57 protein-coding genes, 1 riboswitch and 2 other annotated features (2 of these 60 running past the window's edge) are annotated in these 57,671 nt (G+C 47.9%); of the genes, 41 read left to right on the plus strand and 16 right to left on the minus strand.

The features are described 5' to 3' along the window. The 4 genes from KNP98_RS04250 to spo0A form a co-directional block, all read left to right on the plus strand. On the plus strand, window positions 1–23 hold the final stretch of the coding sequence (locus KNP98_RS04250; RefSeq protein WP_088836614.1) for a TlyA family RNA methyltransferase. It extends 784 nt beyond the left edge of the window; the window shows 23 of its 807 coding nt (coding positions 785–807); the start codon falls outside the window, past its left edge; it ends in the stop codon at window positions 21–23. A gap of 142 nt (window positions 24–165) precedes the next feature. Continuing rightward, window positions 166–615 (plus strand): transcriptional regulator AhrC/ArgR, encoded by a 450-nt coding sequence (ahrC, locus tag KNP98_RS04255; protein WP_088836615.1) that lies wholly within the window; start codon window positions 166–168, stop codon window positions 613–615. Between the two features lie 12 nt (window positions 616–627). Next, window positions 628–2,334 (plus strand): DNA repair protein RecN, encoded by a 1,707-nt coding sequence (recN, locus tag KNP98_RS04260; protein WP_214810742.1) that lies wholly within the window; start codon window positions 628–630, stop codon window positions 2,332–2,334. A gap of 3 nt (window positions 2,335–2,337) precedes the next feature. Next, window positions 2,338–3,051: a sporulation transcription factor Spo0A gene (gene spo0A, locus KNP98_RS04265; protein ID WP_029333077.1), complete on the plus strand. Its 714-nt coding sequence runs from the start codon at window positions 2,338–2,340 to the stop codon at window positions 3,049–3,051. 762 nt (window positions 3,052–3,813) lie between these two features. Here the strand turns inward: spo0A and KNP98_RS04270 are convergent. Then, window positions 3,814–4,068 (minus strand): DUF2627 family protein, encoded by a 255-nt coding sequence (locus tag KNP98_RS04270; protein WP_029333078.1) that lies wholly within the window; start codon window positions 4,066–4,068, stop codon window positions 3,814–3,816. Between the two features lie 121 nt (window positions 4,069–4,189). On the opposite strand from KNP98_RS04270, the gene KNP98_RS04275 reads away from it, so the two are divergent. From KNP98_RS04275 to trpA, 15 genes are all read left to right on the plus strand, one after another. Continuing rightward, on the plus strand, window positions 4,190–5,845 hold the full coding sequence (locus tag KNP98_RS04275) for a sigma-54 interaction domain-containing protein (protein ID WP_214765375.1): 1,656 nt from the start codon (window positions 4,190–4,192) through the stop codon (window positions 5,843–5,845). A 146-nt stretch (window positions 5,846–5,991) separates the two neighbouring features. Further along, window positions 5,992–6,912: a phosphate butyryltransferase gene (gene yqiS, locus KNP98_RS04280; RefSeq protein WP_088836619.1), complete on the plus strand. Its 921-nt coding sequence runs from the start codon at window positions 5,992–5,994 to the stop codon at window positions 6,910–6,912. Window positions 6,913–6,925: 13 nt separating this feature from the next. Further along, window positions 6,926–8,050, plus strand: coding sequence for a Leu/Phe/Val dehydrogenase (locus KNP98_RS04285; protein ID WP_214810743.1), 1,125 nt, complete (start codon window positions 6,926–6,928; stop codon window positions 8,048–8,050). Window positions 8,051–8,063: 13 nt separating this feature from the next. Next, the gene (gene buk / locus KNP98_RS04290) at window positions 8,064–9,167 is read left to right on the plus strand and encodes a butyrate kinase (protein ID WP_214805189.1); all 1,104 of its coding nucleotides are present in this window, start codon (window positions 8,064–8,066) and stop codon (window positions 9,165–9,167) included. Continuing rightward, on the plus strand, window positions 9,137–10,552 hold the full coding sequence (gene lpdA / locus KNP98_RS04295) for a dihydrolipoyl dehydrogenase (protein WP_214810745.1): 1,416 nt from the start codon (window positions 9,137–9,139) through the stop codon (window positions 10,550–10,552). Before buk ends, lpdA begins: the two co-directional genes overlap by 31 nt. Window positions 10,553–10,565: 13 nt before the next feature. After that, window positions 10,566–11,579 (plus strand): thiamine pyrophosphate-dependent dehydrogenase E1 component subunit alpha, encoded by a 1,014-nt coding sequence (locus KNP98_RS04300; RefSeq protein ID WP_029333083.1) that lies wholly within the window; start codon window positions 10,566–10,568, stop codon window positions 11,577–11,579. After that, window positions 11,576–12,559: an alpha-ketoacid dehydrogenase subunit beta gene (locus tag KNP98_RS04305; protein WP_088836623.1), complete on the plus strand. Its 984-nt coding sequence runs from the start codon at window positions 11,576–11,578 to the stop codon at window positions 12,557–12,559. Before KNP98_RS04300 ends, KNP98_RS04305 begins: the two co-directional genes overlap by 4 nt. 13 nt (window positions 12,560–12,572) lie before the next feature. Continuing rightward, window positions 12,573–13,847, plus strand: coding sequence for a dihydrolipoamide acetyltransferase family protein (locus tag KNP98_RS04310; RefSeq protein WP_214810746.1), 1,275 nt, complete (start codon window positions 12,573–12,575; stop codon window positions 13,845–13,847). Between the two features lie 50 nt (window positions 13,848–13,897). Then, window positions 13,898–14,131: a binding site (T-box leader), on the plus strand. A gap of 52 nt (window positions 14,132–14,183) precedes the next feature. Beyond that, window positions 14,184–14,430 (plus strand) — a binding site (T-box leader). Window positions 14,431–14,481: 51 nt separating this feature from the next. Further along, a complete protein-coding gene (gene trpE / locus KNP98_RS04315; protein WP_214810747.1) occupies window positions 14,482–15,876 on the plus strand; it encodes an anthranilate synthase component I in 1,395 nt (464 codons plus the stop codon). After that, window positions 15,873–16,439 (plus strand): anthranilate synthase component II, encoded by a 567-nt coding sequence (locus KNP98_RS04320; protein ID WP_088836627.1) that lies wholly within the window; start codon window positions 15,873–15,875, stop codon window positions 16,437–16,439. The genes trpE and KNP98_RS04320 overlap by 4 nt, the downstream gene beginning before the upstream one ends. Window positions 16,440–16,445: 6 nt before the next feature. Next, entirely contained in the window at window positions 16,446–17,465 is a 1,020-nt protein-coding gene (gene trpD / locus KNP98_RS04325) for an anthranilate phosphoribosyltransferase (RefSeq protein ID WP_088836628.1), read from the plus strand. Beyond that, entirely contained in the window at window positions 17,462–18,238 is a 777-nt protein-coding gene (trpC, locus tag KNP98_RS04330) for an indole-3-glycerol phosphate synthase TrpC (RefSeq protein WP_214810748.1), read from the plus strand. The genes trpD and trpC overlap by 4 nt, the downstream gene beginning before the upstream one ends. Beyond that, complete coding sequence (locus tag KNP98_RS04335) at window positions 18,225–18,794, plus strand: phosphoribosylanthranilate isomerase (RefSeq protein WP_214801019.1); 570 nt, start codon at window positions 18,225–18,227, stop codon at window positions 18,792–18,794. The genes trpC and KNP98_RS04335 overlap by 14 nt, the downstream gene beginning before the upstream one ends. A 5-nt stretch (window positions 18,795–18,799) precedes the next feature. Further along, on the plus strand, window positions 18,800–19,996 hold the full coding sequence (gene trpB / locus KNP98_RS04340; RefSeq protein ID WP_088836631.1) for a tryptophan synthase subunit beta: 1,197 nt from the start codon (window positions 18,800–18,802) through the stop codon (window positions 19,994–19,996). After that, complete coding sequence (gene trpA / locus KNP98_RS04345; RefSeq protein ID WP_088836632.1) at window positions 19,996–20,775, plus strand: tryptophan synthase subunit alpha; 780 nt, start codon at window positions 19,996–19,998, stop codon at window positions 20,773–20,775. The genes trpB and trpA overlap by 1 nt, the downstream gene beginning before the upstream one ends. Before the next feature lie 160 nt (window positions 20,776–20,935). Here the strand turns inward: trpA and KNP98_RS04350 are convergent, their stop codons facing one another. From KNP98_RS04350 to KNP98_RS04375, 7 genes are all read right to left on the minus strand, one after another. Continuing rightward, on the minus strand, window positions 20,936–22,927 hold the full coding sequence (locus tag KNP98_RS04350; protein ID WP_214810750.1) for a penicillin-binding transpeptidase domain-containing protein: 1,992 nt from the start codon (window positions 22,925–22,927) through the stop codon (window positions 20,936–20,938). 137 nt (window positions 22,928–23,064) lie between these two features. Further along, window positions 23,065–23,787 carry a M23 family metallopeptidase gene (locus tag KNP98_RS04355; protein ID WP_214810753.1) on the minus strand — a complete coding sequence of 241 codons (723 nt, stop codon included), beginning with the start codon at window positions 23,785–23,787 and terminating at the stop codon, window positions 23,065–23,067. A 276-nt stretch (window positions 23,788–24,063) separates the two neighbouring features. Further along, window positions 24,064–24,951 carry a diacylglycerol/lipid kinase family protein gene (locus KNP98_RS04360; RefSeq protein ID WP_088836635.1) on the minus strand — a complete coding sequence of 296 codons (888 nt, stop codon included), beginning with the start codon at window positions 24,949–24,951 and terminating at the stop codon, window positions 24,064–24,066. A gap of 128 nt (window positions 24,952–25,079) precedes the next feature. Then, window positions 25,080–26,549, minus strand: a complete 1,470-nt coding sequence (locus tag KNP98_RS04365) for an alanine/glycine:cation symporter family protein (protein ID WP_029333096.1) — start codon at window positions 26,547–26,549, stop codon at window positions 25,080–25,082. Window positions 26,550–26,773: 224 nt separating this feature from the next. Next, window positions 26,774–27,118 (minus strand): hypothetical protein, encoded by a 345-nt coding sequence (locus tag KNP98_RS16015; RefSeq protein ID WP_251135135.1) that lies wholly within the window; start codon window positions 27,116–27,118, stop codon window positions 26,774–26,776. A 26-nt stretch (window positions 27,119–27,144) separates the two neighbouring features. Further along, the gene (locus KNP98_RS04370) at window positions 27,145–28,539 is read right to left on the minus strand and encodes an ABC-F family ATP-binding cassette domain-containing protein (protein WP_251135136.1); all 1,395 of its coding nucleotides are present in this window, start codon (window positions 28,537–28,539) and stop codon (window positions 27,145–27,147) included. Between the two features lie 281 nt (window positions 28,540–28,820). Beyond that, window positions 28,821–29,702 carry a DUF1002 domain-containing protein gene (locus KNP98_RS04375; protein ID WP_088836636.1) on the minus strand — a complete coding sequence of 294 codons (882 nt, stop codon included), beginning with the start codon at window positions 29,700–29,702 and terminating at the stop codon, window positions 28,821–28,823. Between the two features lie 187 nt (window positions 29,703–29,889). Then, window positions 29,890–29,995, plus strand: a riboswitch (TPP riboswitch). 74 nt (window positions 29,996–30,069) lie between these two features. On the opposite strand from KNP98_RS04375, the gene tenA reads away from it, so the two are divergent. Continuing rightward, window positions 30,070–30,771, plus strand: coding sequence for a thiaminase II (gene tenA / locus KNP98_RS04380; RefSeq protein WP_088836637.1), 702 nt, complete (start codon window positions 30,070–30,072; stop codon window positions 30,769–30,771). 150 nt (window positions 30,772–30,921) lie between these two features. Here the strand turns inward: tenA and KNP98_RS04385 are convergent, their stop codons facing one another. Continuing rightward, window positions 30,922–31,695 carry a sporulation protein gene (locus tag KNP98_RS04385; protein WP_088836638.1) on the minus strand — a complete coding sequence of 258 codons (774 nt, stop codon included), beginning with the start codon at window positions 31,693–31,695 and terminating at the stop codon, window positions 30,922–30,924. Window positions 31,696–31,793: 98 nt separating this feature from the next. Here KNP98_RS04385 and KNP98_RS04390 point away from each other — a divergent pair, with 98 nt between their 5' ends. The 7 genes from KNP98_RS04390 (at window position 31,794) to KNP98_RS04420 (ending at window position 37,636) form a co-directional block, all read left to right on the plus strand. Continuing rightward, the gene (locus KNP98_RS04390) at window positions 31,794–32,978 is read left to right on the plus strand and encodes a class I SAM-dependent methyltransferase (protein WP_088836639.1); all 1,185 of its coding nucleotides are present in this window, start codon (window positions 31,794–31,796) and stop codon (window positions 32,976–32,978) included. A gap of 32 nt (window positions 32,979–33,010) precedes the next feature. Beyond that, entirely contained in the window at window positions 33,011–33,436 is a 426-nt protein-coding gene (locus KNP98_RS04395) for a BrxA/BrxB family bacilliredoxin (RefSeq protein WP_029333102.1), read from the plus strand. A 786-nt stretch (window positions 33,437–34,222) separates the two neighbouring features. Continuing rightward, entirely contained in the window at window positions 34,223–34,996 is a 774-nt protein-coding gene (locus KNP98_RS04400) for a transporter substrate-binding domain-containing protein (RefSeq protein WP_088836640.1), read from the plus strand. A 60-nt stretch (window positions 34,997–35,056) separates the two neighbouring features. Then, window positions 35,057–35,713: an amino acid ABC transporter permease gene (locus KNP98_RS04405; protein ID WP_088836641.1), complete on the plus strand. Its 657-nt coding sequence runs from the start codon at window positions 35,057–35,059 to the stop codon at window positions 35,711–35,713. Window positions 35,714–35,726: 13 nt separating this feature from the next. Beyond that, window positions 35,727–36,449: an amino acid ABC transporter ATP-binding protein gene (locus KNP98_RS04410; protein WP_088838454.1), complete on the plus strand. Its 723-nt coding sequence runs from the start codon at window positions 35,727–35,729 to the stop codon at window positions 36,447–36,449. A gap of 58 nt (window positions 36,450–36,507) precedes the next feature. After that, window positions 36,508–37,044 (plus strand): GNAT family N-acetyltransferase, encoded by a 537-nt coding sequence (locus KNP98_RS04415; RefSeq protein WP_353048582.1) that lies wholly within the window; start codon window positions 36,508–36,510, stop codon window positions 37,042–37,044. Beyond that, window positions 37,037–37,636 carry an HD domain-containing protein gene (locus KNP98_RS04420; protein WP_214810758.1) on the plus strand — a complete coding sequence of 200 codons (600 nt, stop codon included), beginning with the start codon at window positions 37,037–37,039 and terminating at the stop codon, window positions 37,634–37,636. Before KNP98_RS04415 ends, KNP98_RS04420 begins: the two co-directional genes overlap by 8 nt. Window positions 37,637–37,800: 164 nt before the next feature. On the opposite strand, the gene KNP98_RS04425 is transcribed toward KNP98_RS04420, so the two are convergent. The 4 genes from KNP98_RS04425 to KNP98_RS04440 form a co-directional block, all read right to left on the minus strand. After that, window positions 37,801–38,514, minus strand: coding sequence for a ZIP family metal transporter (locus tag KNP98_RS04425; protein WP_088836644.1), 714 nt, complete (start codon window positions 38,512–38,514; stop codon window positions 37,801–37,803). A 125-nt stretch (window positions 38,515–38,639) separates the two neighbouring features. Further along, window positions 38,640–39,404, minus strand: coding sequence for a 2,4-dienoyl-CoA reductase (gene fadH / locus KNP98_RS04430; protein ID WP_214810760.1), 765 nt, complete (start codon window positions 39,402–39,404; stop codon window positions 38,640–38,642). 88 nt (window positions 39,405–39,492) lie between these two features. After that, window positions 39,493–40,428, minus strand: a complete 936-nt coding sequence (locus KNP98_RS04435) for a manganese-dependent inorganic pyrophosphatase (RefSeq protein ID WP_029333110.1) — start codon at window positions 40,426–40,428, stop codon at window positions 39,493–39,495. 56 nt (window positions 40,429–40,484) lie between these two features. Then, on the minus strand, window positions 40,485–41,570 hold the full coding sequence (locus KNP98_RS04440) for an N-acetylglucosaminidase (RefSeq protein ID WP_088836646.1): 1,086 nt from the start codon (window positions 41,568–41,570) through the stop codon (window positions 40,485–40,487). A 79-nt stretch (window positions 41,571–41,649) separates the two neighbouring features. On the opposite strand from KNP98_RS04440, the gene KNP98_RS04445 reads away from it, so the two are divergent. Continuing rightward, complete coding sequence (locus KNP98_RS04445; protein WP_088836647.1) at window positions 41,650–42,636, plus strand: aromatic acid exporter family protein; 987 nt, start codon at window positions 41,650–41,652, stop codon at window positions 42,634–42,636. Window positions 42,637–42,841: 205 nt separating this feature from the next. Next, window positions 42,842–43,966: a M20/M25/M40 family metallo-hydrolase gene (locus tag KNP98_RS04450; protein ID WP_088836648.1), complete on the plus strand. Its 1,125-nt coding sequence runs from the start codon at window positions 42,842–42,844 to the stop codon at window positions 43,964–43,966. 57 nt (window positions 43,967–44,023) lie between these two features. Here the strand turns inward: KNP98_RS04450 and KNP98_RS04455 are convergent, their stop codons facing one another. Further along, entirely contained in the window at window positions 44,024–44,203 is a 180-nt protein-coding gene (locus KNP98_RS04455) for a hypothetical protein (RefSeq protein WP_029333114.1), read from the minus strand. A 108-nt stretch (window positions 44,204–44,311) separates the two neighbouring features. Here KNP98_RS04455 and rnz point away from each other — a divergent pair, with 108 nt between their 5' ends. Genes rnz through KNP98_RS04490 form a run of 7 tightly spaced genes read left to right on the plus strand, consistent with a single transcriptional unit; the run spans window position 44,312 to window position 49,088 of the window. Beyond that, window positions 44,312–45,217 carry a ribonuclease Z gene (rnz, locus tag KNP98_RS04460; RefSeq protein ID WP_214765358.1) on the plus strand — a complete coding sequence of 302 codons (906 nt, stop codon included), beginning with the start codon at window positions 44,312–44,314 and terminating at the stop codon, window positions 45,215–45,217. A 3-nt stretch (window positions 45,218–45,220) separates the two neighbouring features. Then, window positions 45,221–46,117, plus strand: coding sequence for a hypothetical protein (locus KNP98_RS04465; protein ID WP_088836650.1), 897 nt, complete (start codon window positions 45,221–45,223; stop codon window positions 46,115–46,117). Next, window positions 46,114–46,524: a DUF4430 domain-containing protein gene (locus KNP98_RS04470; RefSeq protein ID WP_214765355.1), complete on the plus strand. Its 411-nt coding sequence runs from the start codon at window positions 46,114–46,116 to the stop codon at window positions 46,522–46,524. The genes KNP98_RS04465 and KNP98_RS04470 overlap by 4 nt, the downstream gene beginning before the upstream one ends. Further along, complete coding sequence (locus KNP98_RS04475) at window positions 46,502–47,203, plus strand: hypothetical protein (RefSeq protein ID WP_214765353.1); 702 nt, start codon at window positions 46,502–46,504, stop codon at window positions 47,201–47,203. Before KNP98_RS04470 ends, KNP98_RS04475 begins: the two co-directional genes overlap by 23 nt. After that, a complete protein-coding gene (locus tag KNP98_RS04480) occupies window positions 47,157–48,122 on the plus strand; it encodes an ATP-binding cassette domain-containing protein (protein ID WP_214810763.1) in 966 nt (321 codons plus the stop codon). The genes KNP98_RS04475 and KNP98_RS04480 overlap by 47 nt, the downstream gene beginning before the upstream one ends. Further along, on the plus strand, window positions 48,113–48,685 hold the full coding sequence (locus KNP98_RS04485; protein WP_214810765.1) for an ECF transporter S component: 573 nt from the start codon (window positions 48,113–48,115) through the stop codon (window positions 48,683–48,685). Before KNP98_RS04480 ends, KNP98_RS04485 begins: the two co-directional genes overlap by 10 nt. A 25-nt stretch (window positions 48,686–48,710) precedes the next feature. Then, window positions 48,711–49,088 carry a hypothetical protein gene (locus tag KNP98_RS04490; protein ID WP_088836655.1) on the plus strand — a complete coding sequence of 126 codons (378 nt, stop codon included), beginning with the start codon at window positions 48,711–48,713 and terminating at the stop codon, window positions 49,086–49,088. Between the two features lie 76 nt (window positions 49,089–49,164). Here KNP98_RS04490 and KNP98_RS04495 read toward each other — a convergent pair whose 3' ends face one another. Beyond that, window positions 49,165–49,977 (minus strand): SDR family NAD(P)-dependent oxidoreductase, encoded by an 813-nt coding sequence (locus KNP98_RS04495; protein WP_088836656.1) that lies wholly within the window; start codon window positions 49,975–49,977, stop codon window positions 49,165–49,167. 144 nt (window positions 49,978–50,121) lie between these two features. Between KNP98_RS04495 and KNP98_RS04500 the strand changes: the two genes are divergently transcribed. Next, window positions 50,122–51,582 (plus strand): MDR family MFS transporter, encoded by a 1,461-nt coding sequence (locus tag KNP98_RS04500; RefSeq protein WP_088836657.1) that lies wholly within the window; start codon window positions 50,122–50,124, stop codon window positions 51,580–51,582. A 54-nt stretch (window positions 51,583–51,636) separates the two neighbouring features. Here KNP98_RS04500 and KNP98_RS04505 read toward each other — a convergent pair whose 3' ends face one another. Beyond that, on the minus strand, window positions 51,637–52,533 hold the full coding sequence (locus KNP98_RS04505; protein WP_214810768.1) for a DMT family transporter: 897 nt from the start codon (window positions 52,531–52,533) through the stop codon (window positions 51,637–51,639). A gap of 43 nt (window positions 52,534–52,576) precedes the next feature. Here KNP98_RS04505 and KNP98_RS04510 point away from each other — a divergent pair, with 43 nt between their 5' ends. The 4 genes from KNP98_RS04510 to KNP98_RS04525 all read left to right on the plus strand — a co-directional run. Continuing rightward, a complete protein-coding gene (locus KNP98_RS04510) occupies window positions 52,577–54,697 on the plus strand; it encodes a type IA DNA topoisomerase (protein WP_214801043.1) in 2,121 nt (706 codons plus the stop codon). Window positions 54,698–54,768: 71 nt separating this feature from the next. Next, complete coding sequence (locus tag KNP98_RS04515; protein ID WP_251135137.1) at window positions 54,769–55,122, plus strand: hypothetical protein; 354 nt, start codon at window positions 54,769–54,771, stop codon at window positions 55,120–55,122. A 60-nt stretch (window positions 55,123–55,182) separates the two neighbouring features. Further along, entirely contained in the window at window positions 55,183–55,668 is a 486-nt protein-coding gene (locus tag KNP98_RS04520; protein WP_214810770.1) for a hypothetical protein, read from the plus strand. A gap of 237 nt (window positions 55,669–55,905) precedes the next feature. Beyond that, window positions 55,906–57,671 carry the 5' portion of an ATP-binding protein gene (locus KNP98_RS04525; RefSeq protein ID WP_214810772.1) on the plus strand. The gene runs 802 nt beyond the window's last position, so 1,766 of the gene's 2,568 nt are visible here — the first part of the coding sequence; its start codon is at window positions 55,906–55,908; its stop codon lies off the right edge, out of view.

Consider the following 57,671-nt stretch of genomic DNA (forward strand, 5'->3'; position numbering starts at 1 on the left):
GTCTGGCACATCAAGCGTTGTAAAAAAGAAAACTATCATGGAAGCAGACTTCGTCATGTTGGAGTCTGCTTCTTTTTTCGACCCGTACGAAAAATGGCAAACGTGGACTTTTCATGATTTATTGGATTACAATAGTAACAGCGAAGAATATAGCGAGGTGCAAGGATGACAAAGGGGCAACGGTTGATTAAGATTCGGGAAATCATTACGCAATCTGAAATCGAGACTCAAGATGAATTGGTCGAAGAACTTCGGAATGCTGGATACAAAGTGACGCAAGCGACTGTATCACGAGACATTAAGGAGCTACATCTTGTAAAGGTGCCGTTAAACGATGGCCGTTATAAGTATAGTTTGCCTGCCGATCAGCGTTTTAATCCATTAGGGAAATTACGCCGTTTACTAGGTGATAGCTTTATTTCGATTGATTTTGCTCAAAATTTGATTGTCATGCATGTCTTACCGGGTAACGCCAATGCAATCGGTGTCCTACTCGATCACTTAGGCTGGTCGGAACTGCTCGGGACGGTTTGTGGCGATGATACGATTTTAATGATTGCTCGAAGTGAAGATACAGCAAAAGAAGTGACGGAACGAATTTTAGGGATGCTTTAAGGAGTTGACAAGATGTTAGCTGAATTATCGATCAAACAATTCGCGATCATTGACCAGCTGCAGATTCATTTCAAAAAAGGAATGACTGTCTTGACTGGAGAAACGGGTGCTGGTAAATCCATCGTCCTCGATGCAATCGGTTTATTGATTGGCGGACGGGGTTCTGCTGAATTTGTTCGTTATGGCGAAGATAAGGCGGAACTCGAAGGACTGTTCATGATTGAGGACGGGCATATGGTCTACACATTAGCTGAAGAATATGGCATCGACGTCGAAGATGGATCCATCATTTTACGCCGAGACTTATTTGCTTCTGGTAAAAGTGTTTGTCGTGTCAATAATAAGCTCGTCACGCTGACGATTTTACGTGAGTTCGGTCGTGTGCTCGTGGATCTCCATGGTCAACATGAACACCAACACTTGATGGAAAATACGTACCACCAATCGATTCTTGATGATTTTGGTCATGAGACGATTTCCTCGCGTCTGCACGAGTATCAAAAAAAGTTCGGGCTGTACGAGGAAAAACGGATGGCATTACAATCACTGGCACAGAGTGAGCAGGAACTTGCACAACGGATTGATTTATTATCATTTCAGACAGAAGAAATCACGAGTGCGAACCTTCGTCAAGGAGAAGAAGATGAACTGTTGAGTGAACGGAACCGACTCGCGAACTTCGAAAAGTTGCACGATTCGTTAAAAGCCGCCTACGATGCGCTTCATGATGAAATGCGCGGGATTGATTCAGTTGGGGATGCGATGCGGGAGCTGCAACAAGCATCGAGCATCGATGATCAGTTCGCGAATCAAAGTGATGCCATCGCGAGCGCTTTTTACGGTCTTGAAGAAGTCGGGTACGCGATTCGTGATCAACTTGAGACATTAGAGTTCGATTCGAACCGGTTAGACGAAATTGAACAGCGCTTATCTGTTTTCCAACAGCTGAAGCGGAAATATGGTGCGACAATCGAGGAAGTCATCGCCTATGGTGAAAAAATTGGGATTGAGCTTGATACGATGACGAATCGTGATGAACGCATTGAAAAGCTAAAGGCAGAAGTCGAGTTGCTTGAAAGTGAGCTGTTTGAGATTGGCAATAAGCTATCGAAGGCACGCCGAAAAGCGGCACAGTTGCTTGGCGAGGCGATTCATTTAGAACTGCGTGAACTCTACATGGAAAAAGCACGGTTCGAAATTCGGTTCATGCAAGATGGAAAAACGCCGGCCTTACGAAAAAATGGAATCGATCAAATTGAATTTTATATCATGACCAATGCGGGTGAACCGTTTAAATCGCTCGGGAAAGTCGCTTCCGGAGGGGAGCTATCTCGGATCATGCTCGGACTCAAGTCAATCTTCTCGCGTTCGCTCGGCGTCGCATCAATTATTTTTGATGAAGTCGATACGGGGGTATCGGGACGGGTCGCGCAAGCAATGGCGGAGAAAATCTATCGTTTATCGATTGAAGGACAAGTGCTCTGTATTACACACTTGCCGCAAGTCGCCTCGATGGCGGATCAGCATCTCTATATTCGTAAAGTCGAAGAGACGGACCGGACGACGACACAGGTCAACGTCTTGACGGAAGCAGACCGTGGAAATGAGCTTGGACGGATGATTTCCGGAACACATATGACGGACTTGACGCTTCGTCATGCGGAAGAATTGATGGACCAAGCAATGAGTATGAAGGAATCGCTTAAAAATGGGGTGTAAGGATTGATTAGAGTCGGGATCGCAGATGACAACCGAGAGATGGTCGAATTGATTCGCCAGCATCTCGCTACTCAAGAGGATATGGAAGTCGTATGTGTCGCATATGATGGGGAGAAGTGTCTTGAGAAATTAAAAGAAGTCGAGACCGATGTGTTGTTGCTAGACATCATCATGCCGCACCTGGATGGATTAGGGGTCCTCGAAGAATTGATGAAACAAAAAAATAATCCGGCTGTCATCATGTTGAGTGCCTTCGGTAAAGATGAGGTATCACAACAGGCAGTGACGTTAGGTGCTGCTTATTTCTTGCTGAAACCGTTCAGCATGAATCAGTTAGTCAACAAAATTCGCCTTGTGACGAACAATAATCCAACGATTCAACCGGAAACGATGGATTCGAAAATAGCGACCGTTTTACGAGAAGTCGGGATTGCGCCGCATATTAAAGGATTTACTTATTTAAAAGATGCGGTTGGGCTCGTTTTAGAACGTGAAGAACTGCTCGGATTAATCACAAAAGAGTTATATCCGACGATTGCCCGCACCCATAAAACGACATCTTCCCGTGTGGAACGGGCGATGCGCCATGCCATCAAATCGGCCTGGAAAGAAGGGATGAGTGATCATACCTTGTTCACAGGACGGATTGAGCAAGAAAAGAGTCCGAAAAACTCGGAGTTCATCTCGTACGTCTCAAATTATATGAAACCGTCTTGAAATTAACCACTCGATCCGTGAGATCGAGTGATTTTTGCTAGAAAGAGTACCTTGTAAAGCTGATAGCTCGTCCGTGAGAACGAAGAGGGGGAGATGTGAGAGGCGCGAGTGACGAAGTAATAAAAGAAATTATTTATATTTATTAGAATATTCAATAAAAAAAACATTGCATAAACTGAAATGTTTGTTATAATAAAGGTACCAAATCATTTGGAAAGACGTCAGATGAACGTCGAGTCGAATCGGTTTCCGGAGAACCCATTCCACAAGCCTCATCTCAGGACGCTACCTGTAAATAGCTCAAGAATGATGGACAACATTCTCTTGATAGATGTTTTATCAAGACCTTTCGTATCATTTCTAGATGAGAATCTCGAAGTGATAGGGACTTCCATGATTTCAAAGCAAGGGGAAAGTGGAAGGTAACGTAAATGTCCGAAATACAAGTACAGTTCGTGAAAAGGAGTGTTGTCTAGCAGTGATTGTTAGCAACCGAAAGTGTTACTGCTCGAAGCGGATGACATTAAGCTTCACCTAGGTCCAAGTACAGTCAGATAATGGAGTAGTATCACCATTCTATCGATCGCTCGATAGCCAGATCTGATTTCTTTCAACCTCTTCATTAAGAGGACAACCTATGGTATTGAAGTACACGAATAGTTCTACTATGAGAGGAGTTCATCCGTACGTGAATCCAACTTTATATGAGTAAAAGGTCCCGCGCTTGAAATGAGTTCAAGAGATGGGGACCTTTTTCTGTGTTCACTTTTTTTGATACCGTTCGGAGACTTTTCCACGTTTCTTATCACGATAAAAAACATACCCTGCGACAAAACCAATCCCACCCATCGCTAAGGCGAGTCCGACAACCCCCTGTAAAACATATACATAGGCCGAGTCCCCAAGGTATGCAAACGGGAACTGGGCAATTAAAAAGACACTGTCACGCATAAGTTTGATTCCGATGGCTCCAATGATGCCAGGAATCAATAAAGTTAGTAGTCCGATGATTCGCATAGAAGTGACCCCTTTCCAAGCGTATTGTATCAAAAATCAGGTAAGACTGCGAATCGGGTTTGCCCTCTTGTTTTATTATAGGTAGGATAAAGATGTAAGCAGTTTCAAAGGGGGAATAACGATGCACCATCTTCTGATTGTCGGTGCCGGACAAGGCGGGACGGAAGTGCTACATGCCTTCCAACGTTCACCGCTCTTGACGGTCATCGGAGTCGTTGATTCAAATGAACAAGCACCAGGTCTTCAGCTGGCAAGACGCGGAGAAATTCGTGTCGAGACATCTTGGACGGCCTTTGAAGGAACGACGGTCGACTTCATCATCGATGCGACGGGAAAACGTGGCGTATTCGAACAGTTGATTCAATTCTTTCCCGAAGCAGCCGTTCTGCCGGGAGAATTCGTACGCGTTCTGATTGAACGGCTGACGGAAAAAGAACGAATGCTTGAAGCCATCATCCATTGTACAAGTGAGGCAATTTCGGTTGCCGATCAAGACGGTCAAACGATGTTAATCAATCCGGCCTATACACGAATGACGGGGTACAGTGGACAGGACGTCATCGGCAAACCAGCAAGCGCTGACATCGGGATGCAGGAATCGGTTCACCTGCGTGTCCTTGAGACGGGTGAAAGTGTTCGTGATGCGCGGATGAAGATTGGTCACGATCGACGTGATATCATCGTCAATGCGGAACCGGTCGTCGTGGATGGGCAAGTTCGGGGGTCGGTTGGTGTCATTCGTGATATTTCTGAAATGAAGGCGCTCGCGAAAGAATTGAAGGCGGCACGTCAAAAAATTCGGACACTCGAGGCGAAATATACGTTTGACGATATCATCGCTGAAAGTGAAGCGATGCGTTTCGTCGTCGATCAAGCAAAGCTTGCTGCAACGATGCCGGTTAATGTCTTGATTCGGGGAGAGTCAGGAACAGGCAAAGAATTGTTTGCGCATGCGATTCACGCTGCGAGTGAGCGGCGATACGAACAGCTTGTCCGTGTTAACTGTGCAGCAATCGCTCCAAGTCTGTTAGAGAGTGAGCTGTTTGGTTATGAAGAAGGAGCGTTCTCGGGAGCGCGCCGTGGTGGAAAGCGTGGTTATTTTGAAGAGGCGCATGGCGGATCACTTTTTCTTGATGAAATTGGAGAACTGCCGCTCGATGTACAAGTGAAGTTATTACGGGTCTTACAAGAAAATGAAGTCGTTCGCGTCGGTGGAACGAAATCGGTACCGGTCGATGTAAGAATCATTGCAGCGACAAATGCGAACCTGGAGCAAAAAATCATTACCGGTGAGTTTCGCGAAGATCTTTACTACCGGATCAATCGACTTCCGATTCACATACCAGCCTTGCGTGAACGCCCGGATGATCTTTTGCCGCTATCAACGCACTTGCTACGGAAGTTAAATCAAAGTTATGGCCGGTCCGTCGCCCGGATTTCGGAAGATGCACTGGAAGTGATTCGAAAGCAGGAGTGGAAAGGAAATGTCCGTGAGCTTGAGAATGTCATCGGTCGTGCGTTGATCTTTACGGACAAGACGGAAGATGTTTTACGAAAAGGCCACCTCCAGCTCGATTATCCGGTCGCTAAAAAACAAGTTGAACGTCCTAAAAAAGAAATTAAGCATCTGTCTGACGAGATGTCTTATGTCGAGGAACGTTTGATTCGCGAAGCTCTCGAGGCTTTTGATGGCAATAAAACAGAAGCCGCAAAACAACTCGGCATTTCCTTGCGTGCTTTGTATTATAAAGTGGAGCGATTTAATATTTATCAATAATTTGCAGTTTTTTGCGTGCAACATATTGCATTAAATGCAATTAAATGCAAAATTAAGAAAGGGTTCATGCCGAAAAGATAGCGTTTTCATTATGGCACGAAAATTGCTATTAAATAAAATTGAATGACAGGTTAGGGGGAAACAAAGTGAAGTTTGATCAAATGCTAAAACAAGCTGCTCAGCTTGAGGATTCAATCGTTGCGATTGCTTCCGCGGATGACGAAGAAGTCATGGATGCCGTCGCACTTGCGATTGAACATGATTTAGCTCGCTTTCATTTATTTGGGGATGCGACCCGGATTCAACAGATGATCCATGCGCGTGGATTGTCGGAGTCACAATTTGTGATCACACACACTGCGACTGCTCAAGAGGCGGCAGAACGTGCAGCTTACGCTGTACGTAAAGGGGATGCGAGCGTCTTGATGAAAGGACTTGTTCCGACAGCAACGTTCATGAAAGCCGTTCTGAACAAAGAGATGGGATTACGTTCGGGGAACGTCTTATCTCATGTCGCATTGTTTGAAGTAGCAGGTCGCGAATCGGCAATTGGTTTGACGGACGCTGCAATCCATATCGCACCGACGCTTGAAGATAAGGTCCACATCATTGAAAACGGGGTATCGGCACTTCGCGCAATCGGCTATACACTTCCGAAAGTAGCCGTCCTCGCAGCAGTCGAGGTCGTTAATCCGACAATGCAGGCGACGATCGACGCCGCCTTATTGACACAGATGAACCGCCGCGGTCAAATCAAGGATTGCCTTGTCGATGGACCACTCGCGCTTGATAACGCCGTCAATCTAGACGCAGCCAAACAAAAAGGACTGACAGGTGACGTTGCGGGGGCAGCAGATCTTCTTGTCGTGCCACAAATTGAAGTCGGGAACGTCATTTATAAATCACTGATGTATTTCGCACATGCTTCAGTCGCGGCGATTTTAGTTGGAGCGAAAGCACCCGTCGTATTGACAAGTCGGGCAGATACGGCAGAAGCGAAACTCTATTCATTAGCCTTTGCTTTACTTAATGCGCAACAAACGAAAAAAATCAAACAAACAATCTGAGGAGGAACTTAAAATGGTTGAAACAAATGTAGAAACACGCTTTAGTATCTTTGAAACAATGGAAATGGAAGATTATGAACAAGTCGTGTTCTGTCATGATAAAGTTTCGGGGTTAAAAGCCATCATCGCCATCCACGATACGACGCTCGGTCCAGCGCTTGGCGGTCTTCGTATGTGGGACTATGCATCTGACGAGGAAGCATTAGTTGATGCTCTTCGTTTATCAAAAGGGATGACGTATAAAAATGCAGCAGCGGGTCTCAACCTCGGTGGCGGGAAAGCCGTCATCATCGGTGATGCAAAAACTCAAAAATCAGAAGCATTATTCCGTGCATTCGGCCGTTATGTCCAGTCATTGAACGGGCGTTACATCACAGCGGAGGACGTCAATACGACGGTCGCTGACATGGATTACATTCACATGGAAACAGATTTCGTGACAGGTGTCAGTCCAGCCTTCGGTTCAAGCGGAAACCCGTCACCGGTCACAGCGTACGGTGTTTACCGTGGGATGAAAGCAGCAGCCAAAGAAGTCTACGGAACAGATTCGCTTGGTGGAAAAACAATTGCCATCCAAGGTGTCGGGAACGTGGCATTCAATCTTTGCCGTCATCTCCATGAAGAAGGAGCAAAATTAATCGTCACGGACATCAATCAAGATGCCTTACGTCGTGCGGAAGAAGCATTCGGTGCTTTAATTGTCGGACCAGATGAAATTTACAGCGTTGACGCCGATATCTTCGCACCATGTGCGCTTGGGGCAACATTGAACGACGAAACGATTCCTCAACTGAAAGTCAAAGTCATCGCCGGTGCTGCAAACAACCAGCTGAAAGAAGATCGCCACGGTGACATGCTCGAAGAACGCGGTATTCTGTACGCGCCAGACTTCGTCATCAATGCAGGTGGTGTCATCAACGTCGCGGACGAACTGGATGGATACAACCGTGACCGGGCAATGAAAAAAGTTGAACTTGTGTATGACGCTGTCGCAAAAGTCATCGAGATTTCAAAACGTGACCACTTGCCGACGTATCGTGCAGCTGAAAAAATGGCAGAAGAGCGGATTGCGACGATGCGCAGTGCACGCAGTCAATTCTTACGTCGTGATAAAAATATCTTAGGGTCACGCGGATAAGAGGAGGATTCAGATGAGCGAACGTATTTTAACGATCAATCCAGGCTCGACTTCGACGAAGATTGGAATCTTCGAAGGAACGGAGCAGTTGTTTGCGAAGACGTTACGCCACCCAGCTGAAGCGGTCGGAGGACCGCTTCACGCTCAGCTGGAAATACGGCGTCAAGTGGTGTTGGATGTATTGGCACAAGAAAAGATTGAATTGAAAGCGCTTACTGCGGTTGTCGGACGCGGCGGCCTGCTTCGTCCGCTCGTCAGTGGGACGTATGCCGTCAACCAGGAAATGCGTGAAGATTTATTGAGTGGCATTTTTGGGGTCCATGCATCGAATCTCGGAGGTCTACTAGCAGACGAAATCGCTCGCACGTTATCGATTCCATCGTTCATCGTCGATCCGGTCGTCGTAGATGAACTTGAGCCGATTGCCCGACTTACGGGATTACCTGAACTTGAACGCAAAAGCATTTTTCATGCCTTGAATCAAAAAGCAGTCGCGAAACGATATGCGAAACAAGCGGAGATGCCGTATGAGGAAATGCGTCTGATCGTTGCACACATGGGGGGCGGGATTACCGTCGGTGCACATCTCGACGGACGGGTCATCGATGTCAATAATGGTCTTGACGGGGAAGGCTCATTTTCGCCGGAACGAAGTGGGTCCCTTCCTGTTGGTCAACTAATAGAACTATGTTATAGTACCAAGTATAAACTCGAGGAAATGAAGCGTCTGGTCGTAGGGTCAGGCGGACTTGTCGCGCACCTAGGGACATTTGACGCAATCGAAATTGAACGTCGAATCGATGCCGGGGACGAGAAGGCTGCCTTACTGTACGACGCGATGGCTTACCGGATTGCAAAAGAAATTGCTGCCCAAAGTGCAGTCTTATATGGTCAAATCGATGCCATCATTTTAACGGGTGGCTTAGCATACAGCGACCGGTTGACGAGTGCAATCGAAGAACGCGTCGCACACCTCGGACAAGTGATCCGGATTCCGGGTGAAGATGAGTTACGTGCACTTGCGGAAGGTGTAATACGCGTGTTACGTGGAGAAGAAGAAGTTAAGGAATATGGAGGCGAACCAACATGGCTAGAGAATTCGACGTCGTTGTCTTAGGTGGCGGACCGGGCGGTTATGTCGCAGCAATTCGCGCTGCACAAGCCGGCAAGACGGTCGCGATCGTAGAACAAGGAAAACTCGGGGGAACCTGTTTACACCGTGGCTGTATCCCTTCAAAGGCACTCTTGAAATCAGCAGCGGTCTATCAGACAGTCAAACACGCCGCTACATATGGCGTCGACGTACCGGAGTCGTTTTTACGATTCGAACAGGTCAAACAACGGAAACAAGACATCATCGATGGACTGGAATCCGGGATTCAACATTTGATGGAAAAAGGCAAAATCGAAGTCTTCCATGGTCGGGGATCGATTCTTGGGCCAAGCATCTTTTCACCGATGCCGGGGACAATCAGTGTCGAACCGGAAGAAGGGGAATTGATTTTACCGCGCCAATTGATTGTCGCGACAGGATCACGCCCGCGTCCGCTAGCCGGTCTGTCGTTTGATTCCGAATATGTCCTCAGCTCGGATGAAGCACTCGACATGAATGCGTTACCTGCCTCGATCGTCATCATCGGCGGCGGGGTCATCGGAATCGAATGGGCATCGATGTTGACGGACTTTGATGTCAATGTCACGGTCGTCGAGTTCAGCGACCGGATTTTACCGACTGAAGATCAGGCGGTCAGTCGTGAAGTCGCTCGTCAGTTGAAAAAACGCGGAGTCAAGATTTTGACGAGCGCGGCTGCGCAAAGTGACAGCTTCAAGATGACGGAGTCCGGTGTGACGATTGACGTCAATCGAAATGGTGACATCACGACGCTTGCGGCGGACAAGTTGCTTGTCGCGATCGGACGGATGGCGAACGTCGAAGGGATTGGGCTTGAGAATACGAACATCGTCGTCGAAAACGGGTTTATTCAAGTCGATGATGATTTCCGGACAAAAGACAATCATATCTATGCGATTGGCGATGTCATCGGACGTCTGCAACTGGCACACGTTGCATCTGCTGAAGGCGCAAAAGCGGTCGAAGCAATCGTCAATGGATCGACGACGCCACTCAATTACGCGTTTGTCCCACGCTGTATCTACAGTGTACCGGAAGCTGCTTCGGTCGGTCTGACGGAAGCTGAAGCAAAAAATGCCGGAATGGACGTCAAAACGGGGATGTTTTCGTTTAACGGACTCGGTAAGGCACGCATCGAAGGTGAAGCCGCCGGGTTCATCAAGCTGGTCTCTGATGCCAAAACGGACGATTTAGTCGGTGTCCATATCGTCGGACCAAAAGCAACGGAACTGATTAGCGAAGGCGGGCTGGCGCTTGTCTTGAATGCGACGGCATGGGAAGTCGGGCAGCTCGTTCACCCGCACCCGGCCCTGTCAGAAGCATTCGGTGAAGCAGCATTAGCAGTTGACGGATTAGCGGTTCACGCATAAGGAGGAATAACAGATGGAAAAAATAGAATTTAAAGAACTCGTTGAGCTCGGACTGACGGAGCAGGATGCAATCCAGATGTTCGAGACGATGGTACGGGCACGAAAAATCGATGAGCGGATGTGGAAATTGAACCGGGCCGGTAAGATTCCGTTCCTCGTTTCTTGCCAGGGGCAAGAGGCGGCGCAAGTCGGGGCGGCATTCGCACTCGAAAAAGGAACGGATTATATTTTACCGTACTACCGTGATTTAGGGGTCGTCCTTCATTTTGGTCAAACATCGCGTGACATCATGTTGTCTGCGTTCGCGAAAGCGGAAGATCCAAACTCAGGTGGACGTCAAATGCCGGGACACTACGGCTCACGTGCTTTAAACATCGTCACGGGATCGAGTCCTGTCACGACACAAGTCCCGCATGCGGTCGGGATCGCCCTGGCTGCGAAAATGCGTAAGGAACCACTTGTCGCGTACGTTTCGTTTGGTGAAGGATCATCGAACCAAGGGGATTTCCACGAAGGAGCAAACTTTGCCGGGATTCATAAATTACCGGTCATTCTATTCTGTGAGAACAATAAATATGCGATTTCAACACCCCTCTCGAAACAATTGTCAGCGAAACATGTCGCAGACCGCGCAATCGGCTATGGCATGCCGGGTGTGACGATTGACGGGATTGATCCACTCGCCGTCTATAAAGCAGTCAAGGAAGCACGTGACCGTGGCATTCGTGGGGAAGGTCCGACGTTAATCGAAGTCGAAGTTGAACGTCTTGTCCCCCACTCGTCAGACGATGATGACAAATCATACCGTTCGGCAGAAGAACTGGCAGAACTGAAAACACGTGACGGCATCAAGATTTTCCGTGCGAAATTGATTGATATGGGTGTCTTGACGGAGGAGTCAGCGACAGAAATCGAGACGACGCTCGAACGTGAAGTCGAAGAAGCGACGGCTTATGCAGAAGCAGCGGCGTATGACTTACCGGAAAACGCACTTCGTTACGTGTACGACGAGGAGGAAACGAAATGACGACATTAAGTTTAATTGAAGCCATCAATAGCGCAATCAAAGAAGAAATGGAACGGGATGATTCCGTCTTTATCTTAGGAGAAGACGTCGGTGTCCGTGGTGGAGTATTCCGGGCGACACAAGGATTGCTCGAGCAGTTCGGGGAAGAACGTGTCATCGATGCACCACTCGCTGAGAGTGCGATTGCAGGTGTTGGAATCGGAGCCGCCATGTATGGCATGCGTCCGATTGCTGAGATGCAGTTCGCCGACTTCATCATGCCGGCCGTCAACCAAATCGTCAGTGAAGCGGCAAAAATCCGGTACCGTTCGAACAATGACTGGATTTGTCCAATCGTCATCCGCGCACCCTTTGGCGGCGGCATTCATGGTGCGTTGTACCATTCACAATCGGTCGAAGCGATGTTCAATTCGACGCCGGGTCTAAAAATCGTCATTCCGTCAAACCCATACGATGCCAAAGGGTTATTGAAGGCTGCGATTCGCTCGAATGATCCTGTGCTGTTCTTTGAACATAAACGGGGCTACCGGTTGTTAAAAGGTGAAGTTCCGGAAGAGGACTATACGGTTGAAATCGGGAAAGCCGATGTCAAACGGGACGGAGAAGACGTCACCGTCATCTCATACGGACTTTGTGTCCAAATGGCGCTTGACGCAGCAGCACGTCTTGAAAAAGACGGCATCGACGTCCATATCCTTGATCTTCGGACCGTCTATCCGATCGACCGGGCGGCAGTCGTCGCAGCGGCACAAAAAACGGGTAAAGTCTTGCTCGTGACGGAAGACAATAAAGAAGGCAGTGTCATGAGTGAAGTCTCGGCGATTATCGCGGAAGAAGCGTTGTTCGATCTTGATGCACCAGTCGAACGATTGTGCGGACCCGATGTACCGGCGATGCCATATGCACCGACGATGGAGAAATTCTTTAATATCTCAAGCGAAAAAATTGAAGATAAAATCCGGACGCTCTACGCGTACTGAGGGGGACCCGTCAATGAAGACAGAAACATTAACGATGCCACAACTTGGTGAGAGCGTGACGGAAGGAACGATTTCGTTATGGCTCGTCAAACCAGGAGACACTGTCAAAAAATATGATCCGATTGCTGAAGTCATCACCGATAAAGTGACAGCCGAAGTACCATCATCGTTTGATGGTGTCATCGACAAGCTGCTCGCTGAAGAAGGGGACACGCTCCAAGTCGGGGAAGCAATCGTCACGTTACAAGTCAGTGGTGGATCGACGGAAGTCGCAGCGACCGAAGAAGAAATCCCGGCTGTAAAAGAGCAGAAGGTAGAAACGGATCAGTCGATGAAAAAACGCTATTCACCAGCTGTGCTGAAGTTATCAGCAGAACACGGCATCAATCTCGATCACGTCAACGGGACGGGAGCGGGCGGCCGGATTACACGCAAAGATTTGCTGAAGCTCGTTGAATCCGGTCAAGTCAATCAGCCGGATGTTGTCGAGGCCCCGACGATTGAGACCGTACCGACGCCGGCGAAAGCGGCAGTCGAGGCACCGGCACCGAAGTCTGCGCCAAAACCGACGATGAGTACGACGGAAGACGGCGATATTGAAATTCCGACGGCAGGTGTCCGTCAAGCGATCGCGAGTAACATGGTGCGCTCGAAACAAGAAGCACCGCACGCCTGGTTGATGGTTGAAGTCGACGTGACGAATCTGGTCGAAGCACGGAATCGTCATAAAGATCAGTTCTTCAAACAAGAAGGCGTCAAATTGACGTTTTTACCGTTCTTCATGAAAGCGACAGTCGAAGGACTGAAGAAACACCCAATCATGAACTCGCAGTGGGCAGGCGATAAAATCATTCAAAAACGGGCAATCAACTTATCACTCGCCGTCGCGACGCAAGAAGCGTTATTCGTCCCGGTCGTCAAACATGCGGATGAACTGAGCATTAAAGGACTCGCTCGGGCAATCGATGACTTTGGTAAACGGGCGCAGGCCGGTAAGTTATCGTCAAGCGAGATGCAAGGTGGTACGTTTACCGTCAATAACACGGGTTCGTTCGGTTCGATCCAATCGGCACCGATCTTGAACTTCCCGCAAGCGGCGATTTTATCCGTCGAATCAATCGTCAAGCGCCCGGTTTGGGTCAACGGCATGTTCGCAGCACGTGACATGGTGAACTTATGTATGTCGATTGATCACCGTGTACTTGACGGGTTAGTGGCCGGTCAATTCCTGCAGACCGTCAAGCAGGCGCTCGAATCGATTGACCCGGATCAACTCGCTTTATACTAAATAGTTGACAGGTCGCCCGAAGCGAAGTAATATAATAAACAATTGAACAACATAACGCTACGACGAAGAAGAGTAGCCCGTGAAACGATTGAAGAGAGCTGATGGGTGGTGCGAATCAGTATCGGGAAACAGGTGAATGGGCTTTTGAGCATCAGACCGAACTTGAAGTAGGCTCTGACGGTGACCTCCCGTTATCGAGGACGACGAATCAGGTGCGCCGGTTCGTTCGAGGGGACTATTGGATAGTCAACGAAGGTGGTACCGCGGGTTTTCCCGTCCTTCATGTGAATGATCACATGAATGGACAGGAAGACCCTTTTCGTATACAACAACATAAAAAAATCGATGAATGAGTTAAGTAGTTAAACACATCACTGTTTCAGAGAGCCGGAGAAGGGTGGGACTTCGGCACAGGGAGGTTTAATGAATGGTCTCATGAGAGCATGGCTGAATTTACAGTAGGTCATGACGGAAGCCCCCGTTATCGCAGGCTACGGTGTCCTTGAAATGAGGAAGCACCGGAAAAGTGGGAACGCAACAACCGTTCCAATCGAGGTGGCACCGCGAGTTAATCGTCCTCCATGTAGCAATTGCTATGTGGAGGACTTTTTTTATACCAGGAGGCGAAATCAGGATGATTCAGACAGAAGAATTAGTAATCGAACGACTTGAGATGAACGGGGACGAGCTGACACCAATTTCGATTTTTCGACGGATCGACGGGAATCTAAAGTGTTTACTCGAAAGTTCGACCCAGTCCGGGAATGCACGTTACTCAATCATCGGGGTCGACCCAGTCGCTTTGCTACGGGCAGAGGGGAATCAAGTCACGCGGCATGATTTAAAGACGGACGAATCGGTTACGACGATCGGCGATCCGGTCCATTTACTGCAACACTACATCACACGACCAACAAGTGAACTGGACTTACCCTTTTTAAGTGGGGCGATCGGTTACGTCGGCTATGACACGATTCGCGCCTATGAAAACATCGGCGTGATGCCAAAGATTGACCGGAACCTACCGGATGCGTTACTCGCCGTCTATGATGAAATCATTTTATACGATCATCTTGAACATCGCGTCCACTTAGTCCATACGTCACTCGGTGGTGTGACGGACCGCAGTGAGATGATGGAGCGGTTGGAACAAAGAAAGCAACAACTCGAACGGACCGGGGAGCAAACCTTACTGGAACGTCCCCTTGAAAATATTTCATATCAGCCGCAGATGGAGAAGGAAGATTTTATCCAGCTCGTGGAACAAGCGAAACAACATATTCGGCAAGGAGACGTCTTCCAACTGGTGTTATCGCAACGACTCGATGCGACCTTCGCGGGGGATCCGTTTCACTTCTACCGGAAGTTACGGCAAGACAACCCGAGCCCTTATCTCTTTTATATCGACCTCGGCGAGTTGATTGTCCTTGGGGCATCGCCGGAAAGTCTCGTTCAGGTCAAGGGAAGACGCGTGACGACGAATCCGATCGCCGGGACACGGCGCAGAGGACAAACGAAACAAGAAGACGAACGGTTGGCAGCTGAGCTCGTTGCAGACGAGAAGGAGCGTGCCGAACATCGGATGCTCGTCGATCTTGGCCGCAACGATCTCGGCAAGGTGTGTCAGGTCGGAAGCATTAACGTATCGCGCTACATGGAAATCGAACGTTTCAAAAACGTGATGCATCTTGTCTCCGTCGTCGAAGGGACGTTGGCGAACGGGCAGACAGGAGCCGACGCCTTGATTTCTTGTTTACCCGCTGGAACGGTCTCCGGGGCGCCGAAAATTCGGGCAATGCAATTGATTGAACAGTATGAAACGTTGAAGCGGGAAGTGTATGCGGGCGCCGTCGGTTACTTCGATGTCAGTGGAAATCTTGATTTTGCACTCGCGATCCGGACGATGGTCATCAAGGACGGTACGGCCTATGTCCAAGCCGGTGCCGGAATCGTCTATGACTCGGACCCGACGCTCGAATATGAAGAGACCTTGCATAAAGCGAAGTCGTTACTGGAGGTTTGGAAATGATTTTATTGATTGATAACTATGATTCCTTTACCTATAACCTGTATCAATATGCGGCGGAACATACCGCCGTACAAGTCGTCCGTAACGATGCGATGACAATCGAAGGCATTCAAGACTTGCAACCGGACGGAATCATTTTATCGCCGGGGCCGGGCAATCCGAATGATGCCGGGATTTGTCTAGATGTCATCAAACAACTGTCCGGTTCGATTCCAATCCTTGGCGTCTGTCTTGGTCACCAAGCAATCGGACAAGCCTTCGGGGGACAAGTCGTCCAGGCAACGGACATCATGCACGGCAAGACATCGATGATTCGACAGAACGGGAACTTATTTAAGGGACTCGCAGAACAATTCGAAGTCATGCGGTATCACTCATTAATCGTCGACCGACAGACGGCACCCGACGTGTTACGCATTACGGCAGAAACGGTAGACGGGACGATCATGGCATTTGAACATATCGAACACCCGACGTACGGGATTCAGTTTCACCCAGAGTCGGTCGGAACGATCGACGGAAAACAAATCGTTAAACGATTCATTGAACTGACAGGGGAGTGACAAGACATGAAAGAGATATTAACGAAACTAGCAGCTGCAAAGCATTTACGATACGAAGAGATGCAACAAGCAGCACGGCAACTGTTTGAACCGAACGTGACGGACAGCGAAATCGCCGCCTTCCTCGTCGCCTTAAAAGCAAAAGGCGAAACAGCGGATGAACTGGCGGGACTCGCCTCGATCATGCGGGAAGTCGCACTCGACATTCCCGTCACAGGAACGGACTTCATCGACAACTGTGGGACGGGTGGCGATGGCTCACAGTCATTCAACATCAGTACGACAGCCGCCTTCGTTCTCGCAGGTGCAGGCTCGAAAGTCGCCAAGCACGGTAACCGGAGTATCTCGAGTAAAACGGGCAGTGCCGATGTCCTCGAGGCATTAGGTGTTAAACTGGATGAAACACCCGAGCAACTAGCAAACCGACTCGAAGAAAACGGGATTGCGTTCTTATTCGCTCAGCGGATGCACCCGCGTGTCAAACAAATCATGAAGGTCCGGAGCGATTTACGGATCCCGACGATCTTCAACTTGATTGGTCCGTTAACGAACCCGGTCTCTTTAAAAACACAATTGCTCGGGATTTACCGGGAAGATTTACTCGAGACGATGGCGTTGACGTTACACCGTCTCGGACGCAAACGGGCAATCGTCTTACACGGAGCGAATGGAATGGATGAAGCGTCTCTCGCCGGAACGAACCAACTTGTGTTACTCGACGACGGAGAACTGATTCGCTTCAGTCTTCACCCGGAAGAAGTCGGATTGACCGTCGCCCCACTCGAAGCAATCCGTGGCGGGTCGGCACAAGAGAATGCCGACATCTTACTACGTGTCCTTGACGGGGAAGCGGGACCCTACCGGGATACGGTCTTACTCAACGCCGGCATCGCCCTGTTCGCGGAAGGACGGGTCAAAACGATTCGGGAAGGAATCGATTGTGCGATCGTCAGTATCGATTCCGGACAAGCACGAGAAAAACTGCGACAATTGCAACAGACGAAACGACAGGAGGCAATCGGATGAATATTTTAGACCGCATCATTGAAACGAAAAAACGTGAAGTAGCTGAACTCAAGGTGTCGGGAGTCAAGCAAATCGAACGGTCACCGTTACGCCGTTCGATTCACGAACGACTCGGCCAAGACGACTTGTCGGTCATCGCGGAAATTAAACGGGCATCTCCTTCAAAAGGCGACATCTCGCTCGACGTCGACCCTGTCGCTCAAGCAAAACGGTATGCAGCGAGCGGGGCAACGGTCATCTCGGTTTTGACGGATACGACGTATTTCAAAGGGAGCATGGCAGACCTTGAGGCAGTCGCAAATGCAGTCGATGTGCCCATCCTGTGTAAAGATTTTATGATTGACCGGATTCAAATCGACCTTGCGAAAGCGCATGGAGCGAGCTTGATCCTGTTGATCGTCGCGGCACTTGACGAAGCGACACTGGAAGACTTGTATCACTATGCCTACGCAAACGGTCTCGAAGTTTTAGTGGAAGTCCATGATGAAGCGGAACTGAAGCAAGCAGAACAGCTCGGTGCACGCATCATCGGCATCAACAACCGAAACTTAAAAAAGTTCGCCGTCGACTTAGCGACATCGACACGGCTGTTGCAGACGAAGCGCCCGGGCGTCCGGTATATCAGTGAAAGCGGGATTCAGACGGTCGAGCAGGCACGTCAGCTCCATCAGGACGGGGCAGACGGCATTTTAGTCGGTGAAACGCTGATGCGCGCAGAGGATCCCACCGCCTTCATCCAAGCAGTCAACGGACCGGTCTATGACACGCATTAAATTTTGCGGGTTACGGCGCGCCGATGATGTGGTGGTCGCGAGCCGACTCGCCGACTACATCGGTTTCGTGTTCGCGCCGAGTAAACGTCAGGTCACGCTCGAACAGGCCGCCGAATTGCGGCAATTGGTTCCGGCAACGGTCCAAGTCGTCGGTGTGTTCGTCTCGCCGACCTTACAAGAAGTCGAAGCGGCGATTGAAACGGTGGGACTGGATTTGATTCAAATTCACGGTATGGTGGACGAAGCGATTCGTACACAAACGAAAGTTCCGATCATTCAGGCACTCGTCGCGGGCGCCACTTCAATCGATACGGAGGCTGATTACATTCTCTATGACGCGCCACAAGCTGGAAGCGGACAACCGTTTGATTGGTCGACGGATTTAATAAGTACACGACCGATGTTCGTCGCAGGTGGTTTGACACCATCGAACGTCGCAGCAGCAATCGCGCGCTATCAACCGTTCGCAGTGGATGTCTCGAGCGGAATCGAAACGGAGTTTCAAAAAGATCAACAAAAAATGCTGGCATTCGCACATGCCGTAAAGGGGAGATGAGCACGATGGGTTATTCACAACCAGATGCACTTGGTCAATATGGAGTTTATGGTGGACGCTACATTCCGGAAACATTGATGCAAGCCGTCCTTGAACTGGAACAGGCCTATGCCGAAGTCAAAGAGGACCCGGCGTTTTATGAACGGATGAACGATCTCTTAAAAAATTACGTCGGGCGTGAGACGCCACTCTACTTCGCGGAACACTTGACGCGGGAAATCGGTGGCGCAAAGATTTACTTGAAACGGGAAGACCTGAACCATACGGGCGCTCATAAAATCAATAATACGATTGGACAAGCTCTACTCGCAGAGCGGATGGGGAAACGGAAAATCGTCGCCGAGACCGGTGCCGGACAACACGGTGTTGCGACGGCGACCGTCTGTGCCCTACTTGATTTAGAATGTGTCATCTTCATGGGGGAAGAGGATGTCCGGCGTCAAGAATTGAACGTCTTCCGGATGGAACTGCTTGGGGCGAAGGTCATCCCGGTCACACAGGGCAGTCGGACCCTGAAGGATGCCGTCAATGAAGCGTTACGTTACTGGGTCAAACATGTTGAGGATACACACTATTTGATGGGATCGGTTCTCGGACCGCATCCGTTCCCGGAGCTCGTCCGTGATTTCCAATCCGTCATCGGGAAAGAGACGCGGGCGCAAATCCTTGAAAAAGAGGGTGTCTTGCCGGACGCGATCGTCGCTTGTGTCGGTGGCGGGAGTAACGCGATTGGTATGTTCCATCCGTTCATCGATGATGAAACGGTTGCGCTGTACGGAATTGAAGCAGCAGGAGACGGAATTGAGACGGACAAACACGCAGCGACGATGACGAAAGGTGAAGTCGGTGTCTTACACGGGTCGATGATGTACTTGCTACAGGATGCACACGGTCAAGTCACGGAAGCCCATTCGATTTCAGCCGGGCTCGATTATCCAGGCGTCGGACCGGAACATAGTCTCTTAAAAGACATCGGTCGTGTCCAGTATGAAGCCGTCACCGATCAAGAAGCACTCGATGCGCTCCAGTTGTTATGCCAAAAAGAAGGCATCATTCCGGCGCTCGAAACAGCACATGCCGTCGCCTATGCGACGAAGCTTGCGAAAGACATGTCGGAAGACGAGATTCTCGTCATCTGTTTATCCGGTCGCGGTGATAAAGATGTCATGACGGTCAGATCGGCCTTAAAGGGGGAAGCGTGATGCGATTAGAACAAGCAATCCGAACAGTCAATGACCGCGGTGAAAAAGCGTTTATCCCGTATGTCATGGGAGGTGACGGCGGAATCGACCGTCTGCCGGACATTTTGGCATTCCTCGAACGGAGTGGGGCCACAGCAATCGAAGTCGGTGTCCCGTTCTCGGACCCTGTTGCGGACGGTCCGGTCATTCAAGAAGCCGGTCTTCGCGCGCTTGCACACGAAGTCAGCTTACACGACGTCCTCGAGGCGATTCGGGTCGCCCGTCAAGAAACGACGGTCCCGATCGTCGTCATGACCTACTTGAATCCGATTTTCCGCTTTGGCATCGATGCCTTTCTTGCGACCTGTCGTGAAGTCGGGGTCGATGGCTTAATCATTCCGGACTTACCACTCGAACAGAGTGCGCAGTTTTTTGCGAAGCATGACAAACAAGACATCGCCCTCGTCCAACTCGTTTCACTGACGAGTCCGATCGAACGGATTCAAAAAATCGCGAATCAAAGTGAAGGGTTCCTCTATGCCGTCACCGTCAACGGGACGACAGGAGGGCAGACGACGTTCGGCGAGTCGCTCGAAGCGCATCTTGCAAATGTCGCGGAACTGAGTCCTGTTCCGGTCCTCGCCGGGTTTGGAATCAGTACGCCGGCACACGTCAAACAGTTAGGGGCTTCGGTCGCAGGTGTCATCGTCGGTAGTAAAATCGTTGAGTTGTTACAACAAGAAGATACATCAGCGATTGAGCAATTGATGGCAGCCCGGTTACCCGATCTTCACGTCTAACTAAAAAAGATCTGACGCATCCGTCAGACCGACATCAATCAAATGGCCGATGATTCCACTTTTTACGGAATCATCGGCCATTTTACGTTTCTTCATAAAAAGCGGTGACGGGCGACCCTGCAGCAAACATCAGCTGAAATCGCACCCTTGACCAATCGCTTTACTTGGCCTCTTTCAAGACTTCGGCGACGAGACCGGAAACATACGGACTGCCCCGGTCTTCCTGTTCGACCGATTCAATCATCATCGCGACGAGTAGCGTCGGGTCATCATTATCATAACCAACGAAAAAGCCATTTTCCTTCCCCTTTGTTTCTCCAGCTTGCTTAAGTTCAGCCGTTCCCGTCTTACCGGCAACGGCGACTTCCTGTATGTCGGCAGGTAAGTCATATCCGGCATGGACGACATCATACAAGTCTTTCCGGATCATCGAGGCATCGTCTTTTGAGATTAAATCCTGTTTCCAGATCTGTTTTGTTTTTTCATCCGCCCGTAACGTCGGCTGATAGATGATTCCGTCTGTCAAAAAGATTTCGTACATCGAAGCGAGGTGGACGATGTTCGTCAACATCTGACCTTGTCCGTACGATGTATCCATTAATTGACCGTCAGATGAAATGGTCCCGTCGTTTGAAATCTGTGAAGCCCGCATCGGATAGGCGAACGGAATTTTTTCACCGTAGCCGAGTGCCTCCAGTCCATTCGTAAAGGTATCAGCACCTACTTCAAGTGTCGACTGAGCGAAATAAATATTATCCGAGTAGACTAGCGCATTGTGTAAATCGACAGGGTCCGGTGTCTCGTGGATCCGGGTGACATTGAAGCCATCCTTTTTCCACTTTAAGCCGTCAATCGAATAGGCTTTATCGGGATTTAACTTTCCGGCGTTTAGACCGATGGAAGCCGTCAACGGTTTTTGTGTCGATCCGGGTGCAAAGGCACTCGTAAAACGATTGAGTAACGGTTGATCTGAATCATTCGTCAATGTGTCGAGTCGGTCTTGCGAGATGCCGAGTGTGAACTCACTCGGATCAAAACCGGGGGAGCTGACGAGGGTCCGTGTTTCACCGGTCCTTGGATCAAGTGCAGTTGCGACACCCGGTTCACCGTTCATCGTCTCGTACGTCGATTGTTGGAGCGCACCATCGATCGTCAGCGTAATGTCTTTCCCGTCTTTGACCTTCGTCTCGGCGACGGTTACCGGTTCGTCCTGGTCCGACTTCACGATTTCGATGCTCGTTCCGGACTGGCCGCGAAGTTCATCATCGAAAACCTGTTCAAGTCCGCGTTTACCAACCTGTTCACCAGCTTGGATTTTATTGTTCGATTGTTCGACGTCTTCAGCGGTCGCCGATCCAACATAGCCGATTAAGTGGGACGTCGCTTCACCGTATGGGTAAGTCCGCACTTCTGTTTCCTTGGCGCTGACCCCTTTAAGTGCCGTCAAGCGCTTAACGGTTGCTTCGTCAGACGGATCAAATGTTTTTAACGGAACGAACTGACCGTCCTTGACCCAAGATGCCGATAGAGCGTCGTCAATCGAATTCGTCGACCGGTCGAGGAGAGAAGCGACTTTCTTTTTGGTCGTGTCATCCAGCTGGCCAGCTGTCACACCAACTTCAAAGCCTTGACCGGTCGTCGCGAGCGGTTTTTCATTCCGGTCAATTAAATCACCGCGTTTTGCGGTAAGCGTGTTCAATTTGATTTGATCCGCTTGTTCAAAGTCTTCGAACAGGAAGGAAGGATCCCAGTCGACGTACCAATTGTCTGTGTCTTTGTTTGTCTCGTAGACGAGCGGGACCTCTTTCTTGAACGATACAGGTCCCGCGACCGTATCGAATTTGACGGTGACAGGCAATAGTTGTTTCTTCTCATCATCTGTGTCGGGTGCTTTTCCCGGTGTAATGGAAATATTTTTGATTTCAAGCGTATCGTTCAATTTTTTCGTTCGTTCGATGAACTGACTTTCTCCGTACTCTTTTTGTGTCGTTTGACTGACATAATCGGCATACATCTTGTCATAGTCTTGTTTTTCCCAAAGCTTTGAATAGGAAGCGAGTCGTTCTTCGGCTGTCGGCTGATCTTGACAGCCGACAAGAATTCCGATGCTCGCAGCACTTGTTGCGGCAAGCAAAAGTGAGCGTGATTTCAAGGTGAATCCCTCCTTAAAAGCATTTATTTAATCACCGTACCATTGTTTTGTCTAACTTTCACCTAAGACACCCTTGACGCACGAGAAACGTAAGGCACAAAAAAACCACTGACGAATTTAAGTCAGTGGTGGTTGAGTTAATTGAAGTAGTTTAATGGATTGATACTGCTTGCAGCAGATGACGCACTGTAGACGTATGAACCACGGTGTAGTTCAAAGTGAAGATGGGCGCCGAAGGCGTTTCCGGTTGCACCGACCGTCCCGATTTTTGCTCCTTTTGCAATCGTTTGACCGGCATATACCGAGCGACTGTTCAAGTGAGCGTAGACCGTCGTGTAAGCAAGTCCATTGATTGTGTGCGTCATCATAACGTAATTGCCATAAGCACCGTAATTACGGGACGTGATGACTTTACCGGCAGCAGAAGCATAGACGGGCGTTCCTGTTGCAGCGCCGATATCGATTCCGTTATGGAACGTATAACCGTAAACGCCGCTCGCTGCACCGTATCCTTGTGTGATTGGACCACTTGTCGGTCGCGAACAGCCACTCGATGCTTTTGTTGCCGTCGTTGTTGTGACTTTATACTTTTTGACATACTTGGAAGCGACATAACGGGAAGAACCTGAGTATGAAATTTTCGTCCATGATCCGGATACGCCGAGGTACTTGTATGTTTTTCCTTTATTGACGGTTCCGACTGCTTTATAGGCAGTCGAAGGACCCGTTCGAACACGGAGACCGTCAGCCATTACTTTTACTTTATATGTAGTTGCTGCTTCGACTTTTTCGATGCCTGTCGTAGCGAAGCCTGAAACCATTAGTGCTGTCATTGTCATTGTTGTTAACATACGCTTCATATGTGAGTTCCTCCTAATTGGGAAAAGGCGACGGACGTCAGTAAAACTAAGTCTTTCAATATTGTAAGGTGAAGGTTCTATGTAGTTAAGGTAGAAAATGTTTTCTTGATAGAATGATTATAGCATCGGAAATAAAGGGGAAATATTTCAGTTTTGTTTCAAAGTTATCACTCTATAACATATATTGTAATGGTCATTTTTGGTTTATTTTGTCCATGCTAAAAAGCCCACCGATTCTATGCAGCTTGGTGGGCTTATATTCATAAAGGATAGTACTTAGGACGTGGGAGCGATGACGTTTAAGTGCTGACCAAGAACTTGGACCGTAATCGGAAGTTTGCCTGCCGTATCGCCATCAGCATTAATCGGAAGTGTTTCCGAAGATTCGATTTTGACTTCCTTCGTTGTAAAGTACTCGACTTGATCTGCTTCAGATAAATCACCTTTCAATAGTTTAGGTAGCGCTTGTAAGGCGTCTAAAATACCAAGTTGTTTTACAAGAAAAACATGAAGTAATCCGTCATCGACACGCGCCTCTTGCGCAAATGATTCGAAACCGCCGACGGAATTCGTCAACGAAACGATAAGTAACGGTGTTTCGCCGTCGAAAGATTTTTCTCTGGCTGTTAACTGGAGCGGGTAGGGACTATGATCCTTGAAGGCTTTTAATCCTTCAATGAAATATGCGATAGAACCGAGTGATGTCTTCTGTTCGACACTCACTTCTTCGACGGCATCGGCAATCAGCCCAATCGCAATCACGTTCATGAAATAGTGTGATCCATACTTACCGATGTCAAAAGGACGAATCGGAGCATCTTCGAGAACGTTGATCGCGTCGCGGGCATCCGTCGGAATATGGAGCGCACGTGCTAAATCGTTGACCGTCCCGAGTGGAACGATGCCGAGCGTCGGACGGTGGTCTTGTTCTGCGATTCCCGTGATGACTTCATTGACCGTTCCGTCACCGCCCATTGCGATGACGGCGTCATACTGCTCAGTCGAAGCAGTACGTGCAAATTCTGTTGCGTCGAGTTCTTTTTCAGTGAACCGGACATCGACCGTTGCAAAGCGCTGAGCGAGTGTACCTTCTGCAAATTCTGCGTATTTTTTACCTAATTCTTTCCCGGATGAGGGATTAATAATTAACATGGCCTTCGACACATTCAATTCCTCCTTAGTGACTCTCTGTTCCTATTTTCCCAACTCACGACCAAGATAATCCTAGCGCAGCAAAAAAACCTTGGAGGCGATTACACGCGCCTCCAAGGTTTTTAGTAGAAAAGAAATGTTTACCGTCGTGCGACAGGTGGTGCTTCACCAGCAGCTGGACGCGCTTCTTCTTCATCGTCCCAACATTCGGTATTTTCGATACCTAATGCTTTAGCAGAGAAGACAGGATCAAGACCTTGCTTACGTTGGTTTTGGTAGTCATTGATGACTTTGATTGCGACTCCACCTAAGAGCGAGATGGCTGTTAAGTTGATTAATGTCATACCGGCCATGAAGAGGTCGGCGAAACTCCAAACCATTCCGAGGCTGAGGAGCGATCCGATGAAGACGAATGCCATCGTAGCAATTCGGAAGCCAAAGACAGTTGATTTACTTTTCTTGATGAATTCAATGTTCGTTTCACCGTAGTAGTAGCTACCGACAATTGAACTGAAAGCGAACAAGAAGACACTGATTGCGATAAAGGCTGGTGCGACGGCACCGAGTTGCTCAGAAAGCGCATTTTGTAACATGGCGATACCTTCACCATTACCGGCAGCGTAGCTGTCACTGAGTAAGATAATTGTCGCTGTTGCTGTACAGACGATCAACGTATCAAGGAAAACACCAAGTGTTTGTAAGAATCCTTGTTTTGCTGGGTGAGAAACTTCAGCGGCAGCAGCAGCGTTCGGAGCAGAACCCATACCGGCTTCGTTCGAGAAGAGACCACGTTTAACACCGAGCGAGATTGCAGCACCGACAGATCCACCAACAGCCTGGTCGATACCGAATGCACTCTTAAAGATCATTGCGAAAACCCCTGGAAGTTCAGTGATGTTCGTGATGACAACAAAGATGGCAGCAATCAAGTAGAGTGACGCCATGATTGGTACAACGATTGCTGAAACTTTCGCGACACGGTGGACACCACCGAAGATGACGAGACCTGTAAGAACGACTAAGATCCCACCGACGATCATTTTGTCGATTCCAAAGGCGTTGTCAAAAGCAGCGGCAATCGTGTTCGATTGAACCGAGTTAAAAATAAGACCAAATGTGACGGCGATTAAGATTGCAAAAATGATTCCGAGGACGCGGTTGTTCAATCCTTTTGCGATGTAGTAAGCAGGACCACCGCGGTAAGCGTTATTGCCTGTATCACGTACTTTATACACTTGAGCAAGCGTACTTTCAATAAGGGCTGTTGCTCCACCAAGGAGGGCGACCATCCACATCCAGAAGACCGCTCCGGGTCCACCAAGTGTAACAGCGATCGTAACACCGGCCAAATTCCCTGTACCGATTCGAGTCGCGGCACCGATGAAGAATGATTGAAGGGATGTAATACTCTGACCTTCATCATCTGTTGTCTTTTCATTTTTATCGAGTGTGACACGGAACATCTCTTTCAAGTAACGGAATTGGATGAACTTCGTTTTAATGGTGAAGTAGATGCCGACTCCGATTAAAGCGGCGATTAAGATATAAGACCATAAGATGTTGTTGGCGAAATCGACGCCCGATTGTACAGCTTGTTGAAATGCATCCATGTGATAGTTCCTCCCAAAGTGTTTTTGCTAAAAACTGATAATAGCTATAAGTTGAATTATACGAATTTTCAGACAACTTGCAAGCTTTTTTTCGAAACTTTCTTTTAAAATATTTAAAATATATTTTTTCGGGTTCAGAAAAACAGATCGTCATCAAAGCATTTTTAATTTAAAAAACCACCGCACTTAATGAAGCAGCGGTGGTGAAATGATGCGTTTTTTGATTAGTGATCGACTGCCAACAATTTTTCATAGAAGTCATCAATTTGACTAACGAGCTGTTCTCGTTCTGAGAATAATGTCGTGAGGACTTCATAATCATGTGTCGCCGCGAGTGATGTATCGAGTAAAGCCACCTCATCCTCTAGCTGTTGAATCTGCTGTTCGAGTTCGCCTGCATTTAAAGCCGGATGTTTCCCGGCTACCGGCGTCCGGGTAGCGCGGGGCGTGGGTGCCGCTGATTCGACGATTGACCGGGCATGTCGTTTTTCGGCAGCATATTGGTAAGAACCGTGAAAGATTTCTGTCGTGTCATCTAGCCAATAGGTTTTCGAGAAGAGTCGGTTCAAGAAATAACGGTCGTGCGATACGGCAATCAGCGTTCCGTCAAAGTGCTCGAGTGCTTCTTCAAGCGCATCTTTTCCCCGCCGCTTAACGCAGTAATCGGTAAGAAGACACGTGGACCGAAAAAGAGGAAACGGGCCAACAGGGAGCGAGCTGTTCCTTCGTCCGCCGAAACGTGTGAGCGGAAGTAATCGATCAGTCGCTCTTCACCCGGCATATCGACGTGTTGCGATAAAAATCCGACCTGATTTGACGGACCACGCGTGACACGTCCGTTCGTCGGCTGGAGTTGTCCAAGTAAGACACGTAATAACGTCGTTTTCCCACTTCCGTTCGCACCGACGATTCCAATCCGGTCACGTGCCGCGGCTTCGAAATCGAGCGACGCGAACAACTTCCGGCCGGCGACGGAAAGCGTGACATCCTCAAGACGGTAAACGATTTGACTGAGTTGCCCTTGCGACGAAAAGCGGATGTCAGGCACCGCTTTTTCCAGGAGCGGCCGTTTGAGTCGCTCAATCCGTTCGAGTGCCCGTTCCATGGCTTTTGCTTTTCGGAACAGTTTTTCGCTTGGCGGAGAGGCTTCATTTGCCCACTGGCGCAAGCGCCGAATCGCATCCTTCATCTGTTTGATTTTCTTTTGTTGTTCCGTGTAGGCGTGGAATTGTTCGAGGAGCAGGCGTTCTTTCGCGACCGTGTACGCCGAATAATTTCCTGGGTAGATTGTCAGTTCACCATCTTCAAGTTCAGCGATCAAGTTGACACTTGCGTCAAGAAACACGCGATCATGCGAGACGATGATGACAGCGCCCGGATAACTGTTTAAAAATTGTTCGAGCCATTCGATTGCTGCGAGATCGAGGTGATTCGTCGGTTCGTCGAGAATCAACAAGTCTGGTTCCACCAGCAGCATCCGGCCGAGGCAGATTTTCGTTTGTTCGCCACCACTTAATTGAGAAAAGGGACGTGTCAGCAAGGCATCGAGGTGGAGTCCGTTAATCATGCGCTGGATTTTCGAGTCGAGCAGGTAACCGTCCTGTTGTTCGAATTGTTCGGTCACACGCGTATACTCATTTAGCACATCGTCCAGGTGGTCAGCACTTGCCATTTGTTGTTCAAGCTGATGCATCGTCGTCCGTAAGGCGACGATTTGGGCAAATGCGGTCCAGAGAACATCAAGGCCCGTCAATTCTTCTGCGAACTGTGGAATTTGAGCCAAATAACCGATGGAAAGTCCTTTTTTGAGATAAAGGGTTCCGCTGTCCGCTGTTTCGAGTTGCGCGATTAAACGCAGTAACGTGGTTTTTCCGGTTCCGTTTCGACCGATCAATCCGATGCGGTCAGCTTGTTTAAGATAGAGCGAGACATCGGTTAAGACGGATGCTCCCCCAAATTGTTTTGTCAGGTGTTGGATGTCGCAAATCATGATCAGTAACTTCCTTTCATGCGCATCAAAAAACGGAGAACGCAAATAGCGCTCTCCGTTTACCGTAAAAGGTGCGCTTTGCTTTATTTTTCAGATGGATGTTCCTAAGAAAAGGGCAGACTCGTCCTTTAGAACGCCATTTCATGAAAAATCGCGCGCAACAGATAAAGTTGTTCCATCAACCATTGCTTACACGCAGCAAAACCCATCTTTTACACCACCTTTTCGTTTCGATAAAGTTAGTTTACCATGTTTTGAACTGAAAATGAAATCGTTTTCAGTTACTTGAACAGTCCGGAAATCGAGTTGAAGAACTTACTTAAGCCGTCAAACAGTTTTGCAAAAAATCCTTTCGTTTCTTCGGAGGTCGCGAACGCGTGGATATCTTGCCCGGCACCCTTTAATCCGGTCTCGATTTGTCCCCAGTTCAAGTCAGCTTTCTCCATTTGACTGAACAATGACGTCAACCGCTCCATTTGGGCGTCCGACAACTGGATGTTGTTATTTTGAATGACTTGGATGATGACATTCTCGATATCGACTTTGGTTTCCGGCTTTTGTTTGGCGATCTCTGCTTTGATTTCATTCATCAGTTCGGCGACTTTGTCCGTCCCGACCGTTTTTCCGACATCGGAAGTGACCGATAACTCTTGTTGGGCTAAATCTTTTCGTTCATCCGTCAATTTAATGCCGGTCTCAGCCGACGTTTGATCGTATGCTTTCATGATCCCCGTCAAAGCAGAGGTCCCGGTGACTTTATAAGGGGAAGTGATTGTGATGTCGGCGTCCGTTACGCCTGCAGTGACGAGCGCGTTCAAGTACATGTCTTTTGTTACCCAGGTAATGTTTTCGGTCGCGACAGATAAACCGTCGCCTTTTTCAGCGAGTTCGATTTTTGCGGAAGAGTACATATTGCCGCCGAGTTGCGATTGGGGAACGTTTTTCCCTAAATATTTTTCTTCATCCGCTGCCGTGGCGATGACGGGCGTAATGCCTTCCGGCGCATTCAATCGGGCGAGTACCCAGGCTTTATCCTTTGCCCCGAGCGATTCACCAAGCGTGATGATTGTTTTATCGACGACTTGCTCTGCTGAAGCAGCAGTCGGTAGAAGTAAACTTGTCGCTAAAAGCGTCGTGGTCATGATTTTTGTTGCTTTATTCATAGTATAAATCCTCCGAGTATAGTAGGTAGTATCAGGTGCTAATTTCATTGTAAGTGACGTCTTCCAGAACGGAATCGGTCTTGAGGCGGAATGAACCGCCCACCTCGTGTCCCTAATCCTATACTACATTTCATTTAAAATCCTGATCATGTGACTGAAAAAATGATATAGTGAAGAGGAATTAAATAATGACCACTAGGGGAGTCGGTAGGCCGACTGAGACGACGAAGACGTTTGGACCCTTTGAACCTGATTAAGTTTGGACTTACGGAGGGAAGTGGCGTGAATATCTCTCTTGTTGTCTCTTCACGTCATGCCCTGTTCGTAGGGTGTGGCGTTTTTTGATTCAACAAAAGGGGGAATTAGGTTGAAATTCAGTCAAGAAATTCGGCAAGCCGCAAAAACATATTGGGACAGCAGTTTTTCCCATCCATTCGTCACAGGCATTGGTGACGGGACGTTACCGCTCGAAAAATTTCGACATTATGTCATGCAGGATGCGTATTACTTAAAACATTTCGCAAAAATTCAAGCCCGGGCCGCCTCAAAGGCAACGGATTTTGCGACGATCGCGGAACTCGCGGAACATGCGACATCGACCTATGCGGCTGAGCTATCACTCCATCAATCGTTTTTTGAACCGCTCGCTATTACGGAAGCGGATTTAGCAGCGTTCGAACCGGCACCGACTGCGTATGCCTATGTCTCACATATGCATCATGCGAGCGAGGGGACACTCGGGGAAACGATTGCAGCGATTTTACCGTGTTACTGGCTTTATTATGAAGTCGGACAACAACTGTTGACGAAGTCACCGGCGTCACCGATTTATCAACAGTGGATTGCAACATACAGCTCGGAATGGTTCGAACGGGTCGTCTTTGAACAGGTCGACCGGCTGGATGCTTTGGCGGCGCAAGCGACTGAAGCAGAACGGGAACGGATGAAACACCATTTCGTCAGAAGCTGTTATTACGAATTGATGTTTTGGGAAATGGGCTGGACGGAAGAAACGTTTGAACGTCTCTTTACACAAGTTACGCGTCAACCAAAAGTAACGAAACGATAAGTACAGCTTTAGCCGCTGTTGATCAGCGCGATCAGACGGCAGACTGCACAAAACCTGAGCAATTTTCAGCTTTCGTAAAGAAAGTCATGGCAATCGCTCAGGTTTTTTTGTTGGTGGATTACAGGCATGATGAAAATTCTGGTAAGGAAATCAGCTGTACCGTTCAATCAAATCGTTTAATTGTTGTTTGACGGCGTTTCGGTCCATCAAATCGTGGTTCGATAAGGATAGCTTCGTCATCGTCTCATCCGCACCCGCCATCTCACTGAAGAGCGAACCTAAGTCGTGGGCACGACGGTCGATTTGCAAGACGATGTCGATGCCGGTACGGTCTTGGAGCATGATGAGTTCGACTTCATCGAGTTTATGGGCGAAGTACGTATTGCGTGCCGAATACTCGAGTTCCTGGGCGATCGGTAAATCCTTCCGGTAACGCCCGGGAAGTTTTTCCGTGTCCGCTTTCTTGAGTCGGAAGCCAAGTTCTTCCATCGCTTCTAAGATAACGGATTGGAGGTCATTGGCTTGGACGATGATGGCGTCCCGGTCTGACGGATCGACCGCCTGGGCGATATCGAGACCCGTTTCAATCCATGACTTCGATTGACTGACCGAGAGCGGCGTATTGAATGGTACTTGAAGCGTAAACGGAATTTCGCGTTCGACACCTGCTTCAATCGTAAAGGCGGCTTCGTTTAGCGAAAAACGATCGAGTGTGAACGTCGTAAATGTCGTGCTGTCCCTGACTTCTTCTTTATATTGTGTATTAAACGCTAAATAAATCCGATCGATTTCTTGGTCGACATTGCCGCCTTTAATATGGACGGTTCCGTGAATCTGTCCGCCTGGCTCACAGCGTTCGCTGTCGAGTCGTGTATCGACTGTGGCGGCACCGATTCCGATTTGTGATAAAAGTTTTTTGAACATCGTTCGTTCCTCCTTTAATGATGAAGCTACCTTACTTGTCGAATAGGGTGGAATTTGCTACAGTTTCGAAAGAACAATCAGAAAAGGACGGGACTACAGTGGAATTACACCAAGTAAAAGAATTACTCACTCAAAAGCTCGAGGCTGCTGCTCTCGTGCATGCAACGATTAGTGGTCCGCGCCAAAAGTCGAATGATCTTCGAAGAATCAAACTAAAACCGATTCTATTGAAAGATACGTATGCAATCCAGTTAGAGTTTCAATATGAACGGATAATTAAACACGAAAATTTGTCGGTTGATGAATTTTTAGAACGACTCGACGGATTGATGGAGGAATTCCGTCAATTTTTATTCCGTTTCGAGACGGAAGAAGTTCAGTTCCAGTTATCCAAAAAAATGAAAGTATCGTTAAAAACAACGCAACAGTCACCCCTGCAAGCAGAACTGTCGCATAACCGTAAAAAAAGTCATCTCCTTGAAGATGGTGTCGTCGTTCCGTTTTTAGTCCGACTCGGTGTCATGACGGAAGACGGACAAGTCAAACGGCAAAAGTACGATAAATTTAAACAAATCAATCGGTTCCTGGAGTTCGTCGAAGATAGTATTTCCGCGTTACCGACAGACCGAACGTTACGGATTCTTGATTTCGGTTGTGGAAAATCGTACTTGACGTTTGCCTTGTATCATTATTTAAGTGTCGTCAAAGGCTTCGACTTGAAAGTGACCGGACTTGATCTCAAAAAAGAAGTCATCGAAGAATGTACAGCGATTGCGCGCGATCTCGACTATACGAATCTCGAGTTTCGTGTCGGGGACGTCCATGATTATAACGAAGATACAGAGGTTGACTTAATGGTGACGCTTCATGCCTGTGACGTCGCAACGGATGTTGCACTTGCCCGCGCCGTTGATTGGAATGCGTCTGTCATCTTAAGTGTCCCGTGTTGTCAAAAAGAACTCAATCGTCAACTCGACTGTTCACCACTCGACGTCATGTTGCAACACGGGCTGATTCAAGAGAAGTTCGCTTCGCTTGCGACGGATTCGATCCGTGCCGAAATCTTGACGCTCGTCGGTTACGAGACACAATTGCTTGAATTCATTGATTTAGAGCATACACCAAAAAATGTCTTGATTCGTGCGTATAAAAATGACCGTCAGCCGTCGGAAGAAAAAATTGACCGTTACGTCGCCTTCCGTGATCTACTACATGCGAAACCATATTTGGCGCAAGAATTAAGCGGCAGACTTGGACAGATTTCATCTAAACTCGTACAATAAGGAAGAGAACGAATAAGGGAGGAATTAGACCGATGGATTTCCAAATGTATTTTGAAGACGTCGTCCAGACAGCACGTAAAGAAGCGGCAGCTGCTGGTTTTGAAGAATTAACGACAGCTGAAAGCGTCGATGACGCGATGAAGCGTGAAGGATTGACACTTGTCCTTGTCAACTCAGTATGTGGATGTGCAGGTGGGATTGCTCGCCCGGCAGCTGCTTACGTCAATCGAATGGAAGGCGTGAAGCCAGATCATTTCGTAACGGTGTTTGCGGGACAAGACCGTGAAGCAACGGACCGGGCACGCGAGTACTTTGAAGGGTATCCACCTTCATCACCATCATTCGCTTTGATGCAAGATGGCAACATTCTTTCGATGGTTGAACGTTTCGACATCGAATCGTTTACTGCAGAAGAAGTTGTTGAAAAATTAGAGTCATTGATTGAAATTTACGCATAAGTGAATCAACTGGAGCCGTGTTTCTTAATTGAAACACGGCTCCAGCATGTATACAAACGCTTATGAAGAGTGAACATGCGACATCTAGGTGCGATCCATTCGCTTTTCGCGGTTCTAAAGCGATTCAAGACAGATTGCGCTCTAAACCGTCTGCATGTCTGGATTTCCTTCACGGTATTTCCTAAAGAGCGTCACGTTTCGTTGACTCCTACGGGAAAAAGTGCGTTTTTAACGCACTTTCAGAGGCAGGCAAGACCCTGCTCGTTGTCCATTAGGACCAAGGAGCAACGGCTTGCGCCTCGCCCGAGGAAAGCAACGAAAAAAACGCTTTTATCGCCCAATGGCACTTTGACTACAGTCTAGAGCCGTGTTTCTTAATTGAAACACGGTTTTAATTTGTCGTGAAAGTGAGTGTGCGCGAAAGAGATGTTTTTTTAGCAGTCCCCCTGAAGCAGAGGCCGACTTATTGAAAGAGCAATGAAAAAAGAAAGACGAATCGAATCAATAGCATCCCCTTTTTCGAGTTAGAAAGTACCCATGATTAAAATCCGAGGATAGCAATAAAAAATGTAAGCGGATTCAAAAGTGGTTATTTACTCATGTTTTGTATAAAAAGAATCGATTTATGCATTATTACGAGATAATTATACTTTACAATGAATAAATATTCGTATATCCTAAAAGTAATAAATCGGATCAGAGCTATTTAGTATTGAATTAGAAAAAAACATAAGTCATACTATTGTTAAAGTTCTGACAATTGAGCGTTGGAAGGGGAATTTATTCATGAAAAAATTAGTAGCAACGGCAATGGCAGGCATTCTCGCACTTACGATGGCAGCATGTGGTGCATCAGATGATTCATCAGGCGGTTCAAGTGATGACAGTAAAGTATTAACGATGGGAACGTCAGCAGATTACTTCCCGTTTGAATACATCGATACGGCGAAAGGGGACGACATCGTTGGATTTGATGTCGCAATCGCAAAAGAAGTTACAAAAAACCTCGGTTATGATTTGAAAATTGAAGACATGGAGTTCGGTAGCTTACTCGGAGCACTCAGCTCAGGTCGGGTTGATTTTGTCATGGCAGGAATGACACCGACAGACGAGCGGAAGAAAAACGCTGATTTCACAGATGTTTACTTCGAATCAAAGAACCTCGTCATGACAAAAGACGAAGCGATTAGTTCGGAAGATGAACTGAAAGGTAAAAAAATCGGCGTCCAACTTGGATCGATTCAAGAAGGCATTGCAAAAGATCGTTATAAAGACAGCGAAGCCGTCTCGTTGAATAAAATTCCGGAAATCATTCAAGAACTCAATACGGGTCGGATTGATGCGCTCATCATCGAAGATGCTGTAGCGGTCAAATACATGGATCAAGACGAATCGTTAAAAACGTATGAAATTAAAGAAGACGGACCGACGGGTTCAGCCGCCGCTTTCAAAAAAGGCGACAAGATGCGTGACGAGTTCAACAAAGAGTTGAAAAAGATGATCGATGCGGGTGAAATCGACAAACTTGCAGAAGAATGGTTCCAAAAAGAAGCAAAATAAGAGAAGCACATAGGGGTGGGGGTAAACCCATCCCTTTTGCGCGACGTTAGGAGTTTGGTTATGATAGACTTTACAAAGATTCAAGATTCAATCCCATATATTCTGCAAGGGATTCCAGTTCTGTTCCAAGTCGTGCTCGTCGCTGCCGTCGCAGGGATGTTGATCGGAATCATCGTGGCAGCCCTTAAAATTACGAAAAGCAAATTCATTCGCTTCATTGGACACGCGTATACGGCAGTCTTTCGTGGAACACCCTTGATTTTGCAACTGGCAATCATTCACTTCGGTTTACCGCAACTGACAGGTTACGTCACGACAGGCTATCAATCCGCTGTCATCGCCTTTTCATTAAACTCGGGTGCTTACATCTCGGAAATCATCCGGGCAGGAATTCAAGCAGTCGATCGTGGACAATGGGAAGCAGCGGATGCACTCGGTATCCCATACATGAAACAATTGCGGTCAATCATCTTACCGCAAGCGTTCAAAAACATTTTACCAGCCATCATGAATGAAATGATTACGTTAACAAAAGAGTCGGCACTCGTCTCGACAGTCGGTGTTCTCGATATTATGCGCCGAGCGCAAGTCGTCGGTGGAGAAAAAGCATTGTACTTCGAACCCTTGTTATTTGCGGGACTCGTCTATTTCGTCCTTGTCATGGGATTGTCCTTGATTGGTCAACAAGTCGAAAAAGCTATGAGAAAGAGTGGGTAATCAGATGGAACCTATGATTCAAGTCACCGATCTGTACAAACAGTTCGGAAAGTTAGAAGTATTAAAAGGCATCACGACGACAGTCGGCCGTGGGGAAGTCGTCGCAGTTATCGGACCGTCGGGTTCAGGGAAGTCGACGTTCTTACGTTGTATCAACCTTTTGGAGCAACCGACAGGTGGAATGATTAATGTCGACGGCTTCGAATTGACAAAACCGAAAGCGAATATCGCGAAAGCGCGTCAAAACATCGGGATGGTGTTTCAACAGTTTAACCTGTTCCCTCATAAGTCAGTGCTCGATAACTTAATTTATGCCCCAATCAATGTCCTCGGTTTATCAAAAGAGGACGCAATCAAACGTGGCGAAGTATTACTTGAACGCGTGGGTCTCGCTGAAAAACGGGATAATTTCCCGAACCAGCTATCCGGTGGTCAAAAGCAACGTGTTGCGATCGCGCGTGCCCTCGCGATGGAGCCGAACGTCATGTTGTTCGATGAACCAACATCAGCACTCGACCCGGAAATGGTCAATGAAGTCCTCGATGTCATGAAGCAACTCGCGGAAAGTGGGATGACGATGGTCATCGTCACGCACGAGATGGGCTTCGCAAAAGAAGTCGCCGACCGTGTCCTGTTCCTCGACGAAGGCATTTTGATGGAAGAAGGAACACCGGTCGAGTTGTTCGATCATCCGAAAACCGACCGTGCGAAAAAATTCTTGGAAAAAGTCTTATAACACATAACCGCCATCTCTTTCATCAAAGGGGTGGCGTTTTTTGAGGAGGATGAATGAAGTGAAGTTACTAGAGGGGAAAGGCATCCGGCTGACACGTTTCCAAGCGGCAGATACGGACGTCTATCGGGGCTTTCTTGACGATGCGACGTTTGCACGAAACTTGAGTGCGACACCATATCGCTTCTTGTCAGATGAAAAAATCAACGGGATGCTTGCGAGTGATGCCCATGAGACGTTTCGGTTCGCCGTTCGTCGGACGGATGCCGAGCGTCTGATTGGTATCGTCTCCCTCGAAGATATCTTATGGTCGAACGGGACGGCTTGGTTGATGATTGGAATCGACCTAAGTGAAACCGGGAAAGGGTATGGGCGAAAAGCATTACAGCTATTACTGCGATACGCCTTTTATGAGCTCAACCTCGAGCGGATCCAGTTGACGGTCTTTGCCTATAATGAGCGTGCGATTGCATTATACGAACGACTCGGCTTCGTCCACGAAGGCACGTACCGGCAATTTTTAAAACGGGATGGTAAGCGGCATGACATGTTGCTTTACGGATTGTTGCAGACGGAGTGGGAGGATTTTTATGATTAACGAAACGGAACAGTTCGTCCGTGCCTTTCACGCGACGGATTTTTCAGGACATGACTATGCCCATATCGAACGGGTCCGGAAAATGGCTTTACAGATTGCTGCGACGGAAGGCGGGGATTTGTTGACGATTGAACTGGCGGCACTCCTGCATGATGTCGCTGACACGAAACTTGGGGGAACACTTTCTTCCGTCGATGCGTTTTTATCCGGGAAAGTCTCAGACACTCGGAAACAGAAAATCCTTCAAATCATTGATGGGATGTCATTTAAAGGGGGGGACCGTCCACCACTTGAGACGCTGGAAGGGAAAATCGTCCAGGACGCAGATCGGTTAGATGCAATCGGTGCCATCGGGGTCGCCCGGACCTTCCAGTATGGAGCATTGACCCAAGCACCGATGCATGTACCCGGTTTAAGACCACGCAAGCCGGGAGACCGGACGAGTCCTTCGAGCACAATCAATCATTTTTATGAGAAGTTACTTTTGTTAAAGGATTTGATGAATACCGAAACGGCAAAAGGCATCGCAGAGGAACGGCATGCGTTCATGGTTGAATTTTTGGAACGTTTTCAGACGGAGTGGGAGTTGTGAAAAACGGACACAAGAGTTGATTCAAGACTCAATCCGTCCGCGCTCTCTGTTCCGATAGTTCCGTCCTGTGCGCAAAAAGTGCCGGTGAATCCGTAAATGATGCGGATTCACCGGCACTTTCTAGCTCGGTCCTTATCGTCAAGCTCTTTTAAAATCACCGAGCTTCAGCTAAGGATGATGGCAGTGATGAGACCGAGTGAGGCGAGTAGTCCGACGATCGTGCCACCTTCCTCATGCGCCTCCGGCATCATCGTCGAAGCGAGCATCGCGATGATGCCACCGCTTGCGAAGGCGCCGATCATCGCAAATTGCATATCGGGTAGGTTAGCAAGCACGGAATAGCCGGCGAGCGAGGCGAGGGCAGAAATCAACCAGACGACACCCCACATGATTAAGATTTTTTTCTTCGAAAATCCGTCTTTTTGAAGTCCGGTCGTACTCGAGAGACCTTCCGGAATATTGCTGACGAAAATCGCCGCAACGAGTGCCGCACTGACATTCCCCGACAATAAGCTTGCCCCAATCATGATCGATTCCGGAATCGCATCTAAAATCGTTCCGAAAAAGATGGCGGTGCCGGTCCCTTCGTTTCCGCCGCCTGAACGTTTCCGTTTACTCGCACCTCGCGAAGAAACAAAAAAATCAAATCCTGTAAAGACGAGAGAACCGACGATGAACGAGATAGCGACGATGAACGTCGTTGATTTATTCAAGGCTTCGTCGAGCAGTTCGAACGTCGCTGCCCCAATCAAGATCCCCGTACCGAATGACATGACATATCCGATGTACCGTTGCTTCATCGGTAAAAATAAACCAATCAATGCTCCGATGACGACTGCGCCCCCGGCGAGTGCGCCCCAACCTAAAGCCATCCACATAACTGATTCCTCCCTTATTCCATTGTTCTTTTTTCCTTTCGATAATGATTTATAAACATAGTTAATTTTTAGAGGAGAAACGAAATGAAAAAATCACCTCCCGCTTTGGAAGGTGATTGTGATAGTCAGAACGGTTGTTTGTTCAGCCAGTGACCGCCGTCCAGTGCGATGCATTCTCCATTTAAGTAGCTTGCTTGATCGGAGACCATCCAGACGGCGAGTCCAGCGATTTCTTCCGGTGTCCCGAACCGTCCGAGTGGTACATTGCGACGAATTCGTTCCGCGTGTTCCGGTGACATCGCCAGTTTATCGGCACCACCCGTCCGTTCGATCGGCCCCGGACTGATCGCATTGATGCGGGCATGATACTTATACCCCCACTCGACGGCAAGCGTCCGCGTCAAATTCAAGACTCCGGCTTTTGCGGCAGCACTCGGAGCGACACCGGCTCCAGCTTGCCACGCGTAAGAAGCGACGATGTTTAAAATCTGTCCACCTTTGACGTCATCTTCTTGCCAGCCTTTGACAAGCGCGTGTGAACAATTGAATGTCCCATTGAGGACAATGTCGATGACCGTCTTCCATCCGTTCGGAGACAGCTCATCCGTCGGACAGATGAAATTTCCGGCCGCATTGTTCACGAGTGCCTCTAAGCGACCGAACGTTTCCCGTGCTTGATTGACAGCCGCGATACAGGCATCGGTATCACGCACATCCATTTGAATGGTCAGATGCTCCCCCTCAATCTGCTTTAGTTCATGATCCGTTTGTTGTAACCGTTCCAAGTCACGTCCTGTGACGACGACGTTCCAGCTGGCTTCTTTTAAGGCGAGTGCCATTGCTTTCCCCATACCGCTCGTACCGCCTGTCACCATGATCGTTTGTGCCATTAACTTCTCCCCCTTTAGTCTGAATGAACAACCATTCATTATTAGTATTCAAAAAAGAAGGAGTGAACTCCTTCTTTTTTGTAGTCGATTATTTTGAACTAACGGCAGTATCTGTCAGGATTGGAACAACTTGTTTCTTCCGTGAAACGACACCTTCGAGGTAAACGAGGTGGTTGGTTGCTTCAATTCCATAAGCTTGTTCGACGAGTGGTGCTTGTTGTCCGAGTACGAGCGCAACTGAATTATTTGTTAAGATGTCAGTCACGAGGAACACGAACAGATCGAGTTCTTTTTCGAGAATGATCGTATTGATTTGCTCTTCAAGCTCAGCTTGACGAAGTAACACTTCAGCTGTATCGACCGTATTGACCTGAGCAATCTCGACTTTGTGTGCGCCCATCGAAAACTCTTTTGCGTCAAGTGAAATCAATTCTGTGATTGATTTTTTCGATAAGTCAGCACCTGCTTTGAGCATGTTCAAACCGTAGACGTTTGCATCGACACCGGCGATTTCTGCAAGTTCACGTGCAGCGACGATGTCTTCTTCCGTACATGTCGGTGACTTGAACAACAATGAATCGGAAACGATTGCCGATAACATCAAACCTGCGATTTCCGGTTTGATCGCGACACCATGTTCTTTATAAAGTTTGTTCAAAATCGTTGCCGTACAACCGACGGGCTCAGCGCGGTAGTAGATCGGATCTGATGTCTCAAAGTTCGCAATCCGGTGGTGATCGATGACTTCTGTGACCGTAACGTCAGCGATGTCGTCGGCACTTTGTTGACGTTCGTTGTGGTCGACGAGAATGACGTGTGATGCTTCGGCAGCGACTGCCGTAACAAGACGCGGTGCAGCGATTTTAAATTGATCGAGTGCGAATTGTGTTTCATCATTGATTTCGCCTAAACGTATCGCTTCGGCATTCACACCTAATGCTTTCTTCAGTTCAGCGTACGCGATTGCTGACGTAATCGTATCCGTATCCGGATTTTTATGACCAAAAATCAATACTTTTTCCATGCTGAATCACTCCTCAATGGTTAATGTCTCGCCCATTAGTGTATCATATCTCGGAATTAGAAGGCGTCCATTTTGTACAGGATACCAGCGATTTTTTCGCTCCAGTAAGGATCCGATGCATAAAAAACGTTCATTCCTTTTGCTTTATTTCCGAGGAACGGTCCACGGTGGTACTTACCATCCGTCGCGAGGTAGTCGCGGGCGATAAACTGACCCGTTTTTCGAATCGAGTCGTCAAGCGATTTATAAGCCGTTGCATTTTGACCAGGTGCAATATCCGTCGCATTGACGCCAAACAGATTGAATTTTTCACGGGCAATCGTCGACCGACCGTAATTTGATTCATGAATCGCATGAGCGAGGAGATAGGCGGCATTGATATCAAAATCACGCTCGACTTTTTTGAACGTCTTCCCAGTACCGATCAACGGACTATCGGGCGCATTGTTTTTGATGAAGGCATCAAGCTCTTTTGCGGACAAAGGAGTCGGTTTCCGTAAATCTTTCGTCAATGTCGTCACTTCGACATAGTCGGTCGTCCGCTTCGAAATGTCTTTTGGGGCACGTCCGACGGTAATCCAGCCGCCGAGTCCGGCGTTCGCGACGATGTAGTGACGTAACGTATCACCCGTTCGTTCGTAAAACGATCGGTTCGTCGATCGTTCAAGGGGATACAAGGTCAACCGATCCGACGCAACGAAGCCGCGGACACCGGCAATTTCAATCCGACTGACGTCTGGACCGAAGTCGCGCAGTGTTAAACGGCTACCGGACGCGACATATGTCAACCGTTTTTTTAACGATTCGTCTTGATAGATGTTGAGCGTACCACCTTCGTCGACGATCCCGATACCGGGACCAGTCAAGTAGAGATAACGGTCATCCTCGGTTCGTTTAACGGCACCACGGTCGTCACCAAGGTAGGTTTTCGCTTCGCTGAACGTATCGAATTCTTGTTCCGTCGCGACTTGACCTTCTTGATATTTTTCAGCGATGTACGGAGCAGCCGGTTTTAAGACGGACGGTGGATCGTCCTTCAACAAATAGAATAGAACGATCCCGAGCAAAAAGAAAAATAACAGTCCTTTCAGGGATCCCGCTTTTTTTGCGGGACGGCCGGGACGAATCGTGCGTGTACTCAAAAAATCACGTCCTTCAAAAAATCGATAGACAACTTGGGTAAAGGATAGGTAGTCTAACAAAGAATAGGGGGGGAACTCGATGTTCATTGGATATCGGACTTTAAAAACGGCCGTCGCAGCCGCACTTGCGATGTGGATTGCAGAGCAGATGCAACTCGACTACTATGTTTTCGCCGCCATCATCGCCATCTTGAGTATTCAAGCGACGCGGAAAAAATCAATTCGTTCATCGTACGAACGCATCATGGCGTCGATTCTTGCCATCGGAATCGGTTTTCTGATTTTCGAAATCATCGGTTATCGGCCAGTTGCTTTAGCACTTTATTTCATTATATTCCTTCCGTTGACGCAACGCCTCCGTCTACAGGACGGTTTTATTACGAGTGTCGTCATCTTGACGCATCTTTACACGGCACGACAACTCAACCTTGCGATTTTTTTAAATGAAGTCTACTTGATTTTGATTGGCGTCGGTGTCGGATTACTCGTCAATATGTATATGCCGAGCCTTGACCGTGTCATCACGGAGCGCCGTCAGCAAATCGATAAACGGATTGCTGCTTTGTTCTTTGAAGTCGCCGCGGCGATCGAGACGGGGCGGATCAATCATCATTCGCTGACGCTCGAAGAAACGGAACGCTTGTTGCGGGAAGGAAAGGACGCTTCGTTAAAACGGATGGGCAATGCCATCGGTCGTCGAAATGATGACGAGGACTACAGCTATTTCCGGATGCGGGAGCAACAGTTCGAACTGCTCCGCGGAATCGTCCGTAATGTTGATGATTTGGTGTTAATCGTCGAAGAAGGCAAAAAAGTCGCCGACCTGTTTCGGACGATTGGTGACAATGTCCGTCCGGAGGCCGACGCAAGTTTATTTTTACAAGAACTGGCGGACTTACTCGCGACCTTCCGTGCTTCGCCGTTACCGACGACACGTGAAGAGTTCGAAGTCCGGTCCGCGCTGTTGCACATGTTGCAAGAAACGGAGCAATATTTACAATTAAAGCAGCGTTTCGTCGCGAGATCAGAAGAAATAAAACATCGTCGAGGCAAAAGTACCAAGTAAGAAGATTGCTAAGATCGCAATCGTCGTCCACTTGATGAGACGTTGTTGTTTGGATGGGCGTGACATGACAGGTGCAACTCCTTTCTAAAATGCAAACGTAATTACTGTTATTGTACAAACAACCCTTCTGAAGTGCAAATCAGTCAGTTGATGGTATACTGAAAAAGCGCTAGTCGAATAGTACTTACATGAGGAGGAATCTAGCATGGTCAATGAGAAACGTGTACTTGATACATTTTTAGAGTTAGTCCAAATCGATTCAGAATCAAAAGAAGAGGCACAAATTTGTGCCCATTTGAAAAAAACGTTCACAGAACTCGGATGTGACGTCTTTGAAGATGATGCATCATCGAAAACGGAACATAAAGGAAATAACTTAATCGTCACACTTCCAGCAACAAAAGACGGGGTCGATAAAATTTATTTCACGTCACATATGGATACGGTATTCCCGGGACAAGGGATTAAACCGATCATCGAGGATGGGTATGTCAAAACGGATGGTACGACAATCCTCGGGGCAGATGATAAAGCGGGTCTTGCATCAATCATCGAGCTGGTCCACGTCTTGAATGAAACGAAGCAACCGCACGGACAGATTCAATTCGTCATCACAGTTGGCGAAGAATCAGGTCTTGTCGGGGCGATGGTCCTCGATCCATCAAAAATCGATGCAGACTATGGGTTTGCCCTTGATTCAGACGGTAAAGTGGGCGATATCATCACGGCTGCCCCGACACAAGCGAAAGTGAATGCTAAAATCTATGGCAAAACGGCACATGCTGGGGTTGCGCCTGAAAAAGGTGTCTCTGCCATTACGATTGCTGCAAAAGCCATCGCGAAAATGCCGCTTGGTCGAATTGATGAAGAGACGACAGCAAATGTCGGCCGATTCAGTGGTGGTGGTCCATCGACGAACATCGTCTGCGATTATGTAGAAATCTTCGCAGAAGCACGTTCACTCGTTGCACCGAAGATGGAAGCCCAGACAGAAAAAATGAAAGCTGCCTTTGAAGAAGCAGCCGCTGAACTCGGCGGACGTGCTGAAGTCGAAGTCAAAGTCATGTATCCTGGCTTCAAGTTCGAAGACGGAGATCAAGTCGTCGAAGTTGCGAAAGCTGCAATTGCGCAACTTGGGCGGACACCACGTTTACTTCATTCAGGTGGCGGTTCAGATGCGAACGTCATCGCTGGTTTCGGTATTCCGACAGTCAACTTAGCAGTCGGATACGAAGACATCCATACGACGAATGAAAGAATGCCGATCGAAGAACTCGTCAAGACGGCAGAACTATGTGTTACGCTCGTCGATTACATCACAAATAAGTGAGAAGATAATGAAAAGAGTGTACCGCTATATTGCGGTACACTCTTTGTTCGTTTACGATTAAGTTAATTGAGGACGTTCGACGAACTCCATTGACTCAAGAACAAATTCTTCAGTACATAATAAGGTCGTCGCGATTTCTTGAATCTGAATCGACTTGCCGTACTTTTGCCGATAGTTCTCGTTCAGCATCCGGGCTTCGTGTACGATTCGTGCATAGGTCCGTTCGATTTTGGTCATGGAAAAACCCACCTTTCGAATCAGTATGGGTACAGTTTACCATGATTCATTGTGTGAAAGATGTATTTTGTGTATGAAAAATGCTAATTTTACGAAAAGGGGAAAAAGATGGAATTTTATTTTTTAGGTACAGGAGCAGGTATGCCTTCAAAACAACGCAACGTGTCGTCAATCGCCTTGATGCACCCGAAGATGACGTGGTTGTTTGATTGTGGTGAGGCGACGCAACACCAAATCTTATACAGTCCGATTAAACCACGAAAAGTCAGCACGATTTTCATCACTCATCTTCACGGGGATCATATTTTTGGTTTGCCCGGTTTCATCAGTACGCGGGCAGCGCTTGAAGGAACGACACGATTGACGATTTATGGACCGAAGGGGTTACAGGAATGGCTCGATGCGACACTTCGTGTCACAGGGACATATTTACGCTATCCGCTAGACGTGATTGAAGTCGAAGCGGGTCAAACGTACGAACATGAAGGTTTTACGATTACGGTCGCCGCACTTGAGCATCGTTTTTTAGCGTATGGGTACCGGATCGAAGGGCATCAAGAAAAAGGGATGTTGCTCGTCGATCGCTTAAAGGAGCACGGTATTCCGTCCGGTCCACTCTATAAACAAATTAAACAAAGCGATTCGTTCGAGTTTGAGGGAACACTTTACGAGTCATCAGATTTTTTAGGGCAACCGAAACCAGGCGTGAAGTTGGCCGTCTTAGGCGATACGACACCTTGCGAAGCGAGCATCCGCTTAGCGCGGGGAGTCGATGTGTTGATTCATGAGGCGACGTTCGCCGATACCGAAACAGAACATGCGGGACGTTTCGGACACTCGACAGCACGTCAGGCGGCGGGAATTGCAAAACAAGCGGAAGCGAAAAAATTATTATTGACACATGTCTCAGCCCGTTATGTCGAGCAAGAGGATCACTTAGAACGTGAAGCACGGGAAGTATTCCCTGAATCGTATCTCATGGTGGATCATCAATCCGTCCAAGTGAAGGCGTAAGTGATGGACGTATTGATTCGGTGGGCACTCTTTTTATTAGCAGCCGTCCTACTCGCATTCTTACTAGAAAAAAGGACGGAAAAAGAACGTTATCTCTACATGAAACTTGTCTTTTATGCCTGCTTAGGTTCCGTTTCATTTCCAGTCTATGATATTCAGTTACCACTTGGAATCATTCTATTTTTAATCGTGCTTCATCCGCAAAAAAACTCACGCTACAAACGGTATATGGCCTTGTTCGGATTTTTATTTTTTTTATTGCAATTATTCGCCGGTCCGTTTGATACGTTTACAGTCCGTGAAGAAACACAACAGATTGGGCGAGTGATGATTACGGATCAGTCGTTCAATCACTTGTTGAACCAAATTGAGAAGCGGGTCGGAGATGAGTCGTTACGGCTCGAGCAAAGCGAACTATTATTTGACCAGGGTGGCAATTTGCGGAATGCGACGTTCGAAGTGATTGCTAAAAGCCCGAAGCGGTTCGTCCGCTATGACATTTCCTATCAAGAAATCACAGGCACAATCACGTATCGACCACGTGAAGAAGTGCTGGAACGATCGCTCGAATCGTATTACCAGAAACTGATTGATGCGTCTCGTTCGTTTGATACGTTACGCCAGCTGTCGATTAAACAAATATTACATGAATCAAAGACACCGTATGTCGAGATGGATATGGATGGTCTTTATGAAACGTTTAGTCTACAAGATGCGACCGTGTTATTAATTGATGATCAAGGGGAGTTGATCCCTTATGTCAATACAGGAGAAGACGTCCTCGCGAACGCAATTCGCTTGACCTATTTGCGGGCGGACGGACAATCCCTTCGTGAGAAAAAGATTTTGTTGTACAATTACAGCTTTGAGACATCAAGGCGAAAGGGAGTCGTTCGATGAAACAGTGGATATTAGCGGGAAGTTTACTTATCTTAGCAGGGTGTTCTGAGGAAGCGGAGCCTAAGAGCTCGAAAACAGAGGCCTGCGACGTGAAGGTTGACGTCTCGGTCGTCAACCATGCAAAGGACAAGACGTTGTTTGAGGAAGCAATGTGTTTTGATCAAGAAGAGACGGCGCTGGATGCGCTCGAAGAAACGAAGTTAGATGTCGTCAAAACAGGAAAAGGTGAGATGGCTTATGTCACAGCCGTCGAGGGAGTTCGAGAAAAGTCAGCTGGAGCAAGCAGCGGCTGGGTATTCGGCGTCAATGAAAAACCGGGTGAGGTCGGAGCGGGAAGTTACGAACTTCAAGACGGAGATCGCCTTGAATGGCGATTTGAAAAAGATGCAATGGCTTATTTTCAGTAAGACAGAACGGGAGCGACTTCATCCATTGAATGTTGCTCTTTTTTTGATGGTGATGCTATCGGTCCCGTTCGTCTTGCAGGATCATATAGGAATGCTCGCGCTCGTCCATCTCATCTTTTTCATTACCATTCGTCAGTTCGAGGTCTTTCGTTATCTCATGTTACCGCTACTCTATACATTGATGATGATGGTTCCACTTCTCTATGGCGCATCGATTGATGTGATTGGGATTCTGGCGGTCAGCGTACAAATCACCTTATTTATCACGTCAAGTCAACTCGTGTTCACGCTTGTTCGTCTCGAACAGATGGGACCTTTGTTTCGGATGTTACCACGACTGACGCGACTAACCGGGCTCGTGCTTGCACTAATTCCGTCTTTGCTCCGGACATGGCCGGAAGTGAAGATGAGCCATCGGCATCATTCATTATCGGAGCAGTTAGAACGAATGGCGATGTATCATTTATTACCGATTGACGCCGTACCGAGCAGACTTCGAAAACTAACGCTGCGTGACATTCGGACGGGTGTGATTTTGCTTAGTGTCAGCAGTCTGTTGTTGACCTCGTATGCTTATGTTGGTGCAGTCGTATTGCCGATGATTTTACTCTGTTCGAAAGGAGCTTTTCGTGATGCCAACGATTATTTCAAACGACAGCAAAGCGACCGGACAGCTTGAGCGTCTCGCGGCCGAAGCGGGACAGCCCATCATCTATCCGGAACGACTGCTACATGGGCGAGTCCGTGATTTACTAGCGACAACAAGTCTGTTTGTCGCGGGAGAACTTACGACACTCCTCGGACTAGAACCGTTCTTTGAGCGAGAGGTAAGTGAGTTATCATCCGGAGAGCAGCAACTCGTTTCAGTTGGATATGCGCTCGCTTCGTTACCGCCAAGTCTTTTCTTAGACAATCCCTTCCTGTTTTTAGATCACGTGCGAAAACGGCGATTGGTCGATTTGCTGAGTGAGATGGAACGTCGTTTTACATGTCGTATCTATTATTCAGTCACTGATCAAGCGGATTTAGAACAGATTGTGTTCGAGCAAGCAACTCAAGGAGACCTCTATGATGAGATGTGGGCCGTCGAACATCGTTATCCGATGCAGACGCGCTATGCGTTAGACGTATCCCGCCTCAGTTTAGCGGCAGGGGAACGAGTGGTGCTCGTCGGTGCCAACGGGAGTGGGAAGTCGACGTTGCTACGGCTCTTACTCGGCGTCGAGCGTCCCTTGTATGGAAAAGTGAAACGACGCGGGCGAAAGAATTACTTGCCTGCGCATCCGGCCCTTGCGCCTCAAGTTGACAGTCGACCGGGCACGTTCGCTTCACAAAAACAGCGATTGTTGGAACGGCTTGACTGGAGCGACGATGCTTATTATTTTGACGAACCGACAGCAGGATTAACGGACGCACAACGGCAGCGATTCGTCGAAACACTCGTCGAACAATCAATGAAGTTAGTCGTGATGGCGACGCATGACGACTTTTTAATCCGTCACGCGACACGTGTCCTTTATCTCGTTCAAGGTGAAATTGCGTTTGATGGTCCGGCGGCTACTTTTTTAGAACAAAGTAGGTTATATGGATGGGACTGATTCTCCTCGCTTGTCTGTCCATTTTGATTCTGTTTATCCGTTTTGAGCGTCGACCGCTGTCAGAAGCGATGTTACGCTTCATCGCGCTCGTCACTGCGGCGGCGATTGTCGGACGGATTCTTTTTTCGAGTCTGCCGAACATTCAACCGGCCACGGCACTCGTTCTGTTACTTGCCGCCTACGTCAGTCCGGTCGTCGGTGCAGTCGCGGGTTTGTTGGTCGTCGTCCTGTCGAGTTTATTCTTAGGGAGCGGACCGTTCGTTTTATTTCAAGCGCTTGCTTACATGGCAATCAGTCTCGTCGGACTCGTACCGCTATTGAAATCGAAATGGCTGTTAGCCTGTTACGGGCTTCTCGCCGGATTTTTGTATGGCTGGATCAGCAACCTCGGCTTTTTAATTTTTACAGCATTTTCACGAGAAGCTTTTTTGACACTTGTCGTCACAGGCGGGGTATTTGATTTAGTACATGGAATCGGAAATGTTTGCTTTATTTTATTACTTCATCCGACTTTTTTACGGATTTTGCACTCAATCGACCGAAAGGCGGGTAAAGAACATTAACCTGATTCGATTGGAGTGAAAAAAGATGCTTAGTTCATCCGTGTCACTACCATATGTCGTCTTATTGTTACTTATGTCGAGTTGTTGTTTACTGTTTGGCAGTATTCTGTTGTTAAAACACACTGTTCGTGGACGCTATGCGGGCTTTTATTTACTGGCTGCAGCAATTTTTCCGGCAGCGATGCTCATCACGTCCGCTGAAGGGGCATTGATGTCACAACTTTACTTTGAAGCGGGTCTCTTTTTAGGATGTGTTGCGTGGTTACTCGTATTAGCGACGGGGTATATGCTCATGGTGACGAGTGCCGTCACGTTTCGTTATCTGTATCGCTATACTTCGTTACCGAAGACGCTCCGGACACAATTTGTGAATCGGTTTGAGCGAAAAAAACAAATACATTAAACCTTTAAAAAAAGTCTCCTCTATAAAACAAGTCCCGCTAGCTCGGCTAGCGGGACTTGTTTTAGGAAAGCGTCGATTAATTGGAGTACGCGAGATCTTCTTCCGTTGTGTCTTGATCTTGACGAGCAGGATCCTGGATGCGACCTGTTAATTCTGTCAAGAGACGGCGAGGTAAGAATTTAGCCAGTGAGACCATTGCCCGATTGCTCGCGCCTGGAACGATTACACGTTTCCCTTTAAGCGTACCGCGGTAACCTGCGAAGGCGACGAGGTGTGACGGCATGCTTTGGAAAGGCAAGGTGATGTTCGCCCGATTAAAGAAGTTTGTATCCGTCGGTCCCGGGCAGAGGCATGAGACCGTAACACCTGAACCATCAAGTTCAGAAGCGAGTGCTTCAGAGAAGGACAGGACGTAGGCTTTTGTTGCGTAATAGACGCTCATGTATGGACCCGGCATGAAAGCAGCGACGGAAGCGACGTTCAAGATACGTCCGAAGCCACGATCGACCATACCTGGTAACAAACGTTTCGTCAGTTCCGTTAAAGCGACGACATTCACATGAATCGAGTCGATGTCTTCCGATGGATCGATTTCCGCGAAACGGCCGGATGTCGCAAAACCAGCGTTGTTGAATAACAAATCAACAGTCAATTCTTGTTCATCGAGGTACGTCAGAACACGTGAGACGCTGTCGGCCTGTGATAAATCTGCTGCGAACGTATAGGCTTTGATTTGATAACGTTTTTCAAGAACATTTTTAAGTTCCGTTAATTTTTTTTCGTTTCGGGCGATCAAGACACAATCAAACCCGTCGCGCGCTGCGAGCACGGCAAGATCAAGTCCGATTCCGCCAGAAGCCCCTGTAATTAAAGCTGTTTTTCGTAACATAACAAAATCCTCCATTCACATAATTGAATCATTTTCTAATTGTACCATTCCCTATTGTTCCCTTGAATCCTGCCGAGTAAGCATTTACTTTCGAAACAAGGGGCAGAACCGGTATGATAAGAAAGAGAAAGGAAGTGCGGAAGCATGAGAAAAAATGTCACGATTGCGCTGTTGTTAGCAACTTTTTTAGCGGCAATCGAAGGAACGATTGTCGCGACGGCAACACCCGTCATGGCAAGTGAATTAAATGGGGCGAAGCTCGTCAGTTGGATTTTTGCAGGATTTCTCTTATTTATGGCAGTATCGACGCCGATTTACGGGAAGATGGCTGATTTATACGGTCGGAAACGCGTCTTGTTATTTGGAATTGGCGTTTTTACACTCGCTTCGTTAGCGTGTGGGCTTGCGCAGTCGATGGAGACACTAATCATTTTCCGCGCGGTCCAAGGAATCGGAGCAGGAGCGGTTCTGCCGATTGCCATGACGATCATCGGCGATTTATATACATATGAAGAACGTGGAAAAATTCAGGGAATCTTGAGTGCCGTTTGGGGGATATCCGGCGTTGCTGGACCACTCCTCGGTGGATTTTTAGTCGAATCGTTATCCTGGCGGTATATTTTCCTGTTGAACGTTCCGTTTGCGCTTGTGTCGTTCATCATGATTGTCGTCTTCTACAAGGAAACCGTGAAGGAGACGTCGCGAAAAATCGATTATCGGGGAGCTCTCTTGTTTGCGGTCGGGATGAGTGCGTTACTATACGGTCTGTTATCAGGAAGTGAAGCGGAACAATTTTTACGTCCGACGGTCATCGGTAGTTTTTTGATCAGTGCGGTTTTATTATTCTTTTTCTATCAAGCCGAGAAAAAAGCGAGTGATCCACTCTTACCGCCGGCTGTTATCAAACATCCGGTCATTGCCGTGATCAATCTGGCAGTGTTCTTCTCCGCCTGGGTGCTTGTCTCGATGTCAGCCTATATCCCGATTTTCGCACAAGGCGTCCTCGGAAAAAGTCCGACTGAAGCCGGCTTCATGTTGATGCCGCTCTCGTTATTTTGGACGATTACGGCAATCATCGGTGGCCGATCGATTGGGACGGCGTCACCCCGTTATCGAACGATGACCGGAATGGGGCTACTCGTCGTCGGGATGCTGATTTTAGTCTTCATCTCACGTGAGACGAGTGATGTGTTCCTCTATCTTGCGGTTTCCTTGATTGGAATCGGGTTCGGTTTATCGCAACCGGTCTTCATCGTTGTCTTGCAAACATCAGTCGGTCGCTCGCTCCGTGGTTCAGCGACGGCCGTCAACTCCTTTTTGAGTACGACGGGACAAACGCTTGGTGTCGCCATCTTCGGGACGATTTTTAATCTATCAATCATTCAAGCGTTTAACGATTCGAAAATATTATCCGGTTATTCAATTGATCCGTTTTTCCAAGCGACGACGGCGAACCGGTATGGAGATGCCGTCCATACGGCGGCGGAACTGGCCTTAGCAGACGGGTTACGGCTCGTCTTCATCGGCGGTGTATTGTGTGCGCTCGTCGCGTTCGCGATGACGTTCCGCTTACCAAAAGTTCGTCCGGACGATAAACCAAACTAAAAAAACCGCTGAACGTCCGACTCGCAGGTGAGAGGAGGACATTCAGCGGTTTGCTTATTCAGTAACAGAAGTCGCCGTTTCACGTGCGACGAGTTGCGCCCGGATGTCTTTTTCATTCCGGCGTAAGAACAGACCGATGCCGACAAGGAGTAGCGCGGCACCCGTGATTTGAATCCAAGTCAGCGATTCCTGGAATAAGAAGTACCCGAAAATCATTCCCCAGACCGCTTCACCGAGAATCGTGATGCTGACGATGCTCGCACTGACACGGGACAGCGCCCAGTTGAACAAGTTATGCCCGAGCAACGTCGGGAAGATGGCGAGCAACACATAAATCAACCAATCCGTTTGAAACGCCGAGACGAGATCGACGGACTGAATCAGTGAGAACAGCAGCAAAACGACGGACGCGACAGCATAGACGGCAAAGGAATATGTATTCGTCGAGACGCTTGTCCGGACGTGTTGCCCGAGTAACCAGTATCCGGCGACTAAAATCGTCGCGAGTAGGGCCAGCCCGTCACCAATCAAGGCACGTGTTCCGACGGCGATATCACCGTATGCGACCAGTCCGCCGCCAAGCAGTGCGACGCCGACGAAAAACAACGCTTTTCGCGACGGGTGTTGCTTAAAGAAGACGGCGTTCCCGACTAAGACGAAGATGGGACTGGCGGTTACGAAGAGCGTTGAGCTGGCAACTGTCGTATAATCAAGAGAGAGAAACCATAACCAAAAGTGCCCGGCTAACAGGACGCCACTTAAAATCATGTGGCGAATCGTTGAGGAACTGAGGCTGAACAATTCTTTAACTTGAATGAGCGGCAGTAAAAGAAACGTCGAGAATAACATTCGGAAAAAAGCGACGGCCTCGATTGGCGTGTCTGCCCATTTCACGAAAATAGCCGATGTCGAAATAAAGAATAACGCCATGAATAAAGTAAAATACGGCATGAGTACCTCCACGTGTCTGTAGTTAGGAAATGAGGGTGTAACAATGCAATTGATCATTGCGGAAAAACCAAAACAGGCTGAAAAGCTCGCAGCGCCGTATCCATCGGTCAAGCGGGACGGATACATCGAAATCAAACCGTGTGAGCGTTTCCCGAGTGGAGCGAAACTGGCTTACGCCGTCGGTCACCTTTGTGAATTACAGGAACCAGCCCATTATGATGCTAAATGGAAACGCTGGAACTATGACCATTTGCCAATCATTCCGGAACGGTTCGATTACCGGCTCGCTAAAGGGAAAAGCAAAGCGTTTCAAGTCATTAAAAAACTGTTGAACGAGCGGACGACGACTTCCATCATTATAGCATCTGATGCCGAGCGAGAGGGAGAGGCAATCGTCCGATTAATTCTTCGCCTGGCTAACAATGCAAAACCGATCGAGCGACTGTGGATTTCAAGTTTGACGCCGCAAGCCGTCGATCATGGATTTGCGAATCTACTGGACGGAAAAGCAACGGAAAATATTTTTCATGAGGCGATGAGCCGCGCTTGCGCCGATTGGCTGATCGGGATGAATGCATCGCGTGCCTATACGACGTTACTGAAGAAAAAAGGCATTGCCGATGTCTTTTCGCTTGGGCGTGTCCAGACACCGACACTTGCCTTGATCGTCGAACGTGAGAAACAAATCGAACAGTTCAAGCCGGAAACCTATTTTGAAGTCGAGGCTGACTTTTCGCTGTATAAAGGAAAATACATCGATCAAAAAAAACAGACGAAGCTGACCGATCGGGCACTCGCGGAAGCAATCAAGGCACGGACGAAGGGGGAAGGAATCGTTGCATCCATCACGAAGACGGAACAAATCGAGAAACCGCCGTTCTGGTTCAGTTTATCGTTGTTGCAAACGGAAGCGAGTCGACGGTTCGGACTTGGCGCAAAAGAAACACTTGATATCGCTCAAAAACTCTACATTCGCGGTTGGATCAGTTATCCCCGGACGGATTCATCGTTCGTCTCAAAGGAAGAAGCGGGTCAGTTCCCGACGATTTTGAATCGACTGTTGAAGCAACCGGAATACGGTGGACTGAAGGAAATTTTGACGAAAGATCCCACACACGATAAACGGTATGTCAATTCTGCGAAAGTCAGTGATCACTATGCAATCATCCCGACAGAAGAAGCGGGAGCGGTCGCGAAGTTATCGGGGCGTGATGCACAAGTGTACGATTTAATCGTCCGGCGGTTTTTAGCAGCTTTTGCACCCCCCGCGCGCGCTGAAAAAACAGACATCATCACGACGAGGGAGCAGGATCGTTTCCTGACGAAAGGCAGCCGGACGATTGCACGTGGCTTCAAAGAAGTCTTGCAAATTGAGGCGAAGGAAGTCGAACTGCCGGCAGTTGAAAACGGACAACACGTTCCGATTAAAGGGGCGAAGGTACTTGAAAAACAAACGGAGCCACCGAAACGCTATACGGAAGGAACATTAATCCTCGGCATGAAGACAGCGGGGAAAGTCCTTGAAAATGAATTACAGGCGATCATGAAAGAAATCGAAGGGCTTGGTACGGAGGCGACGCGTGCCGGAATCATCGACGGATTAAAGCGACGCGATTACATTCAGCTGAAGAAAAAAGAGATCCATCCGACAGCAAAAGGGCGGATTTTAATCGAGGCGGTCAGCGGGAGCATCTTGGCATCACCTGAGATGACGGCAAAGTGGGAAAGTCGGCTTGACCAAATCGGTAAAGGAGAAGCATCCGCTGCCCAGTTCGTCGAACAAGCGAAAAAACTGTCGCAACACCTCGTCGATGATGCGAAGTCGCGTGTCGAGCAACTGCATGTCGATCCGTCGCAAGTTAAATCAAAAACGCGTCACGCCGCCGCAACGAACCGCCCGGTCGGACCATGTCCGCTCTGTCAGGCGGAAGTGCTTGATCGTGGGAAGTTTTATGGCTGCAGCGGGTATCAAAAAACGAACTGCGGTTTTACATTACCGAAAACAATCCTCGGAGCGCGCGTGACACAGGCGGAAGTCAAAAAAATCTTAACGACTCAAAAAACAAAGCCGCTCGAGATGAAGAAAAATGGTCGGACATTCAAGGCGATGTTGTATCTAGAGCGCGATCAATTAAAATTCGAGTTTATGAAAGGAGAGTCATGATGCATTACGATTTAATGGAGAACAGGGCGTTTATTCCGATATTCGAACGGTTTTTGAAGGAAGGAGTAAAATTGACGGTTTGGTTTCCCGATGAAGTGACGATCGGACAAGCCGATGATTTGATTTTTGAAGCGGAAGAACTATTCGGTGTAGTGGCTGAAGTCATCGATGACCCCCAATCATTTGGCAAAGCACTGTTGTTGCCATATTTGAAAGAACAGCAAACGCGGGAAGACGGATTTGTTCAGTATGAGACGAGGATGACAGAAGAAGTCAAAGCGGTCTTACGGGAACTGACCTTACCGATGATGACAGAAGGCGATTTTTCCGTTTTGTATTCCTATCAGATTGATGGACCGGCCGGGTCATTGTTTGTCGAAGACTGGTTTAATGCGGAAGTTTTACTTGGAGATGGAAAGAACTAGAAACCTTTTGTGCGTCGTTTGCGTATGAACAGATATCAAACGAAATAGGGGGAAATCTTCATGTCAGGTAGTATTTCGGGTCCGTTCCTGTCGCTGCTGAAAGCGGGAGGAACGATGGCTTACGTCGAAGGAGAAAGTTTCTTTTCAGACATGCCGGTCTTCATGGTCATCTTTTTTATCGTAATCTTGTCTTTTATGGCTTTTGCCTTGATCAGTGCCGTCACGAAAGGCGTCTCGACGAACAGTTTGACGAATCATTTGCGCCATCACGCTTCTGAGCTCGTTACACCGACGGAAGAAGGGGCACAAGCCTACGTCGCCTATCTCCGCTCCTTGTCGACGTTTCCGGTCGAGAAAACAAATTTAGAACCGGTCCGGTTGGTGAAAGGAATCTCAACGTTGATCAGCACGACAGATCAAATCACCGAGATGACGAAACAAGACATCACGGCACAGTATGCAAGGCTTGGTCTGTTCGACGGCGAAATCTTGGCAGATGAAGCACCTATCCATCATCATTCGACACACCATTCGCATCATGCATGAACAAGAATGTCCGGTCACGAGTATGTGGCGGGGCATTTTTTCTGACGAAAAAGGAGTGAATCCGAACCTTTTTGTCATGTTTTTGTAACATACAACTATTTTTATTAAAATTAGATGAAAAGTAAAAAAAAATGAGCATATTTAATGGAAAAGTATAAAAAACCTTTACAATAGAAAGGACAGGTATCTCCTATACGTATTATTCAACTAGAGGAGAAGGGGGAGGATCGATCGTTTATGAGAACATGGCTTAATCGAACAATCGGACGCCAAATCATGTCCGCTTTCTATATTATTTTAGCAATGTTATTGCTGACATCAGCAGGTGTATATTTCTATACGAAACAGCAGGTGCAAGAAGCTAAACAAGAACTAGCGACGTTAAACGAACACCGGACCAATGCGACGAATTTATATGAATCGTGGCAAAGTCTTCAATATGAGATGCGGGGATTCGTCTTACTTGGAGACGATGAAATGTTAGAGGAAATTAAAACGAAACAACAAAATATCGATCAACAAACGACGTGGTTCGAAAAAAATGCGGCATTTGCAGAAGAAGAGCAATACGCGAATGATGCACGGGAGCTGTATGACGCCTACACGACGCGCGTCATGCCGAGCCTGATTAATTATGTTGATGCTAAAAAAGACGGTGAAGTCGAAGAACCGTTCTTACAAATGGCGACGCTCGGTAAAGTCACGCAAACACCGAACCTGGATGAGGATCGGAAATTTAACATCGATACGAAAAGTGCTGCGGACATGAGTTCGAGTATCGTTGACATGGAGACCGTCTTTACGGATTATCGTAATTCATTAAATGAGAAGGAACTCGCTGCCCAAAATCGACTAGGGACACAAGTTAACTCATCTCAAGTTCTCGGCTTAATTAACTTAGCGGTTCTTTTATTCATCATCGTGTTATTCGTTCGACCATTTGTCGCGAAAATTACACGTCAATTGCGTCAATTGAACCGAGAGAGCAGTCGATTAGCAAAAGGTGAAGATGCTTCACCCATTGAGGTCTTAAATGCAAAAGACGAGATTGGCGAGTTGACGACGACATTTAATTTAATGGCTGCGTCGATTTCAAATCAAAAATCGCAACTCGTCTCAAGTAACGATGAATTACAAAGTCAACAAGAAGAGTTAGTTGCCCAACAAGAGGAGCTTCAAACACAACAAGAAGAACTCGAAGAAGCGCTTGATGTGACGTTACGCAATGAGACGCATCTGCGGTACCGGAATGAATTGACAGAAACGCTCGCTTCACGCGAGACGTTAACAGCTTATCCTGCCATCATCGAAAAATTAATCTCGATTACAGATGCCGAGTTCGGAGCGATTGTCTTTCTTGACGAGGACGAGTATACGGATATCGTCTCTTACGGCATGACGGTCGATCAAGAACGGAAACTTTTGACGTCATCACTTTCTCTACTTGAGCGAGCGCGCATGCATAAAAAAGCCGTACGTTCAACGAAACAAGTGACGAGTGATCATCCGTTGCCGTACCCTTATAGCATGTATGAAACGGTCGTACCCGTCATGGACCCATCGACGAACATGATGATTGCAAGCATCTATCTTGTCCGTTACCGTGATCAATTCAATGAAGACCAAACGGCTGAAATTTGGTCGTTCTCTCGTCAGCTCGCCTTGTCCTTACTACGGATGCGTGTGTTCGATGAAATTGAGCGGGAACGTGAAAAAACATCGAAACTGCTACACTCGATTCGTGAGGCAGTCATGTATATCGAAGAAGACCGGATTTTTGCCAATCGTCCATTGCTTGCGTTGTTCCATCATCCAGCGCACGATCAGTTCAATGACGAGGGTTTGATGACGCTCGATGTCAAAATTGAAGAATTGGCGGTTCAAGTCGATCAACACGAGGCATTCCTTGAATACATGAATCAAGTCTGCAGTCATCAAGTACCGACGGAAAGTCTTTCGCTATCACTTAATAAAGAGGAGCGTTTCGTCACGCTCTATGCAGA

It is taken from the genome of Exiguobacterium sp. s127 (genome assembly GCF_018618695.1).
GTDB lineage: Bacteria > Bacillota > Bacilli > Exiguobacteriales > Exiguobacteriaceae > Exiguobacterium_A > Exiguobacterium_A oxidotolerans.

Bases quoted from the DNA above. Each gene is read 5' to 3' on its own strand.
- ahrC (WP_088836615.1), top strand. From the start codon at position 166: ATGACAAAGGGGCAACGGTTGATTAAGATTCGGGAAATCATTACGCAA.
- recN (WP_214810742.1), top strand. From the start codon at position 628: ATGTTAGCTGAATTATCGATCAAACAATTCGCGATCATTGACCAGCTG.
- KNP98_RS04270 (WP_029333078.1), bottom strand. From the start codon at position 4,068: ATGCGAATCATCGGACTACTAACTTTATTGATTCCTGGCATCATTGGA.
- KNP98_RS04275 (WP_214765375.1), top strand. From the start codon at position 4,190: ATGCACCATCTTCTGATTGTCGGTGCCGGACAAGGCGGGACGGAAGTG.
- KNP98_RS04285 (WP_214810743.1), top strand. From the start codon at position 6,926: ATGGTTGAAACAAATGTAGAAACACGCTTTAGTATCTTTGAAACAATG.
- buk (WP_214805189.1), top strand. From the start codon at position 8,064: ATGAGCGAACGTATTTTAACGATCAATCCAGGCTCGACTTCGACGAAG.
- lpdA (WP_214810745.1), top strand. From the start codon at position 9,137: ATGGCTAGAGAATTCGACGTCGTTGTCTTAGGTGGCGGACCGGGCGGT.
- KNP98_RS04300 (WP_029333083.1), top strand. From the start codon at position 10,566: ATGGAAAAAATAGAATTTAAAGAACTCGTTGAGCTCGGACTGACGGAG.
- KNP98_RS04305 (WP_088836623.1), top strand. From the start codon at position 11,576: ATGACGACATTAAGTTTAATTGAAGCCATCAATAGCGCAATCAAAGAA.
- KNP98_RS04310 (WP_214810746.1), top strand. From the start codon at position 12,573: ATGAAGACAGAAACATTAACGATGCCACAACTTGGTGAGAGCGTGACG.
- trpE (WP_214810747.1), top strand. From the start codon at position 14,482: ATGATTCAGACAGAAGAATTAGTAATCGAACGACTTGAGATGAACGGG.
- KNP98_RS04320 (WP_088836627.1), top strand. From the start codon at position 15,873: ATGATTTTATTGATTGATAACTATGATTCCTTTACCTATAACCTGTAT.
- trpD (WP_088836628.1), top strand. From the start codon at position 16,446: ATGAAAGAGATATTAACGAAACTAGCAGCTGCAAAGCATTTACGATAC.
- trpC (WP_214810748.1), top strand. From the start codon at position 17,462: ATGAATATTTTAGACCGCATCATTGAAACGAAAAAACGTGAAGTAGCT.
- KNP98_RS04335 (WP_214801019.1), top strand. From the start codon at position 18,225: ATGACACGCATTAAATTTTGCGGGTTACGGCGCGCCGATGATGTGGTG.
- trpB (WP_088836631.1), top strand. From the start codon at position 18,800: ATGGGTTATTCACAACCAGATGCACTTGGTCAATATGGAGTTTATGGT.
- trpA (WP_088836632.1), top strand. From the start codon at position 19,996: ATGCGATTAGAACAAGCAATCCGAACAGTCAATGACCGCGGTGAAAAA.
- KNP98_RS04355 (WP_214810753.1), bottom strand. From the start codon at position 23,787: ATGAAGCGTATGTTAACAACAATGACAATGACAGCACTAATGGTTTCA.
- KNP98_RS04365 (WP_029333096.1), bottom strand. From the start codon at position 26,549: ATGGATGCATTTCAACAAGCTGTACAATCGGGCGTCGATTTCGCCAAC.
- KNP98_RS04370 (WP_251135136.1), bottom strand. From the start codon at position 28,539: ATGATTTGCGACATCCAACACCTGACAAAACAATTTGGGGGAGCATCC.
- KNP98_RS04375 (WP_088836636.1), bottom strand. From the start codon at position 29,702: ATGAATAAAGCAACAAAAATCATGACCACGACGCTTTTAGCGACAAGT.
- KNP98_RS04385 (WP_088836638.1), bottom strand. From the start codon at position 31,695: ATGTTCAAAAAACTTTTATCACAAATCGGAATCGGTGCCGCCACAGTC.
- KNP98_RS04395 (WP_029333102.1), top strand. From the start codon at position 33,011: ATGGATTTCCAAATGTATTTTGAAGACGTCGTCCAGACAGCACGTAAA.
- KNP98_RS04400 (WP_088836640.1), top strand. From the start codon at position 34,223: ATGAAAAAATTAGTAGCAACGGCAATGGCAGGCATTCTCGCACTTACG.
- KNP98_RS04405 (WP_088836641.1), top strand. From the start codon at position 35,057: ATGATAGACTTTACAAAGATTCAAGATTCAATCCCATATATTCTGCAA.
- KNP98_RS04410 (WP_088838454.1), top strand. From the start codon at position 35,727: ATGATTCAAGTCACCGATCTGTACAAACAGTTCGGAAAGTTAGAAGTA.
- KNP98_RS04420 (WP_214810758.1), top strand. From the start codon at position 37,037: ATGATTAACGAAACGGAACAGTTCGTCCGTGCCTTTCACGCGACGGAT.
- KNP98_RS04425 (WP_088836644.1), bottom strand. From the start codon at position 38,514: ATGTGGATGGCTTTAGGTTGGGGCGCACTCGCCGGGGGCGCAGTCGTC.
- fadH (WP_214810760.1), bottom strand. From the start codon at position 39,404: ATGGCACAAACGATCATGGTGACAGGCGGTACGAGCGGTATGGGGAAA.
- KNP98_RS04435 (WP_029333110.1), bottom strand. From the start codon at position 40,428: ATGGAAAAAGTATTGATTTTTGGTCATAAAAATCCGGATACGGATACG.
- KNP98_RS04445 (WP_088836647.1), top strand. From the start codon at position 41,650: ATGTTCATTGGATATCGGACTTTAAAAACGGCCGTCGCAGCCGCACTT.
- KNP98_RS04450 (WP_088836648.1), top strand. From the start codon at position 42,842: ATGGTCAATGAGAAACGTGTACTTGATACATTTTTAGAGTTAGTCCAA.
- KNP98_RS04455 (WP_029333114.1), bottom strand. From the start codon at position 44,203: ATGACCAAAATCGAACGGACCTATGCACGAATCGTACACGAAGCCCGG.
- rnz (WP_214765358.1), top strand. From the start codon at position 44,312: ATGGAATTTTATTTTTTAGGTACAGGAGCAGGTATGCCTTCAAAACAA.
- KNP98_RS04465 (WP_088836650.1), top strand. From the start codon at position 45,221: ATGGACGTATTGATTCGGTGGGCACTCTTTTTATTAGCAGCCGTCCTA.
- KNP98_RS04470 (WP_214765355.1), top strand. From the start codon at position 46,114: ATGAAACAGTGGATATTAGCGGGAAGTTTACTTATCTTAGCAGGGTGT.
- KNP98_RS04475 (WP_214765353.1), top strand. From the start codon at position 46,502: ATGCAATGGCTTATTTTCAGTAAGACAGAACGGGAGCGACTTCATCCA.
- KNP98_RS04480 (WP_214810763.1), top strand. From the start codon at position 47,157: ATGCCAACGATTATTTCAAACGACAGCAAAGCGACCGGACAGCTTGAG.
- KNP98_RS04485 (WP_214810765.1), top strand. From the start codon at position 48,113: ATGGGACTGATTCTCCTCGCTTGTCTGTCCATTTTGATTCTGTTTATC.
- KNP98_RS04490 (WP_088836655.1), top strand. From the start codon at position 48,711: ATGCTTAGTTCATCCGTGTCACTACCATATGTCGTCTTATTGTTACTT.
- KNP98_RS04495 (WP_088836656.1), bottom strand. From the start codon at position 49,977: ATGTTACGAAAAACAGCTTTAATTACAGGGGCTTCTGGCGGAATCGGA.
- KNP98_RS04500 (WP_088836657.1), top strand. From the start codon at position 50,122: ATGAGAAAAAATGTCACGATTGCGCTGTTGTTAGCAACTTTTTTAGCG.
- KNP98_RS04505 (WP_214810768.1), bottom strand. From the start codon at position 52,533: ATGCCGTATTTTACTTTATTCATGGCGTTATTCTTTATTTCGACATCG.
- KNP98_RS04510 (WP_214801043.1), top strand. From the start codon at position 52,577: ATGCAATTGATCATTGCGGAAAAACCAAAACAGGCTGAAAAGCTCGCA.
- KNP98_RS04520 (WP_214810770.1), top strand. From the start codon at position 55,183: ATGTCAGGTAGTATTTCGGGTCCGTTCCTGTCGCTGCTGAAAGCGGGA.